Source organism: Dactylosporangium thailandense, assembly GCF_059739745.1.
In genome coordinates this window covers 740,198-796,513 of record NZ_AP029195.1, presented here as the reverse complement: position 1 = coordinate 796,513, position 56,316 = coordinate 740,198, and the positions used below count along the sequence as shown (strand labels likewise).

At 74.2% G+C, this 56,316-nt stretch carries 50 protein-coding genes (2 of these 50 only partly in view); 26 read left to right on the top strand and 24 right to left on the bottom strand.

The window, feature by feature from the left end; genetic code table 11:
- On the bottom strand, positions 1–638 hold the start of the coding sequence (locus AC6JBM_RS03425) for a fibronectin type III domain-containing protein (protein WP_497982151.1). The gene continues 3,472 nt to the left of window position 1, outside the view; only the first 638 of its 4,110 coding nucleotides appear in the window; it begins with the start codon at positions 636–638; its stop codon lies beyond the left edge, outside the window.
- Between the two features lie 80 nt (positions 639–718).
- On the opposite strand from AC6JBM_RS03425, the gene AC6JBM_RS03420 reads away from it, so the two are divergent.
- Genes AC6JBM_RS03420 through AC6JBM_RS03400 form a run of 5 tightly spaced genes read left to right on the top strand, consistent with a single transcriptional unit; the run spans position 719 to position 3,113 of the window.
- Positions 719–1,087 carry a DUF6916 family protein gene (locus AC6JBM_RS03420; RefSeq protein ID WP_497982150.1) on the top strand — a complete coding sequence of 123 codons (369 nt, stop codon included), beginning with the start codon at positions 719–721 and terminating at the stop codon, positions 1,085–1,087.
- Positions 1,084–1,554, top strand: a complete 471-nt coding sequence (locus AC6JBM_RS03415) for a GNAT family N-acetyltransferase (RefSeq protein WP_497982149.1) — start codon at positions 1,084–1,086, stop codon at positions 1,552–1,554. The genes AC6JBM_RS03420 and AC6JBM_RS03415 overlap by 4 nt, the downstream gene beginning before the upstream one ends.
- The gene (locus AC6JBM_RS03410; protein ID WP_497982148.1) at positions 1,551–2,069 is read left to right on the top strand and encodes a phage tail protein; all 519 of its coding nucleotides are present in this window, start codon (positions 1,551–1,553) and stop codon (positions 2,067–2,069) included. The genes AC6JBM_RS03415 and AC6JBM_RS03410 overlap by 4 nt, the downstream gene beginning before the upstream one ends.
- Positions 2,070–2,078: 9 nt before the next feature.
- The gene (locus AC6JBM_RS03405; protein WP_497982147.1) at positions 2,079–2,570 is read left to right on the top strand and encodes a phage tail protein; all 492 of its coding nucleotides are present in this window, start codon (positions 2,079–2,081) and stop codon (positions 2,568–2,570) included.
- A gap of 12 nt (positions 2,571–2,582) precedes the next feature.
- The gene (locus tag AC6JBM_RS03400) at positions 2,583–3,113 is read left to right on the top strand and encodes a phage tail protein (protein WP_497982146.1); all 531 of its coding nucleotides are present in this window, start codon (positions 2,583–2,585) and stop codon (positions 3,111–3,113) included.
- 13 nt (positions 3,114–3,126) lie between these two features.
- Here the strand turns inward: AC6JBM_RS03400 and AC6JBM_RS03395 are convergent, their stop codons facing one another.
- From AC6JBM_RS03395 to AC6JBM_RS03360, 8 genes are read right to left on the bottom strand one after another with little or no spacing between them, the layout of a single operon-like run.
- The gene (locus AC6JBM_RS03395) at positions 3,127–3,810 is read right to left on the bottom strand and encodes a GOLPH3/VPS74 family protein (protein ID WP_497982145.1); all 684 of its coding nucleotides are present in this window, start codon (positions 3,808–3,810) and stop codon (positions 3,127–3,129) included.
- A gap of 32 nt (positions 3,811–3,842) precedes the next feature.
- Positions 3,843–5,120 (bottom strand): sensor histidine kinase, encoded by a 1,278-nt coding sequence (locus AC6JBM_RS03390; protein ID WP_497982144.1) that lies wholly within the window; start codon positions 5,118–5,120, stop codon positions 3,843–3,845.
- Positions 5,117–5,779, bottom strand: coding sequence for a response regulator transcription factor (locus tag AC6JBM_RS03385; RefSeq protein ID WP_497982143.1), 663 nt, complete (start codon positions 5,777–5,779; stop codon positions 5,117–5,119). Before AC6JBM_RS03385 ends, AC6JBM_RS03390 begins: the two co-directional genes overlap by 4 nt.
- Before the next feature lie 27 nt (positions 5,780–5,806).
- On the bottom strand, positions 5,807–7,078 hold the full coding sequence (locus AC6JBM_RS03380) for a cation:proton antiporter (RefSeq protein WP_497982142.1): 1,272 nt from the start codon (positions 7,076–7,078) through the stop codon (positions 5,807–5,809).
- Positions 7,075–8,406, bottom strand: coding sequence for a cytochrome P450 (locus AC6JBM_RS03375; protein ID WP_497982141.1), 1,332 nt, complete (start codon positions 8,404–8,406; stop codon positions 7,075–7,077). The genes AC6JBM_RS03380 and AC6JBM_RS03375 overlap by 4 nt, the downstream gene beginning before the upstream one ends.
- Entirely contained in the window at positions 8,403–9,428 is a 1,026-nt protein-coding gene (locus AC6JBM_RS03370) for an alpha-hydroxy acid oxidase (RefSeq protein ID WP_497982140.1), read from the bottom strand. The genes AC6JBM_RS03375 and AC6JBM_RS03370 overlap by 4 nt, the downstream gene beginning before the upstream one ends.
- The gene (locus tag AC6JBM_RS03365; RefSeq protein ID WP_497982139.1) at positions 9,418–10,953 is read right to left on the bottom strand and encodes an NAD(P)-binding domain-containing protein; all 1,536 of its coding nucleotides are present in this window, start codon (positions 10,951–10,953) and stop codon (positions 9,418–9,420) included. Before AC6JBM_RS03365 ends, AC6JBM_RS03370 begins: the two co-directional genes overlap by 11 nt.
- Before the next feature lie 5 nt (positions 10,954–10,958).
- Positions 10,959–12,437, bottom strand: coding sequence for an aromatic amino acid ammonia-lyase (locus AC6JBM_RS03360; protein WP_497982138.1), 1,479 nt, complete (start codon positions 12,435–12,437; stop codon positions 10,959–10,961).
- 63 nt (positions 12,438–12,500) lie between these two features.
- Between AC6JBM_RS03360 and AC6JBM_RS03355 the strand changes: the two genes are divergently transcribed.
- From AC6JBM_RS03355 to AC6JBM_RS03340, 4 genes are all read left to right on the top strand, one after another.
- Positions 12,501–14,027, top strand: coding sequence for an NAD(P)-binding domain-containing protein (locus AC6JBM_RS03355; RefSeq protein ID WP_497982137.1), 1,527 nt, complete (start codon positions 12,501–12,503; stop codon positions 14,025–14,027).
- Complete coding sequence (locus AC6JBM_RS03350) at positions 14,020–15,417, top strand: class I adenylate-forming enzyme family protein (RefSeq protein ID WP_497982136.1); 1,398 nt, start codon at positions 14,020–14,022, stop codon at positions 15,415–15,417. The genes AC6JBM_RS03355 and AC6JBM_RS03350 overlap by 8 nt, the downstream gene beginning before the upstream one ends.
- A gap of 66 nt (positions 15,418–15,483) precedes the next feature.
- Complete coding sequence (locus AC6JBM_RS03345) at positions 15,484–15,690, top strand: DUF7489 domain-containing protein (protein WP_497982135.1); 207 nt, start codon at positions 15,484–15,486, stop codon at positions 15,688–15,690.
- Positions 15,683–16,240, top strand: coding sequence for a dihydrofolate reductase family protein (locus tag AC6JBM_RS03340; RefSeq protein WP_497982134.1), 558 nt, complete (start codon positions 15,683–15,685; stop codon positions 16,238–16,240). Before AC6JBM_RS03345 ends, AC6JBM_RS03340 begins: the two co-directional genes overlap by 8 nt.
- A 21-nt stretch (positions 16,241–16,261) precedes the next feature.
- Here AC6JBM_RS03340 and AC6JBM_RS03335 read toward each other — a convergent pair whose 3' ends face one another.
- On the bottom strand, positions 16,262–17,776 hold the full coding sequence (locus AC6JBM_RS03335; RefSeq protein ID WP_497982133.1) for a condensation domain-containing protein: 1,515 nt from the start codon (positions 17,774–17,776) through the stop codon (positions 16,262–16,264).
- A 175-nt stretch (positions 17,777–17,951) separates the two neighbouring features.
- Here AC6JBM_RS03335 and AC6JBM_RS03330 point away from each other — a divergent pair, with 175 nt between their 5' ends.
- From AC6JBM_RS03330 to AC6JBM_RS03315, 4 genes are all read left to right on the top strand, one after another.
- Complete coding sequence (locus tag AC6JBM_RS03330) at positions 17,952–18,659, top strand: DivIVA domain-containing protein (protein WP_497982132.1); 708 nt, start codon at positions 17,952–17,954, stop codon at positions 18,657–18,659.
- 37 nt (positions 18,660–18,696) lie between these two features.
- Positions 18,697–19,494: an AIM24 family protein gene (locus AC6JBM_RS03325; RefSeq protein ID WP_350614226.1), complete on the top strand. Its 798-nt coding sequence runs from the start codon at positions 18,697–18,699 to the stop codon at positions 19,492–19,494.
- Positions 19,495–19,501: 7 nt separating this feature from the next.
- The gene (locus AC6JBM_RS03320; protein WP_497982131.1) at positions 19,502–20,398 is read left to right on the top strand and encodes an AIM24 family protein; all 897 of its coding nucleotides are present in this window, start codon (positions 19,502–19,504) and stop codon (positions 20,396–20,398) included.
- 75 nt (positions 20,399–20,473) lie between these two features.
- Entirely contained in the window at positions 20,474–21,505 is a 1,032-nt protein-coding gene (locus AC6JBM_RS03315) for an arabinan endo-1,5-alpha-L-arabinosidase (RefSeq protein WP_497982130.1), read from the top strand.
- 25 nt (positions 21,506–21,530) lie between these two features.
- Here AC6JBM_RS03315 and AC6JBM_RS03310 read toward each other — a convergent pair whose 3' ends face one another.
- Positions 21,531–22,070 (bottom strand): GtrA family protein, encoded by a 540-nt coding sequence (locus tag AC6JBM_RS03310; RefSeq protein WP_497982129.1) that lies wholly within the window; start codon positions 22,068–22,070, stop codon positions 21,531–21,533.
- 168 nt (positions 22,071–22,238) lie between these two features.
- Between AC6JBM_RS03310 and AC6JBM_RS03305 the strand changes: the two genes are divergently transcribed.
- The gene (locus tag AC6JBM_RS03305; protein WP_497982128.1) at positions 22,239–22,496 is read left to right on the top strand and encodes an acyl-CoA-binding protein; all 258 of its coding nucleotides are present in this window, start codon (positions 22,239–22,241) and stop codon (positions 22,494–22,496) included.
- An 8-nt stretch (positions 22,497–22,504) separates the two neighbouring features.
- On the opposite strand, the gene AC6JBM_RS03300 is transcribed toward AC6JBM_RS03305, so the two are convergent.
- The 3 genes from AC6JBM_RS03300 to AC6JBM_RS03290 form a co-directional block, all read right to left on the bottom strand.
- Entirely contained in the window at positions 22,505–24,112 is a 1,608-nt protein-coding gene (locus AC6JBM_RS03300; RefSeq protein WP_497982127.1) for a thiamine pyrophosphate-binding protein, read from the bottom strand.
- Position 24,113: 1 nt separating this feature from the next.
- Positions 24,114–24,875: a cyclase family protein gene (locus AC6JBM_RS03295; RefSeq protein ID WP_497982126.1), complete on the bottom strand. Its 762-nt coding sequence runs from the start codon at positions 24,873–24,875 to the stop codon at positions 24,114–24,116.
- 217 nt (positions 24,876–25,092) lie between these two features.
- The gene (locus AC6JBM_RS03290; protein WP_497982125.1) at positions 25,093–25,794 is read right to left on the bottom strand and encodes a TioE family transcriptional regulator; all 702 of its coding nucleotides are present in this window, start codon (positions 25,792–25,794) and stop codon (positions 25,093–25,095) included.
- 65 nt (positions 25,795–25,859) lie between these two features.
- Here AC6JBM_RS03290 and AC6JBM_RS03285 point away from each other — a divergent pair, with 65 nt between their 5' ends.
- The 8 genes from AC6JBM_RS03285 to AC6JBM_RS03250 all read left to right on the top strand — a co-directional run bounded on the left by AC6JBM_RS03285 (position 25,860) and on the right by AC6JBM_RS03250 (position 38,328).
- Positions 25,860–26,699 (top strand): alpha/beta fold hydrolase, encoded by an 840-nt coding sequence (locus tag AC6JBM_RS03285; RefSeq protein ID WP_497982124.1) that lies wholly within the window; start codon positions 25,860–25,862, stop codon positions 26,697–26,699.
- 9 nt (positions 26,700–26,708) lie between these two features.
- Positions 26,709–29,723 carry an FtsX-like permease family protein gene (locus tag AC6JBM_RS03280; RefSeq protein ID WP_497982123.1) on the top strand — a complete coding sequence of 1,005 codons (3,015 nt, stop codon included), beginning with the start codon at positions 26,709–26,711 and terminating at the stop codon, positions 29,721–29,723.
- Positions 29,720–32,683 (top strand): hypothetical protein, encoded by a 2,964-nt coding sequence (locus AC6JBM_RS03275; RefSeq protein WP_497982122.1) that lies wholly within the window; start codon positions 29,720–29,722, stop codon positions 32,681–32,683. The genes AC6JBM_RS03280 and AC6JBM_RS03275 overlap by 4 nt, the downstream gene beginning before the upstream one ends.
- 41 nt (positions 32,684–32,724) lie before the next feature.
- Positions 32,725–33,525, top strand: coding sequence for a S1 family peptidase (locus tag AC6JBM_RS03270; RefSeq protein ID WP_497982121.1), 801 nt, complete (start codon positions 32,725–32,727; stop codon positions 33,523–33,525).
- Between the two features lie 55 nt (positions 33,526–33,580).
- The gene (locus AC6JBM_RS03265) at positions 33,581–35,179 is read left to right on the top strand and encodes a mucoidy inhibitor MuiA family protein (protein ID WP_497982120.1); all 1,599 of its coding nucleotides are present in this window, start codon (positions 33,581–33,583) and stop codon (positions 35,177–35,179) included.
- An 82-nt stretch (positions 35,180–35,261) separates the two neighbouring features.
- On the top strand, positions 35,262–35,810 hold the full coding sequence (locus AC6JBM_RS03260; protein WP_497982119.1) for a snapalysin family zinc-dependent metalloprotease: 549 nt from the start codon (positions 35,262–35,264) through the stop codon (positions 35,808–35,810).
- Positions 35,811–35,855: 45 nt separating this feature from the next.
- Positions 35,856–36,086: a hypothetical protein gene (locus AC6JBM_RS03255; protein WP_497982118.1), complete on the top strand. Its 231-nt coding sequence runs from the start codon at positions 35,856–35,858 to the stop codon at positions 36,084–36,086.
- 502 nt (positions 36,087–36,588) lie between these two features.
- A complete protein-coding gene (locus tag AC6JBM_RS03250; RefSeq protein ID WP_497982117.1) occupies positions 36,589–38,328 on the top strand; it encodes an AIPR family protein in 1,740 nt (579 codons plus the stop codon).
- 40 nt (positions 38,329–38,368) lie between these two features.
- Here AC6JBM_RS03250 and AC6JBM_RS03245 read toward each other — a convergent pair whose 3' ends face one another.
- The 6 genes from AC6JBM_RS03245 to AC6JBM_RS03220 are packed head-to-tail and all read right to left on the bottom strand — an operon-like array spanning position 38,369 to position 46,356.
- Positions 38,369–38,497, bottom strand: a complete 129-nt coding sequence (locus AC6JBM_RS03245; RefSeq protein ID WP_497982116.1) for a hypothetical protein — start codon at positions 38,495–38,497, stop codon at positions 38,369–38,371.
- 48 nt (positions 38,498–38,545) lie between these two features.
- A complete protein-coding gene (locus AC6JBM_RS03240) occupies positions 38,546–40,876 on the bottom strand; it encodes a glycosyl hydrolase family 95 catalytic domain-containing protein (protein ID WP_497982115.1) in 2,331 nt (776 codons plus the stop codon).
- Positions 40,873–42,753, bottom strand: coding sequence for a beta-galactosidase (locus tag AC6JBM_RS03235; protein ID WP_497982114.1), 1,881 nt, complete (start codon positions 42,751–42,753; stop codon positions 40,873–40,875). Before AC6JBM_RS03235 ends, AC6JBM_RS03240 begins: the two co-directional genes overlap by 4 nt.
- A gap of 4 nt (positions 42,754–42,757) precedes the next feature.
- Positions 42,758–43,690, bottom strand: coding sequence for a carbohydrate ABC transporter permease (locus AC6JBM_RS03230; RefSeq protein ID WP_497982113.1), 933 nt, complete (start codon positions 43,688–43,690; stop codon positions 42,758–42,760).
- Positions 43,680–44,666 (bottom strand): ABC transporter permease, encoded by a 987-nt coding sequence (locus tag AC6JBM_RS03225; protein WP_497982112.1) that lies wholly within the window; start codon positions 44,664–44,666, stop codon positions 43,680–43,682. The genes AC6JBM_RS03230 and AC6JBM_RS03225 overlap by 11 nt, the downstream gene beginning before the upstream one ends.
- 13 nt (positions 44,667–44,679) lie before the next feature.
- Positions 44,680–46,356: a type 2 periplasmic-binding domain-containing protein gene (locus AC6JBM_RS03220; protein ID WP_497982111.1), complete on the bottom strand. Its 1,677-nt coding sequence runs from the start codon at positions 46,354–46,356 to the stop codon at positions 44,680–44,682.
- A 295-nt stretch (positions 46,357–46,651) separates the two neighbouring features.
- On the opposite strand from AC6JBM_RS03220, the gene AC6JBM_RS03215 reads away from it, so the two are divergent.
- Positions 46,652–48,952 carry a beta-glucosidase family protein gene (locus AC6JBM_RS03215; protein ID WP_497982110.1) on the top strand — a complete coding sequence of 767 codons (2,301 nt, stop codon included), beginning with the start codon at positions 46,652–46,654 and terminating at the stop codon, positions 48,950–48,952.
- A 7-nt stretch (positions 48,953–48,959) separates the two neighbouring features.
- Here the strand turns inward: AC6JBM_RS03215 and AC6JBM_RS03210 are convergent, their stop codons facing one another.
- Complete coding sequence (locus AC6JBM_RS03210) at positions 48,960–49,904, bottom strand: hypothetical protein (RefSeq protein ID WP_497982109.1); 945 nt, start codon at positions 49,902–49,904, stop codon at positions 48,960–48,962.
- Between the two features lie 245 nt (positions 49,905–50,149).
- Between AC6JBM_RS03210 and AC6JBM_RS03205 the strand changes: the two genes are divergently transcribed.
- The gene (locus AC6JBM_RS03205; protein WP_497982108.1) at positions 50,150–51,007 is read left to right on the top strand and encodes an alpha/beta fold hydrolase; all 858 of its coding nucleotides are present in this window, start codon (positions 50,150–50,152) and stop codon (positions 51,005–51,007) included.
- Between the two features lie 101 nt (positions 51,008–51,108).
- Here AC6JBM_RS03205 and AC6JBM_RS03200 read toward each other — a convergent pair whose 3' ends face one another.
- Positions 51,109–53,901, bottom strand: a complete 2,793-nt coding sequence (locus tag AC6JBM_RS03200; protein WP_497982107.1) for an AfsR/SARP family transcriptional regulator — start codon at positions 53,899–53,901, stop codon at positions 51,109–51,111.
- A 3-nt stretch (positions 53,902–53,904) separates the two neighbouring features.
- Positions 53,905–54,069, bottom strand: coding sequence for a hypothetical protein (locus AC6JBM_RS03195; protein WP_350614260.1), 165 nt, complete (start codon positions 54,067–54,069; stop codon positions 53,905–53,907).
- 191 nt (positions 54,070–54,260) lie between these two features.
- Between AC6JBM_RS03195 and AC6JBM_RS03190 the strand changes: the two genes are divergently transcribed.
- On the top strand, positions 54,261–54,992 hold the full coding sequence (locus AC6JBM_RS03190) for an AfsR/SARP family transcriptional regulator (RefSeq protein WP_497982106.1): 732 nt from the start codon (positions 54,261–54,263) through the stop codon (positions 54,990–54,992).
- Here AC6JBM_RS03190 and AC6JBM_RS03185 read toward each other — a convergent pair.
- Positions 54,985–55,341, bottom strand: a complete 357-nt coding sequence (locus AC6JBM_RS03185) for a hypothetical protein (protein WP_497982105.1) — start codon at positions 55,339–55,341, stop codon at positions 54,985–54,987. The genes AC6JBM_RS03190 and AC6JBM_RS03185 overlap by 8 nt on opposite strands.
- Positions 55,342–55,475: 134 nt before the next feature.
- Here AC6JBM_RS03185 and AC6JBM_RS03180 point away from each other — a divergent pair, with 134 nt between their 5' ends.
- Positions 55,476–56,316, top strand: partial view of a cellulase family glycosylhydrolase gene (locus tag AC6JBM_RS03180; RefSeq protein WP_497982104.1) — the 5' portion only. 566 nt of this gene lie beyond the right edge of the window; 841 of the gene's 1,407 nt are visible here — the first part of the coding sequence; its start codon is at positions 55,476–55,478; the stop codon falls past the right edge of the window.

Sequence of the window (56,316 nt, the reverse complement as noted above, 5' to 3'; positions counted from 1 at the left end):
CTGAACGTGCAGTTCGACACCGAGAGGCTGCCGCCGGCCATGGCGACGCCGCCGCCGGGGGCGTTCGTGCGGCTCGCCGACGCGTCGTTGACGTTGCCGGTGACGCGGCAGTCGGAGAGGGTCAGCGAGTCGGGGGTGGCCGCGGCGGGCGCGCCCGCGAGGATGCCGCCGCCGCCCACGCCGTCGGCCCCGCGGCCGTTGCGGATCGTGAGGCCCGACAGCGTGACGTCGACGGCACCGGCCTCGCCCGGGTCGAGGTTGAACACGCGGTCGGCCGCGCCGCCGTCCACCACGGTCGATCCGGGGCCGGCGCCGGTCACGGTCAGCTGCACCGGGCCCGCGCCGCCGGCGACGACGAGGGCGCCGAGGCTGAGCGTGTAGGTGCCGGCGGGGACCGCGACGGTGCCCGTGCCGGCGTTGCGGGCCCGGCAGACCGCCTCGCGCAGCGACAGCTGGCCGTCGGCGCCGGTGCCGGTCGTGATCGCCGGATTCGCGCAGGCGCCGAGGTCGTCGGCGTCCTGCGTGGTCGTCACGCTGTGTGTGGCGGCGTGGGCCGGACGGGCGAACGCGATGCCGGCGACGGCGGCGAGCAGGACCGCGACACCGGCCCGGCCCAGCTGCTCCACCCTGGTCCTCATGGTCAAGAATCTAGCCGATTCGGTCACTTGTGGTGTTAGTCTGCGCACGCTAGGTAGTTGAATTCCTGTGGGGGTGTGCGATGGTGTCCCGCCGAGAGGCGCTCATGGCCGGAGCCGGTGCGGTCGCCGGGGCCGGCGCGGTCGCCGGGATCGCGCTCGTGGCCCGGGCGACGCTGCCGCCGCTGAGCCGCTCCCGGTTCGCGCCGCTGGCCGGGGCCGCGTTCGAGCTCGAGGCGCTCGACGGCTCGGGCGCGCGGCACGCCGTGACGCTCGCGAGCGCGCCCGGGACCGAGCGGTCCTTCGCGCTGCGCTTCGCCGCGGGTGCCGCCGTGGGCGACGGGCTGTATCGGGTACACCATCCGGATCTGGCGCCCGTGGACCTCTTCGTCGCGCCCGTCGGTCCCGGGCCGGGCCTGCTCGAGGCGGTCGTGAACCGCGAGGCCGCATGAGCCCGATCGCGGTGCGGCCGGCCACGGACGCGGACGCCCCGTTCCTGCTCGGGGTCTACGCGGCGAGCCGGGCCGAGGAGGTCGCCGCGTTCGGCTGGGAGCCCGCGCGGACCGCCGCGTTCCTGGCCATGCAGTTCGACGCGCAGCGCCGGCACTTCCGCTCGGCCTGGCCCCGGGCCGTCGACGGCGTCGTCGAGGCCGCCGGGGAGCCGGTCGGGCGGCTGTACGTCGACCGGGGCCCGGCGGCGTTCACCGTGCTCGACGTCGCGCTGCTGGCCGGCGCGCGGGGCACCGGCATCGGCACGGCGCTGCTGCGCGGGCTGCAGGCCGAGGCGGCCGCGCTCGACCGGCCGATCGAGCTGCGGGTGGTGCCCGAGAACCCGGCCCGGCGGCTGTACGAGCGCCTCGGCTTCTGTGCTGCCGCCGCCGACGGCGGGCCGCGACTCGCGCTGCGGTGGGCCGCATGAGCGACATGTTCGTGGGCGAGATCCGCATGTTCGCGGGCAGCTACGCCCCCAGTGGCTGGCTGGAGTGCGCCGGGCAGCTGCTCGCCATCGCCGACTACGAGCTGCTGTTCAACCTCATCGGGACCACCTTCGGCGGCGACGGGCAGAGCACGTTCGCGCTGCCCGACCTGCGCGGGCGCGCCCCGATCCACCAGGGCACCGGGCCGGGGCTCAGCCCGCGCGTCCCCGGCCAGGCCGGCGGGGCGGAGGCGGTCACGCTCACCGTCGCCAACCTGCCCGCGCACGGTCACCAGCCCGTCGCGGCCTCCGCGAGCGGCACCGCCGACAGCCCCGCGGGCGCGGTCTGGGCCACCATGCCGGACACGCCCTACGCGGCCGCCCCGGCGAGCCGGGTGCCGATGCACGGCGCCGCGCTCACGACCGCCGGCGGCGGGCAGCCGCACGAGAACCGCGCGCCGTACCTGACGATCCGGTACATCATCGCGCTCAACGGCATCTACCCGTCACCGACCTAGGAGCGCCGCATGACCGAGCAGTTTCTCGGCGAGATCCGCCTCTGCTCCTTCCCCTTCGCGCCGAAGAACTGGGCGCTGTGCAACGGGCAGCTGCTGACGATCGCGCAGAACCAGGCGCTGTTCTCGCTGCTGGGCACCGCCTACGGCGGCAACGGCACGAGCACCTTCGCCCTGCCGGACCTGCGCGGCCGCCGGGCCGTGCACACCGGGCAGTCCTTCACGCTCGGCTCGGCCGGCGGCGTGGAGACGGTCACGCTGACGTCCGCGCAGATGCCGGTGCACGCGCACGTACCGCAGGCCGCCGCGGCGGGCACCGGCAACGCGCCCACGAGCAACGTGTGGGCGCCGCTGCCGGGCGGCTACGCGCCGGCCGCGGACTCGGCCCTGGACACCGCGTGCGTGGCACAGGCCGGTGGCGGCTCGGCCCACGAGAACATGCCGCCCTTCCTGACCCTGAACTTCGTGATCGCGCTGACGGGCCTCTTCCCGTCCCGGCCCTGAGGCTGCGTTTCGATGTCGGACCCTTTCCTCGGCGAGATCCGCATGTGGGCGGGCAGCTTCGCGCCGGTCGGCTGGGCGCTGTGCAGCGGCCAGCTCGTGCCGATCTCCCAGAACCCCGCGCTGTTCTCGCTGCTCGGCGTCGCCTACGGCGGCAACGGCACGACGACGTTCGCCCTGCCGGACCTGCAGGGCGCGACGCCGATCTCGCTCGGGCAGGGCCCGGGGCTGTCCCAGTACTACCTGGGCGACACCGGCGGCACCACGACCGTGACCCTGGCCGCGGGCGAGCTGCCCCAGCACACCCACGCGGCCCAGGCGGCGGCGGTGCGCGGCGACCGCAACAGCCCGGCCGGGGCGACCTGGGCGCAGGCGTACCTGGGCCGCGTGCTGGACCACAACTACGCGGCGGCCCCGGACGGCACGGCGATGGCGGCGGGGGCGCTGACCCCGGCGGGCGGCGGGCAGCCGCACGAGAACCTGCCGCCGTACCTCACCCTGACGTTCATCATCGCGCTGCAGGGCATCTTCCCGCCGCGCCCGTGAGTGACCGGGGCGGTCAGCCCTTGGCGGTGCCCAGGGCGGTCTGGATGGCCTTGACCAGGACCGCGACCACCAGGGCGACCGACGGGCGGATCGAGGACTCCTCCATGCTCACCGACCCGGTGAAGCCGGCGTGGTCGGAGATCTTCTCCAGCTGCGCGTGCGCCGCCCGCACGTCCTCGCCGGTCAGGCCCAGGGCCGGCTCCATGCGCACGGCCGCGACCAGGGTCGCCAGGGCCGCGGTGCGCTCGTCGGGCTGGTCGTCGCCGATCAGGGCGAGGCTCAGACGGTCGCGCACGTCGGCCTCGACCGAGGGGTCGATCGTCGGGTACCGGTGCAGGTGGATGTAACCGTCGGCGGTCGTCTCGTCGACGTCGCAGATGATGTTGCGGGCGCACAGGTCGCTCAGCACGCGGTCGCGCAGGCCGTGGCGGAGCCGCTGCAGCCAGGAGGCGGGGGAGTGCGGGGTGTCGGCCGCGACGCGGGTCAGGACCTCGTCGGCGATCGCCTCGCCCGTCGGCGCGGGGTTGGTCACCGCCAGGGTGCCGCCGACGTATGCGATCCGGCCCGCCAGCGCCAGCTCGACCAGCACGGCGGCGGCCATGCCCAGGTCGAGGCCGATGGTCGAACCGGTCGCCCGGCCCGACTCGTCGTCGTAGGCGAGCAGGAGTAATTCCTCGGCCAACGCTACTGAACCCATGCCTCGGGACGTTAGCGCGTGCCCGCCAGGGGTCAAGCCCCCGGCGCGCGACCCGCGGGAGCCGGGTCACCCCGGCGACGCCAGCGGGGGCGGGCGATTCGGCGACCCAGCGTAGGCATCGGCAGACGCACCGTGAAGGAGGCCCCGCGGCCGGGGACGCTGGACGCGGTGATGGTGCCGCCGTGGCCGGTCACGACCTCGCGGAGCAGGGCCAGGCCGAGGCCGTGGCGGCGCTCCCCCGCCCCGGGGCCGCGGTGGAACCGGTCGAAGATGCGCTCGGCGTCGGCCGGGTCGAAGCCCGCGCCGGTGTCCCGGACGGTCACCTCGGCGAGGTTCCCGTGACCGCCGGCGCGACGGACGGTCACCGCGATGCGGCCGCCGGGCGGCAGGTGGGCGAGGGCGTTGGCCAGCAGCTCGCTCAGCACCCGGCGCAGGGCGGACTCGATGCCGGAGACGAGCAGCGGGTCGCCGGGGGTCGTGACGGTGATGCTCTGGCCGCGCTCGGCGGCCAGGTCCGACTCGGCCGCGACCGCATCGGCCGCGAGGGCGGCGAGGTCGACCGGCTCCACGGCGGGCAGGCCGTCCGGGGCCGCGGCGAGGCGGGCCGACAGCAGCAGCTCGTCGACGATCTCCCCGAGGCGGCGGGTCGAGGCCACCAGCCGCACGAGGTCACGGGAGGCGGAGCCGCGGCGGGCCAGCAGCTGGGCGCGGGTGTGGACCTGGGCGATCGGGGTGCGCAGCTCGTGGCTGGCGTCGGCGACGAACCGGCGCTGCCGGGCCAGGGCGTCGACCAGCGGGGCGACCGCGTGCCGGCCGACGAGCACGCCGGTGAGGACCGCGGCCAGCAGGCCGGCCAGGGCCGCCAGGGTGAACGCGAACAGCAGGTGCCGGCGGTCGGAGAGCTGGAAGCGGGCGTCGAAGGCGACCTGCACGACGCGGTCGCCGCGGCGCTCGGTGTGCACGTAGTAGCTGGTGCCGTCGCGGGTCAGGCGGGAGTCGCGGGGGCGGCCGGTCGCGGCGGCCAGCTCGGCGTCGGCGCGCACCGGCAGGCCGGGCGGGGGCGGGGTGTTGGCGCCGAGGAAGGCGCCGTGCTCGTACCAGAAGACCCAGCTGCAGGCGGGCGGGCCGGGAACGGTGCCGTTGGCCGCGCCCCAGGCGAGCTCCCGCCGGATCTGGGCCTCCTGGCCGCGGACCAGCACGAGGTAGGAGATCCCGCCCGCCAGGGCCAGCAGCGCGGTGATCGCCAGCCCGACCCCGAGACCGAGGCGCAGCCGCGCGCGGCTGACGAGGACCTCCTCCGCGGCGTTCACAGCGTGCCCAGGCGGTAGCCGAGCCCGTGCACCGTGCGGACCACCGGGCGGCCGAGCTTGCGGCGCAGGTAGTAGACGTAGGTGTCGACGATCGACGCGGCCGCGGCCTCGTCGAAGACCAGCCGCCGCAGCTCCGCGCGCGAGTGCACGGCCCGGGCCCGCGACGCCAGCACGCGCAGCAGCTCGAACTCGCGCGCGGACAGGGCGACCCGGGTGCCGTCGGGCAGCACGGCGTCGCGGGCCACGAGGTCGAGCCGGCCGCCGCCGACCCCCAGCGACCCGGCCGGCGCCGGCGTGCGCCGGACCAGGGCCCGGATGCGCGCGCTGAGCTCGTCGAGGTCGAACGGCTTGACCAGGTAGTCGTCGGCGCCCGCGTCGAGGCCGGCGACCCGGTCGCCGACGGTGCCGAGCGCCGTGAGCATGAGCGCGCGGGCCGGCACCGAGCGGGAGCGCAGCCGGGCGACCAGGTCGAGTCCGTCGAGCGCGGGCAGCAGCCGGTCGATGACCATGACGTCGTAGGGCCGGGTGAGGCCTAAGTGGAGCCCGTGCTGGCCGTCGTGCGCCCGGTCGACGACGTAACCCTCGTCGACCAGCGTCTCGGTCACCATCTCACTGAGCTCCTCGTCGTCCTCGACGACCAGGAGCCGCGGGGGTTCCACGGCACGCACACCATGACAATGGCACCCTCAAGGGGCGACCGGGGAGTGATGGTTGTCTCTTTCCGGAAGGCTTGCGGAAATCGTGGACCGCCGATCGATCCAGGTCAGCAGCGGCGTGGTCATGATCGTGGTGACGAGGGCGACGAGCACCAGGACGGTGAACAGCGACGGCCCGACGATGCCGGCCTCCAGTCCCACGTTGAGCGCGATGAGCTGCATCAGCCCGCGGGCGTTCATGAGCGCGCCGATGCGCAGCGCCACCGCGCCGGGCTCGCCCCGCAGCCGGGCCGCCGCCCAGCAGGCGCCGAACTTGCCGGCGACGGCGAGCACCACGCAGGCGACCGCGAACAGCAGCACCGCCGGGTCGCCGAGCAGCCCGAACTCGGTCCGCAGGCCGGAGAAGGTGAAGAACAGGGGCAGGAAGACGACGGAGGCGATCGGGGTGAGCGTCTCGACGACCTTGTCGGCGTGCGCGGTGTGCGGCATGACCACGCCGGCCGCGAAGGCGCCGAAGACGGCGTAGAGGCCGATCACGTCGGTGTACCAGGCCACGAGGAACAGCAGCGCGACCGTGCCCAGCAGCCGCCCCCGCTCGCCGAGGCGGTCGCCGGCCATCAGGGCGTTGCCGGCGCGCCGTCCGCCGAGCCACAGCGCCAGCGCGAAGACGGCCGCGCCGCCGCCGGTGACGATCACCGGGCCGGGCTCGCCCGAGGCCGCGGCGAGCACGACCGCCAGCATGATCCACGCGGCCATGTCGTCCAGCGCTCCGCTGGCCAGGGCGAGCGAGCCGTACCGGGTGCCGGCCAGCCCCCGCTCGGTGATGATCCGGGCGAGCATCGGGAACGCGGTGATGGCCAGCGCGACGCCGACGAAGGCGGCCGTGACGCCCAGCGGCGTGCCCGCCTTGCGCACCGGGGCGAGCCCGTCGGTGAGCACGACCAGCAGCACGCCGAGCACGAGCGGCGCGGTCACCCCGGCCACCGAGACCGCGGCGGCCGTCCCGGCGACGCGCGTGATGCGATGGCCGGTGAAGGCGTACCCGGCCTGGAACATGAACAGCACGAGGCCGACCTGGCCCACGACGTACAGCACCGGCAGCAGCGGCGCCGGGAACAGCCGGTGCTCCACCCCCGGCAGCAGCAGGCCGAGCAGCGACGGGCCCAGCAGGACCCCGGCGAGCATCTCGCTGACCACGGCCGGCTGCCCGGCCTTGCCCAGCAGCCAGGCCACGCCCTTGCAGAAGAGCAGGATCGCGGCGACGGCGATGAAGAAGGCGGGTGCGAGCTCGGTGGGCGTCACGGGCGGGCCTCCTCGAAGTAGGTGCTGCAGAGCCGCTGACGACGGGCGTCGAGGACCATGTACGTCCCGCAGGCCAGCTGCGTCAGCGCGCGCCCCGCCCCCGCCCAGCGATCGCGGAACGCCTGCGCGGCGAGCCGGAGCCGGCCCGGGGCGCGGGCCCCGGCGGGCGTGAGGTAGGCGGGGCCGCGGCTCGGCAGCGAGCGCGTGTGCGCCGCGGCCGAGGTGAGGATGTAGCGGCGCAGCACCTCGCGGGTGGCGGCGCGCAGCATCACGGGGGCGGCGCCGCGGGCCGGGCAGGCGCGGTTGGCCACGACGCCGTAGGGGATGTAGTGCGCGTCCCGCTTCGTCACCCGCAGCCACCGGTCGGGGTCGAAGGCGTCGTCGGCGGCCGGCCCGGTGCGCTGGAAGGCGAGGTAGTTGAACAGCAGCACGGAGCCGGCGGGCAGCGTGACCCGCTCGTCGACGACGATCGGCGCGGAGGTGATGCGGTGCGCGATGCCGAACAGCGGGTGCACGCGCAGGGTCTCGTCCACGGCCCGGTCGAGCTCGGCGTCGTCGCCGGGGTCCGGGGCCCGGTGCGGGTGCCGGGCGATGCTGAGCAGCACGTGCGCCATCGCCTCGGACATCTGCACGACGGCGGTGTTGAAGAACGCGCCCTGCAGGTACCACGCCGTCTCCCGCGCGCTGAACCCGCCGGGCAGCACGACCGGGCAGGTGCCGTCCTCGACGCGGCCGAGCAGGTAGCGGGTGAGCCGGTCGCGGCGGCCGAGGTGGCGCAGGGAGGTGCCCTTGAGCGCGGTCACGACGTCGTCGGCGTTGGCCACGATGAGCTCCCGGGCCGCGGGCGGGCAGGGCTCGCCGAAGACCAGCTCGTAGTACACCTCGGCCCAGACCGGCATCATGAGGTCCCGCAGGCGCGCGTGGGCGGTGCGGCCGGGCGGCAGCGCGTCGAGCCGGCGCCGGGTGGCCGCCGTGGCCAGCTCGTCGCAGCGCGCGTGCGGCACCGCGAGGACCCGGCGGGTGGTGCGGGCGACCTCGCGGTAGCGCTCCCCCGGCTCCAGGTGCTCCTGGTGCATCTGCGGGCCGGGCGCCAGCCAGTACCAGAACAGGTCGGAGAGGCCGGCGCCGCGGCTGCGCCCGTCCGCGGCCGGGTCGGCGTAGACGCGCTCGAAGTGCTCGGCGCCGACCAGCGGCCCCGGCACCGGGATGCCCTCCTCGCCGTTGACCCGCCGGAAGATCCACTCGCGGACGGCGACGACGGCCGACGGCAGCCACCGGGGCACCGTCCACAGCGCGCCGGCGAGGACCGCGAGCAGGACCCAGCTCATCGGACGGCCACCAGGTCCGGCGTGCAGCCGGCCGGGGTGCGGGCGCCCACGAGCGCGAGGGCCCGGTCGAGGTCGTCGATGAGCAGGGAGAGCACCTGCCGGACACCCTCGGCCCCGCCGGCCGCGAGCCCCCACAGCACCGGCCGCCCGACGAGCACCGCGTCGGCCCCGAGCGCGAGCGCGGCCACCACGTCGGCCCCGCGCCGGACCCCGCCGTCGACGAGCACCGGCAGCCGCCCCCCGACCGCCTCGGCGACCGCCGGCAGCGCGTCGAGGGTGGCGATCGCCCCGTCGAGCTGGCGGCCGCCGTGGTTGGACACCAGGAGCCCGCGGACGCCGTGCTCGACGGCGAGCTCGGCGTCGGCCGGGTGCAGGACGCCCTTGAGCAGGATCGGCAGCCCGGTGATCCCGCGCAGCCAGGCGATGCCCTCCCAGCCGAGCCCCGCGTCCATGGCGACGTCCCGCACCGCGCCGGTCTCGTCACGCAGGTTTTCGCAGGCCAGCCCGGGCGGCAGGTCGTGGAAGCGGTTGCGGTGGTCGCGCTCGCGCCGGCCGAACACGGGCGAGTCCACGGTCACGACGAGGGCACGGCAGCCGGCCGCCTCGACGCGGCGCACGAGCGCGGCGGTGAACGCGCGGTCCGGCTGGAGGTACAGCTGAAACCACCACGGTCCCCCGGCCGCGGCGATCGCCTCGACGGGCATGGTGGCGGCCATGCTGACGACCAGCACCGTACCGGCGTCGGCGGTCCCGCGGGCGGTGGCCACCTCGCCGTCGGGGTGGGCCAGGCGGTGGAACGCGGTCGGGGCGACGAGGACCGGCGCGGCCAGCTCGGTGCCGAACAGGGTGGTGCGCAGGTCCCGCGGGCCGGTCGCGCGCAGGACGCGCGGCAGGAGCCGGACCCGGTCGAACGCGCCGGTGTTGGCGCGCACGGTCCGCTCGTCCCCGGCGCCGCCCTCGAAGTAGTCCCAGTGCGCGGGTTCGAGCCGCTCCCGCGCCCGGAGCTTCAGGTCAGCGAACATCGAGCTGCCGGGCGACGAACTCCGCGAGGGGCCGCACGTGGACCTCCGGCCGGTCCCACCGGTTCTCGAGGTTCTCGGCGAGATGGTGCACGGCCACGATCTCGCCGCCGCGGAGCACCCGCACGACCGGGTGCAGGTAGGCGGCGTCGTGCGCCTGCCCGGCGGTGTCCTGCGCGACGCGGCGCACGCTGATGTCGAACGGGTCGACCTTGTCGTGGTCGGGGCCGTACTCGAGCGTCGTGAGCAGCGCCAGCGGCGGGTCGCCGAGGCCGCCGTCGCGCACGTAGTCGACCGGGACCTCCTCGAGGTACGACACCTGCCCGTCCTCGACCGTCACGACGTCGGCGAGGAACCCGAACTGCTGCCACAGCGCGGAGGTCCGGTTGACCCGCCCGATGATCGCGTCGGCGATCGCCTCCGGGCCGGCCTTCAGCGGCGTCGCCGGCCACGGGGTGTCGTGGTGGCGCGCCTGCAGGATCCGGTGCAGGGCCCGCACGCCGTAGCGGAAGCCGTGGATGAACCCGTTGGTCCCCCGCTTGAAGTCGCGCTGCTGGGTGATGGTCCCGGCGAAGTAGAGCCCGGGCACGTTGACCGACTCGAATGCGGAGGTCTGCTCCGGGAAGCGGTCCCTGATGGCCAGGTTCGGCCGGGCCGACTCGTCGAAGATCGAGGCGTCGAAGCGGAACCCGGTGCACGCGAGCACCCGGTCGTAGCGCAGCTCCTTCACCACCTCGTCGGCCCGGGAGAAGCTGAACGTGACCCTGTAGCCGTCTCCGTCCCGCTCGATGCGGCGCACGTGGCCGTCGAGGACCGCGTTGGCGGACTTGAGCTGGTAGGTGTCCAGGAAGTTGTTGTTGACCGCGCGCAGGTGCCCGACGTAGTGGGTGCGCCAGGCCAGGTGCACCGAGCTCGGGCCGGCCACGTGGATGACGGTGGTGGTCTCCATGAGCGCGTCGGCGGTCTCGAACGCGGAGTTGCCCTTGCCGATCACGAGCACCCGCTGGCCGGTGAAGCCGTCCGGGTCGACCGGCATGTCCGCGTAGTGCTCGGCCAGCTCGTAGCCCTCGATCGGCGGCTCGTAGGACCTGGACATCCCGGTGGCGACGACGACGTGGCGGGCCGCGATGCCGTCGACGTCGAAGAGGCCGTCGGCGAAGGCGACGCGCGAGACCCGGGTGTCGTAGCGGATCCGCAGGTCCAGGCGCGCGGCGAAGTCCGCCAGATACCGCAGGTAGTCGTCGGCCTGGGGGAAGTACCGCGGCGTGTAGCGGGTGAAGAGCAGCGAGGGGTCGTCGCTCAGCAGCGAGTTCCAGTCGAGGCGCAGGTTCAGCTCGGGGTCGTCGGTGCCGGTGCGCGGCTTGTTGATCGAGATCAGCTGCCGGTGCCGCGGGAACCGGGCGAAGAACGCGCCCGGCCGCCCGGCGCCCTCCAGCACCAGGTAGTCGCGGCGGCCCTCGGCCTGCAGCAGCGCGGCGAGCTGCAGCCCGGCCGGGCCGGCCCCGATGATCAGGTAGTCCAGCGTCACGACGGTCACCTCTCGAGCTCTTCGACGGCGTCGGCGGCCCGCCGCACGTCGTCCTCCAACGGCCGGTCGGGGTCGATCGGGGGCACCGCGGCCACGAGGGCGTCGAGCACCGCGGCGTTGCCGGGCGCGGTCGGGGGCCGGGCGCCGACGTACGCGGCCTGCCGCAGCCCGAGCGCGAGCGACCCGACGATGAGCCGCAGCAGCCGGGCCTGGTCGAGGGCCCGCAGCGCGGCCTGGTTGCCCAGCGGGATCACGTCCTGGTTGTGCAGGTTGGTCGGCAGGCTCTGCATGCTGGCGGGCATGGCGTCGCGGCGGATCTCGGCGATGAGCGCGGTCGAGGCGAGCTGGACGCCCTGCAGGCCGTGCTGCCGGCCGGGCCCGGCCGCGAGCATCGGCGGCAGGCCGGTGTTGCGGGCCGGGTCCACGAGCAGGTCGAGCTGGCGCTCGGCGAGGTTGCCGACCTGGGCCACGACCATCGAGAGCACGTCCGCGGCGAACGCGGCCGGCTGGCCGAAGAAGTTGCCGCCGTGCACCACGGCGTCGTCGTCCGGGAAGAACAGCGGGTTGTCGCTGATCCCGCCGAGGTCGGCGGCGACGACGCCGTCGGCGTAGGCGAGCGCGTCCTCGGCCGCGCCGAGTAGCTGCGGGGAGCAGCGCAGGCTGTAGGGCTCCTGCAGCGGGCGCTTCCCCGAGGGGGTCTGGCCCGCGGCGAACCCGCGCATCGCCGCGCCGACGGCGATCGCGCCCGGGTGGCCGTAGGAGCGCAGCAGCCGCTCGTCGAGGAACTGCGGATCGCTGCCGAGCAGGTCGGCGAGCAGGCAGGTGAGCCGCTGCACGGCCCGGTGCGCGGCGCGGGTGCGCACGAGCGCGAGGGCGGTCGCGGCGGTGGTGAGCGAGGTGCCGTTGACGAGCGCGAGGGCGTCGCGGCCGTCGAGCGGCAGCGCCTGCAGGCCGGCCCGGCGCAGCGCCTCGGCGGCCGGCAGGCGCTCCCGGCCGGCGTAGGCGTGGCCGCGGCCGCGCAGGGCCTGGGCGGCGGCGCCGAGCGGGATCAGGTCGCCGCTCGCGCCGACCGAGCCGTAGCGGGGCATCGCCGGCGCGAACGCCGTGTCCAGCATCGCGGCCAGGGCGTCGATGACGTGCGGGGAGACCCCGGACGCGCCGCGCGCGAGGGACCACGCCCGCACCAGCATCGTGGCCCGGGCGACGTGCGGGTCGATGTCCGGGCCGTGCCCGGCGCCGAGGTGGGCGAGGGTGTTGTCGGCCTGGTCGCGCAGGTCGGCGCGGCCCGCGTAGCCCACGAGCGCGCCGAAGCCGGTGGTGGCGCCGTAGACCGCGCGGTCGTCGCCGAGCACCTTGGACAGGAAGGCGCGGCCGGCCGCCACCCGGTCCCGCACCGCCGCCCCGGCCGTGACCCGGATCGGGTCGCGGGCGGCGAGCAGGTCCGCGATCCGCAGCGGCGCCGCGAGGTCAACCTCAGCCGTCATGGGAGGCGACGCTAGAGCCCGATTCTCAGAGCGCTCTGAAATCGGCTCGTTACGGTGCGCCGCATGACGCTGGACTACCTCATCATCGGAGCCGGCCCGGCCGGGCTGCAGCTGGCCGCCCTGCTGGAGCGCGACGGCCGCGACTACCTGGTGCTCGAGGCCGGGACGGCGCCGGGGACGTTCTTCGCCACCTATCCGCGGCACCGCACGCTGATCTCGATCAACAAGGTGTGGACGGGATCCGAGGACCCCGAGTTCAACCTCCGCGCCGACTGGAACTCGCTGCTGAGCGACGACCCTTCCCTGCTGTTCAAGCACTACAGCCGCCGGTACTTCCCGCAGGCCGACGACTTCGTCCGCTACCTGGCCGACTTCGCGTCCCGCCTGAACCTGCGGGTCCGCTACGGCACCCGGGTCTCGCGCGTCGCCTTCGCCGACGGCCTCTTCGACGTCGACGGCATCGCCGCCCGCCGGGTCGTCGTCGCCACCGGGGTCTGCGAGCTGTACGTGCCGCCGATCCCCGGGGCCGAGCTCGCCGAGCGCTACGACACCGTCAGCGTGCGCCCCGGCGACTTCACCAACCAGCGGGTCCTCATCATCGGCAAAGGCAACTCGGCCTTCGAGACCGCCGACGCCCTGCTCGAGACGGCGGCCGTCATCCACGTCGCCGGCCCGCACTCGGTCCGGCTCGCCTGGCAGACGCACTACGTCGGGCATCTGCGCGCGGTCAACAACAACTTCCTCGACACGTACCAGCTCAAGAGCCAGAACGCGGTGCTGGACGGCACCGTCGAGCGCATCGAGCGCCGCCCCGGGGGCGGGTTGCGGATCGACCTGCGCTACGCGCGCACCGTCGAGCAGCCGCGGCGGCTGGAGTACGACCGGATCATCCTCGCCACCGGGTTCCGCTTCGACGCCTCGATCTTCGACGACTCGGCCCGGCCGCGGCTCGCCATCGACGACCGCTTCCCGGAGCAGACGAGCGCGTTCGAGTCGGTCAACGTGCCCGGGCTCTACTTCGCCGGCACCCTGACCCAGCAGCGCGACTTCAAGCGCTCGACCAACGGGTTCATCCACGGGTTCCGCTACGGCGTGCGGGCCCTGCACCGCATCCTCGGCGTCCGCCACCACGGCACCCCGTGGCCGTCGTCGCGGGTCGAGGCCTCGCCCGACGGGATCGCGGAGGCCATCATCGCCCGCGTCAAGCGCACCTCGGCGCTGTGGCAGCAGTTCGCGGTGCTCGCCGACGTGGTGCTCGCCGACGGCTCGTACCTCGAGGAGGTGCCCGTCGCCTTCCTGCGCGACGGCGGCCTGGGCCCGGACGTGTTCGCGTTCGTGACGACGCTGGAGTACGGCCCCGACCACGACACCGTCGACCCGTTCGACATCACGGTGCCCCGCATCGCCGAGAACGACGCGGCCGCCGCGCACGACGCCAGCTACCTGCATCCCGTGGTGCGGGTGTACCGCGGCGCCGAGGTCGTCGCCGAGCACCATCTCGCCGAGAACCTGGAGAACCACTGGGACCTGCCGGCGGTACACCGGGAGCCCCTGTCGCTGTTCGTCAAGGGAATCCTCGCCGATGCCTGACGGGGACACCCGCGAGGACACCCGCGAGGACATCTGGCCGCAGCCGGTCCTCGATCTGCTCGCGACCGGCGACGACCGGCCCGTGTTCGAGGACGGCCCGTCGGTCGTGACGGCCGCCGCGATGGCCGGTCTCGTCCGGCGGGTCGCGGCCGGGCTGCGGTCCTGCGGGGCCGGGCCCGCCACGCCGGTGGTCCTGACGACGGGGGTGAGCGCCGCCGCCTTCGCCGCGACCCTGGCCGCGTTCGCCGTCGGGGCCACGGTCTCGGGGCGGCCCTTCACCGACGGCGAGCTCGTGGTGGACGACGCCCGGCTCGCGGGGTGGCTGGCGCGGCCGGACGACGGCGGGCCGCTCGTCGCCGCCGGCCGGCCCGGGGACACCGCCCGGCTCATCTGGACCAGCGGCAGCACCGGCCGGCCGAAGGGCTGCGCGCAGACGTACGCGGCGATGAGCGCGGCCTGGGCGCCGTTCCCGGACCGCTGGCCGCCGGCGGTCGCCGAGCTCGCCTCGCGGCTGGGGCGCTACCTGGTGTTCGGGTCGCTCGCCTCGCAGGTGATGCTGGAGTACGGCATCCTGACCCTCGCCGCCGGCGGGACCCTGGTCGCGGCCCGGCCGCCCGGCTTCCCGGACATGATCCCGCGGCACCGGGCCACCGGGAGCGTCATCACCGTGGGCAAGCTGCACCAGCTCGTGCGCGCCCAGCGCTCGGCACCGGCCGACCTGTCGTCGCTGCGCGCGCTCATGGTGTCGGGGTCGCCGCTGGAGCCGGCGCGGCTCGCCGAGGCCCTGGACGTGCTCGGGCCGGTCGTCTTCCACGGGTACGGGCAGACCGAGACCGGCATGATCGCCATGGCCACGCCGTCGGAGATGCTGGCCGACCCGGCCGTGCTCGCCAGCGTCGGCCGCCCGCCGGCCGGGCACGACCTGTCGATCCGCGACGGCGAGCTGTTCGTGCGCACGCCCGCGCAGGCCTCCTCCTACTGGGGCGACCCCGCCGAGACCGCCGACGTGTTCCGGGACGGGTGGGTGCGGACCCGGGATCTGGCCACCGTGGACGATCGCGGCTACCTGCACCTGTCGGGCCGCGCCCGGGACGTCGTGATCGTCAACGCGGAGCTGGTCTACGCCGGGCCGATCGAGCGCGTGCTCGGCTCGGACCCGTCCGTGGCCGAGGCCTACGTCGTCGCCCGGCCCTCGTTCGAGACCGGCGAGGCGGTGCACGCGTTCGTCGTGCCCGCGCGGGGCCGCACGCCGGACCTCGCGCACCTGCGCTCGCTGGTGGCGGCCGCGCTCGGCGAGGCGGCCGTGCCCCATGCGATCACCGTGATCGACGCGGTGCCGCTGGCCCCGAGCGGCAAACCGGACAAGCGGGCCCTGCTCGGCTCATCCTGAAGTCGTAGACTCAAGACCCGACTCGTGTCGGAGGCGCCGGTTCGCGCGGTTTCGTACGGTTGGTACATGACCAAGAACGAAGGCAACTGGAGCGGAATCGTCGCCAAGAAGTCGCGGGCGCTGCTCGACGGCTCGAACCTCTACCGGCGCCTCGAGGTGCGGCTCGACGACGGCACGAGCCTCGACGTCAAGGTGGACCGGGATCTGTGGAAGGAGCTCGAGGTGGGCGACCGCATCGTGCGGCGCGAAGGCGAGGAGCCCCGCCGTGGGTGAGCGCAGGGTGGTGCTGTACGAGCTGCTGTCCCTCGACGGCGTGGCCGACGAGCCCGGCGAGGGACAGTGGTTCGTCGACGCGGGCGAGGGCCTGCTCGACAACCTGACGCGGGTGATCGCGGATCAGGACACCGTGCTGCTGGGCCGGCGCACCTACGAGAAGTGGGCCCCGCACTGGCCGGGCTCCACGATGCAGCCCTTCGCCGACTTCATCAACACCACGCCGAAGATCCTGTTCTCGGCGGACGCGCCCCGCTACGACTGGGCGGCGACCACGCACGTCACGGGTCCGGCGGCGCCGTACGTCGCCGAGCTCAAGCGCGCCCGCGGCGGCGACATCGGCATCCACGGCAGCCTGACGCTGGCGCGCGCGCTGCTGCGCGAGCACCTCGTCGACGAGCTGCGCCTCGTCGTCTCGCCCAGCCTCGCCGGCCCGGGCGCGCGGCTGTTCGACGACGCCGGCGGCCTGCAACGCTTCGAACTCGTCGACGCCGACCGCTCGGGCGGCTGCCTGCTGCTGCACTACCGCCGGCACACGTCCCCGGGCTGAGCGCCCGGCGCCTCGGCGGCGTCAGGCCCGCGTGAACCGCGGCACCATCGCCGCGTGCCGCCCCGGCAGCAGCTCCAGGCACCGCCGATGCGCCTCCTCGGGCGACATCGACGACACCACCGCCGTCAGCTCGGGGCCGTCGACGCGCGCCACCCGCGGCCCGAGCGCGTCGTCCACGAGCCGCTGCACCTCGGCGAGGTCGACCCAGCACCCGTCGACCAGCTGCCAGCCCGGCGGCCGGTCCAGCGGCGCCATCGCCAGGGCCACGGCGATCTCCGGCGCGTCCAGGTCCCGCCCGGCCGCGGCCAGCAGGAGGCGCTCCAGGGCCAGCAGCAGCTCCCGCGCCTCGGCCGGGCTCACGCGGCCGGTGTCGCCGGTCCACACGCGGGCCACCATCAGCTCGTCGGCCCGGCCGAGGTCGAAGCGCAGCAGGATGTTCGTCGGCGGCATCTCCACCCAGAGCAGATCGGTCGGGGGCGGCTCGGAGGCGTTATCCGGGACGTCGAAGCCCCGGGTGTCCACGATGACGCTGTTGAACATGGGCTCGAAGCTGGGCGCCACGCCCCGGGCTGCCATCCGGGTGCGGGTGCCCTCGTCCTGGCGGTACACGTGATAGGCCCCGTGCACGCCCGCCTGCAGCACGGCGCCGAACGCGCGGCGGACCAGCTCGTCGAAGCCCGCCCCCGCGGTGTCCACGGCCACGAACGTCGCCTGGGCCAGCGTGCCGACGAAGTCGCGCAGCCCGGACTCGAAGCGGTTGGCCGAGAGCATCACGAAACGGCAGATGTCGTACGCGCTGCGCCGCGACAGCAGCGCACACCACGCGGCCAGCACGATCGTCGGGCGGCTCACCCGCGTCCGGGCGGCGATCCGGTCGAGGGCCCGGGCCGCCGCGGCCGAGGACATGCCGCACGCGCCCGACCCACCGGCGGCCGCGACCCGCGGGCGCGCGTAGAGGTGCGCCGGCGCCGCCTCCACGTGCCGGAACCAGTGCCGCAGCGCCTGTTCCTGGCGCCGCCGCCGGGCCGGGGACCGCTCGGCCTCGGCCCGGTCGAGCGGCTGCAGCTCGACCTCGGGCAGCGCGACGCCCCGCAGCAGGTCGCCGAACTCCCGCTCCAGCACCATGAGCGCCTGGAAGTCCACGGCGATGTGCGAGTAGGCGGCGGCCAGCTCCGTCACGAAGCCCCCGGACACGGTGGCCGCGAAGCGCACCGGCTCGTCGGCGGATACCCCGCCGGGAGCCGCGGACGGGCCCACCGTCAGCGGGACCGTGCCGCTCGCCCGGACCTCCTGGGCGCCGGGGTCGCCCAGGACGTACCGGCTGCGCAGCCCCTCGTGCCGGCTGACGAGCGCGCCGAGCGCCGCCACGACCGCGTCGAGCGTCGTGCCGGGCGGGACCGGCAGATGCTGGTAGAGCCGGGCCGCCGGGGCGTCCGGGGCGTCCGCGAGCCACTTGGCCACATTGAGCTGACCGACGGTGAGCGGTCCGGAGACGGAGCGTTGCCCGCGGAACCCCACGGGGATCACCTGCACCATGGGTGCCGATGGTGCGCATCGCATCGAGAGATCACCATCGACCGGCCGGACCACCCGTTTTTCGAAAACCCGACAAACCGCGGGCTTTGGTCCTGGTTGCGGCCGATTCGGCGGTACCGCGGCACGGTGGATCTCGGGTAGTGTGCGCGAGGCATTCGGCGAGAGGACGAGGACCATGACGCAGAACGGGATGCGACAGTACGACGACCGCATGGCGGGCCCCGGCGTCATGCAGCAGCCGGGCGAGGTGCCCCCGGGCATGGCCGGCGACCAGGCCAAGGCGCTCGCGGTGCTCACCATGGCGCAGCGCACCGCCGAGGAGCACATCAACACGGCGATCACCGAGGCCGAGCAGATCCGGGCCGAGGCGCACGCCAACGCCAACGCGATCATCAACGACGCCCAGGCCCAGGCCGGCGCCCTGCGCGAGGAGGCCGAGAAGATCCTCGGCCGGGCCCGCAGCGCCGCCGAGAAGATCGCCCGCGAGGCCGAGGCGTATGCGGCCGACACCGAGCGCAACGCCGGCGAGGGCCTCGCCGACGCCCAGGCCCGCGCCGAGGACATCGTGCGCGAGGCCCAGGACAACGCCTACGACATCAAGCAGCGCGCCGAGCAGATCTACGAGGACGTCGTCGGCGGCCTCACCTCGAAGCGGCAGGCGCTCCAGCAGCAGATCGAGGCGCTGGAGCGCTTCGACCAGGAGTACCGCTCCCGCCTCACCGGTTTCATGCAGCAGCAGATGCGCGCCCTGTGGGTCGGGCAGCCGCAGGTCGCCGCGGCGCAGCAGCAGGAGTTCCAGGAGAGCGCGGCGGTCGCGGGTGAGCTGCTGCCGGCCCAGCGCGGCGCGCACGAGGACGAGCGGGACCCGCAACCCGCCGAGTAGGGCGAATTCTCAGCTTCGACCGGCTAGCTTGCGCCGCGTGGAGCGGATCGAGTGCCAATGGTGCCGGCTGCAGAACGCGCCCGGGGCCACATCCTGCATGACGTGCGGCGCGCCGCTCGACGTCGCGAACCTGGTGAGCGACTCGGGCTGGCGCGAGGCGCCCCGGCTGCGAGACATGACCGAGTTCCGGTTCTCCAACTCCGTCGCGCAGGTCGAGGGCGAGCTCGTCCCCGTCATCGACATGGCGCTCGCGCCCGGTGACGCGGTGTACTTCGAGCACCACGTCCTGCTGTGGAAGGACGAGCAGACCCCGGTCACCGCGATGCCGACGGGCGGGGGCATGCGCCGCGTGTTCGGCGGCATGCCCTTCGTGCTGACCCTCGCGCACGGGCCCGGCCGCGTCGCGTTCTCCCGCGACTCCCCCGGCGAGCTCGTCGTGCTGCCGCTGCACCCGGGCATGGAGCTCGACGTGCGCGGACACGCGTTCCTGCTCGCCACGCACACCGTCGGCTACGACTTCATCCGCATCCAGGGCCTGGCCAACGTGCTGCACGGCGGGAACGGGATGTACCTCGACCGGTTCGTCACGCAGTCCGCGCCCGGGCTGCTGGTGCTGCACGGCTACGGCAACGTCTTCGAGCGGTTCCTGCGCCCCGGCGAGAAGATCCTCGTCGAGCCGGGCGGGTTCCTCTACAAGGACGCCTCCGTCGGCATGCAGGCGGTGCAGATGCCGGTGAAGACCGGGCTCATGCGCCGCGGCATGTACCTGGCGGAGATGACCGGCCCGGGCCGGGTGGGCATCCAGTCGATGTACGTCCACCACCACGCGGAGTGAGGGCGCGATGAGCACGGGTGTCCCCGAGGGCTGGACCGTCTGCCGCTTCTGCCGCATGGCCCACCCGCCCGCCGGGCCGTCGTGCCCGAGCTGCGGCGCGGCGCTGGACGTGCGCCAGGTCAGGACCCGCTCCGGCTGGATCGAGCAGCCGCCGATCAAGGACATGGCCCGCATCCAGTTCGGCCAGTCCCGCGTGCAGATCGAGGGCAAGTACGTCCCCGTCGCCGACTTCACCCTCTCCGGCCAGGAGTGGATCTACTTCTCGCACCACGCGCTGCTGTGGACCGAGCCGGGCGTGCGGCTGGGCAACACCTCGCTCGCCGGCGGCTGGAACCGGATGCTCGCCGGGCTGCCGCTGATCATGGTGGAGGCCCGGGGCGCGGGCCGGCTGGCGCTGTCCGGCGACTCCCCGGGCGAGCTGATCGCGCTGCCGCTGATCCCGGGCCGGCACGTGTGGACCCGCGAGCACCGGTTCCTCACCGCGACCGGGAACATCACCTACACCTGGCAGCCGACCGGCATCTGGTACGACACGGGCACCGGCGACGACCGCGAGACGCACTATCCGCTGGGGCAGTACGGCGACCTGTTCTCCGCCCAGCAGGGCCCGGGGCTGCTCCTGCTGCACTCGCCGGGCAACACGTTCCTGCGCGACCTCGCGCCGGGCGAGACGATCCTGGTGCAGCCGGGGGCGCTGCTGTACCGGGACGTGTCGGTCCAGGCGCACCTGCACCTGGAGTATCCGCGCGGCACCCAGCGCGTCTCGTGGCGCTCGTCGTTCAGCCAGCGCAACATCTGGCTGCGGCTGATCGGCCCCGGGCGGGTCGCGGTCTCCTCGGTGTTCCATCACACCAGCTCGGAGAGCATCACGCGCAACTCCGCCGCGACCGTCCAGCGCTGGTAAGTTTCAGGAGAACTTGACAACTATCGATGTCTCGGACTCGAATGTGTGAGCGCTCACATTCGAGGCGATACCGCCATGTCCCTGCTGAAATCCCGGCGCCTGTGGTTCGCCGCGGCCGTCTCGGCCGCCCTGGTCGCGGGCGCGATCGGCGCCACGAGCTCGGGCGCCGCCACCGCCCCGGCGGCCGCCCCGGCAGCCGCCCCGACGAATCCCCCGGCGTCCTACCCGAACCCGGGCGTCGTCACCGGGAACACCGGCGCGCACGACCCCTCGGCGGCGAAGACGCCCGCGGGCGGCTACATCGTGGCGTACACCGGCGCCAACATCCAGCTCAAGACCTCCACCGACCGCACCGCCTGGCGCAACGCCGGGGCCGCGTTCCCCGGCGGCGCCTCGTGGACCCTGCCCTACACCGGTGGCAGCAACCAGCTGTGGGCGCCGGACATCTCGTACCACAACGGCACCTACTACATGTACTACGCGGCCTCGACGTTCGGCTCGAACCACTCGGGCATCTTCCTGGCCACGAGCGGCACCGGCGCGTCGGGCTCGTGGACGAACAAGGGCCTGGTCATCGAGACGACGACGTCGAGCAGCTACAACGCGATCGACCCGAACCTGGAGGTGGACGCGTCCGGCGCCTGGTGGCTGTCGTTCGGGTCGTTCTGGACCGGCATCAAGCTCATCGCCCTCAACCCGTCGACCGGGCTGCGGGCCGACACCACGGTCCGCTCGATCGCCCAGCGCACCGGCTCGTCGACGGCCATCGAGGCGCCGTACATCTTCCGCCACGGCGGCTACTACTACCTGTGGGTCTCGTTCGACCTGTGCTGCCGCGGCGCCTCGAGCACCTACCGCGTCATGGTGGGCCGCTCGGCGAGCATCACCGGGCCGTACACCGACCGCAACGGCACCGCGATGACCTCGGGCGGCGGGACCCAGGTGCTGGCGACCCACGGCGCCATCCACGGCCCGGGCCACCAGGCGGTGCTCGCCGACAACGACGGCGAGGTGCTGTTCTACCACTACTACAGCAACAGCGGCGCGTCCTACCTGGGCATCAACCTCATCGGCTACGACTCGGCGGGCTGGCCCTTCGTCTCCTGACGCCCGATGCGTTCCCGCGGCGCGGTCAACGCGCCGCGGGCGGCGGACCCGAGACAGCGCCCGCGGCCGTGGCCGCCGCCACCGGCTCGGCGCCGGCCGCGTCCCCGGCCGCGGCGGCGGGCTTGTCGCGGAAGACCCACCAGCGCGAGAGCGTGTACGTGAAGATCGCGACCACGCCCGCGGCGAGCAGGCGCGACAGGCGGACGTCGAGGCCCAGCGCGTACAGGCCCGAGGAGACGCCGACGGTGATGCAGTAGTCGCCGACGGCCACGACGGCGAAGCGCACCACCTGCCCGCCGACCGGCGCGTGGGAGCGGAAGTTCACCGTGCGGTTGAGCACGAAGTTGAGCGCGAACGCGGCCAGGTAGGCGATCGACACCGCGACCGGGATCGGCAGGTGCGTGGTGTGGCGCAGCGTCATGAGGATCGCGAGGTCCACGGAGAAGGTGAACGCGCCGAGCATCGCGAAGCCCGCGAGCTGGCGCGGGAGCACCTTGCGCAGCCGCGGCGGCAGGCGGTCGACCCACCCGGTCAGCATGTCGCCGGCGCGCTGCGCTGCGGTCATGGACCGTATCCTGCCCTACGCGCGTGAAGCCCGGGCGGAGACCCCGCGAACACTGGCGCCGTCAACCGTCGGCTCCGCGACTCCCGCGGACGAGGGTCGCGGGTGACCGGCGGGACGCGCGATTCGAGGCGTGCGCGGTGGCGGCGTGCAGGGGATAGGGTCGGACGCATGTCGGTGAGCGAGGACTTCCAGCAGGCCCAGGTCGACGTGAAGAAGCTCGGCGCCCGGCCCGGCAACGATGTGTTGCTGAAGCTGTACGCGCTGTACAAGCAGGGCACCCACGGCGACGCGAGCGGGAGCCGGCCCGGGATGTTCGACCTCACGGGCCGGGCCAAGTTCGACGCGTGGAAGTCGGTTGCCGGGACGGACCAGGAAGAGGCGCAGCGGCAGTACGTCGAACTCGTCCGCCGGCTCCAGGGCCTGTAGCGCGCGGCTCAGTGGCCGCGGAAGGCCTCCTCCAGCCACCAGGAACCGCGCGACGCCGTCACCTTGGCGTCGATCAGCAGGGGGCGGTCGCGGGGGCCTTCCAGCCACGCGCGCACCGGGGCCAGGTCGGCCGCGGAGCGCACCACGACGCCGTCGCAGCCGTAGCCCCGCGCGATGGCCGCCAGGTCGGTGTCCGGGAACGTCACCGTCTCCAGCGGGTGGCCGTGCGGGCCGAAGTGGTGGACCTCGGCGCCGTACGCCGCGTCGTCGTACACCACGATCACCATCGGCAGGCCGAGCCGCACGACGGTTTCCAGCTCCGAGATGCCCATCAGGAAGCCGCCGTCGCCGAGGGCCGCGACCGGGAGCCGGTCCGGCCGGGCCACGGCGGCGCCGATCGCGGTCGCCAGGCCCAGGCCGATCGACTGGAACGCCTGGGTGAAGCAGAAGCCGGCGGCGTCGGGCACGGCGAGATACATCGACGGGTAGCCCATGAAGTTACCCGAGTCCACGCTGACCGTGCGCGCCGCGGGGAGCAGGTCGTCCAGGGCGATCGACAGGGTTCGGGGGTCGATGCGGCCGTCGGCGGACAGGTCCTCGAACGGCTCGTCCCGCCAGCGCACGCTCGGCAGCGGCCGCGTGCGGTAGCCGGTCGAGGCCGGCACCGCGGCGAGCACCGCCGTGGCCGTGGCGGCCGCGTCGCCCAGGACGCCCAGGCCGGTGTGCAGCGCGTCCGGGTCGACGTCGACCTGCGCCACCGCCGCCCCGGGGCCGATCAGCCGCCCGTGCCGCGTGGTCCACATGTTCAGCGAGCAGCCCCACGCCACGACCGCGTCGGCGCCGGCGATGCGCTCGGCCGCGGCGGGTGAGGCGAACCCGCCGGCCACGTCGAGGTACCACGGGTCGCCGTTGAACAGGCCCTTGGCGACCGCCGAGGTGGCCAGCAGCGCCCCGCACCGCTCGGCCAGCGCCGCGATCGCCGCCGCGGCACCGGGATCGCGGGCGCCGCGGCCGGCGATGAAGACCGGGCGCCGGGCGGCGGCGAGAAGATCCGCCAGGGCGCGCACCGAAGCCTGATCCGGCAGGTGTACCGGCGGCAGGACCGCTGCCGCCGCTGCGACATCCGCGGTCTCCGCGGCCTGCACGTCCAGCGGCAGGCTCACGAGCACCGTGCGGCGCTCGATCCGGGCCCGGCGGGCCGCCCGCAGCACGTCGGCGACCGCGCTCGCCGGGGTCGCCGCGCGCTCGAACGCGGCGCCGATCCCCGCCGCGAGCGCGGCCTGGTCGAGCCGGAAGTTCGAGCGGGCGCCGGCCGCGCCCGTGTCCGCCGCGAGCACCACGAGCGGGGTGCGGCTCTTGGCCGCCTCGGCGATGCCGGTCAGCGCGTTGGTCACGCCCGGCCCCTGGTGCAGGCTCAGCACGCCGAGCCGGCCCGAGGTGCGGGCGTAGGCGTCGGCCATGACCGCCGCGCCGCCCTCGTGCCGCGCGGCGACGAACCGGGCGCCCGCCGCCACGAGGGCGTTGGTCAGGTGGAAGTTGCCGCTGCCGACCACCCCGAAGACGCGCTCGACCCCGGTGGCGGCCAGGGCCCGGCCGATCGCCTCGGCGACGAGCATGTCAGCGCTCGACCAGGGCGAGCACCCGCGCCGGGCTGCCGGAGCCGCGCACGATCGGCAGCGGGCCGGCGACCACCACGGCGCCCCGGGCCGGCAGGCGGTCCAGGTTGCGCAGCTGCGTCAGCCCGTACTTCCCCGCCCCGAGCAGGAACGAGTGGCACGGGAACGGCGGGTCGAAGGAGTGCGCGGCGCCCGCGTCCGTGCCGACCGTCTCGACGCCCATGCCGATGATCGGGGTCTCCTCGGCCAGCCACTTCGCGCACGCCGGGGAGACGCCGGGGGTGTTGCCCGCGTTGCGGTAGGCGGCGTCGTCGTCGCCCCGCGCGTCCCAGCCGGTGCGGTAGAGCAGCCAGCCGCCGTCGGGCAGCGGCCCGTGCTCGGCGGTCCAGGCCCGCACGTCCTCGATCTCCAGCAGGTAGCCGGGGTCGGCCGCGGCCTGCTCGGCCCGGTCGATGACGACGGCCGGGGCGAACAGCTTGCGCGCGGGCACCTGGGCCACGTCCTCGCCGTCGCGGCCCGTCACCCAGTGGATCGGCGCGTCGAAGTGGGTGCCGGTGTGCTCGCCGGAGCGGAAGTTGTTCCAGTACCAGGCCGGGCCCCGGTCGTCGTACTTGCTGATCTCCTCGAACTCGAAGCGCCAGGTGTTGCCGAACGGCTCGGGCAGCTGCAGGATCGGCGTGTCGTTGCTCAGCGGGGCGGTGAGGTCGACGACCTCGATCGAACCGGCCGCGACGGCCTCCACCAGATCGTTCAAGAGCGACATGCCGCGACCGTAATTGCCGCGCCCGAGCCGTCGCAAGGGTTCCCACACCCCGGCTCACCCGCGACCGCCGTGACGGGTGCGGGACGGAAAACGCAGCCGTTATGACAAACGTGTGACTGTCGGCCGTACGGCTGGCGCGAACCCAGCGGCGCAGCTAACATGATCGATGAGTCCGGCGTCTTCCCCCGTGGATGCCGGACTCCTTTATTGCCCGGCTTCATTGTGCCGCCAGGTCGCGCAGGTAGTCGTCCAGCCGACCGGCCGCCGTCAGCATCGCCCGCGCGCGGGCCGAGTGCCGCGAGCGCCACGTTTCCAGCGTCGAGGCCAGGGCCTGCGGGCCGCCGGCCGCGCGCACCTGGCGGACCACGGCCGCGATGTGGGCCAGCAGGTAGCCGCCGCGCCGCAGCAGATGGGCCAGCTCGGCGTCGCGGACGTCGGCGGGGCCGTACACGCGCTGACGGGTGGCCCGGTCCCGTTCCGGGGCCAGAATCCCGGCCCGCTCCCACTTGCGCAGCGTCGCCGGCTTCACCCCGAGCCGATGGGACAGGGCGCCGATCGGCAGGGGCTGCTCGGCCGGGGGCGGCAGCGGTGCGGCCAGGACCCGGGCCGCCGACTCCACGCCGTCCAGGGTTTCGCGGTCCCGGAGCAGCTGGGCGTGGCTCGCGTCCAGCAGGCGCAGGGCACCGTCCACGTCGCCGGCGCCGACGGCCCGCATCACGTCCCCGGCGACCGCGTGGCCGTGCGCGGGGACCAGGGCCAGGAAGGCGCGCAGGGCGGCCGCGTGCACGTGGGTGTACCGCCGATAGCCCGAAACCGTCCGCGAAGCCGGCGGCAGCACGCCGTCGCGCTCGTAGTTGCGCACCGACTGGGCCGAGATCCCGTGCTCCCGGGCCAGGTCGACCGGCCTTTGAGGCTTCACCAGACAAACTCCAGGCAGTGCGCGGTCAAAGTCTCACAAGGAGGTTCAGCGATACGGTAAAGGTCATGCTAGTGCGACTCCACGACGGCTCCACCGTCGACGCCGAGATCCACGGCACCGGCCCCACGGTGCTGCTCCCCGTCAACCCGAAGCCGGTCGAGGGCCCGAAGGCCGACGAGCTGCGCCAGTGGGGTGCCGACCCGGCCCTCGGGCGCCGCCTCGTCGACGGGCTGGCCGGCACCTTCAGGGTCGTCGCCTTCGACTACGAGGGCCACGTGCTCGCCGAGCCGAAGCCGGACACGCTCACCCCCGGCAACATCTGCGCCGACATCCTCGCCGTGGCCGACGCGACCGGATCGGACCGGTTCGCCTGGTACGGGTACAGCTGGACCGCCGTCAGCGGCCTCCAGCTCGCCGCGCGCACGGACCGGCTCACGGCCCTGGCGATGGGCGGCTGGCCGCCCCTGGGCGCCCCGTATGCGGCCATGCTGCGGGTCACCACGGCCACGCACGCGATGGCCGCGAACCCGCCGGCCGCGCGCGAGCGGACCGGCGACGCGTGGGCCGACGCCGAGCTCACCCTGTCGGAGCCCGAGACCCGCCAGTTCATGACGTTGTACCAGGGCCTGCGGGACTTCGACGAGCGCGCCGCCCTGGCGAGGGTGGCCTGCCCGAGGCTGTGCGTCGTCGGCGGGGCGGACCGCATCACCTACGACGAGCGCTGGGGCGGCGTCACCGTCGACCTCGCGGCGGCGGTCGCGGCCCACCGGACCGAGCTGGAGTCCACGGGCTGGGAGGTCCATGTGCTCGACGGGCTCGACCACATGGGCGCGATGCAGGCGGACACGGTCCTGCCGATCCTGGCGCCGTTCTTCGGGAGAGCGCTCTCTGACGAAAACCGGTAGTCTCGCGCGATGCTGCGTCTGGTGTTCGGCGCCCTGCGGCGCAGGGGTGCGCAGAGCCTCGCCGTGTTCGCGCTCGCCGCGCTGTTCGTCGCGGTCGCCGCCGCCGGGCCGCTGTTCGACGCCGCGGCCGCCGCGCGCACCACCGCCGCCGACCTCGCCGGGACCACGCCGGCGGACCGGCTGCTGTCGGTGCGCCGGCCCGTGGCGAGCGGCTCCGACCCGGCGGCCGCGCTCGCGGACTTCCGGCGCGCGGCCGAGGCCGTGCTGCCCCCGCCCGGCGGGCCGGTCGCGCTCGGGCTGACCCAGACGCTCATCGCGCGCGTCGGCGGCCTCGGGAAGATGGTGCCGCTGGCGTACCGCGACAACGCCTGCGACCACATGCGCATCGAGGGCGCCTGCCCGGCCGCGCCCGGCGAGGCCGTCGTGAGCCGCGCCGCCGCCAAGGCGCTCGGCCGGCCGGTCGGCGGCGAGATCGAGCTGCGCACCCAGCAGACCGGCGCCGGCCCCCCGCTGACGGTGCGGATCGTCGGGCTGTACGACCGCGCCGACCCCGGCGGCGGCTGGTGGGCCGACCCCTCGTTCGCGCCCGGGCGCATCGCGGCCGGCGAGGAGACCGTCGACCCCGTGTTCCTGCCGATCGGCGCGTTCACCGGGATGCTCGCCGCGCCCACCGCCGTCTACACCGTGCCGGCCCCGCAGACGCTGCTCGAGGACGGCTTCGACGCGACCGCGTACGCGCTCAAGTCGGCCGGGTTCGACTTCACCGCCCCGCCGGACGCGCTGCTGGCCCAGATCTCCGGCGACCGGGCGGCGACCCGGCGCGGGGTGCTCGCCGGCTGGGTGCAGGCCCTCGTGCTGTGCGCGCTCGCGCTCGGGATCGTCGGGCGGTACACCGCGCAGGACCGCCGCCCCGACTACGCCCTGCTGCAGCTGCGCGGGGCCACCCGCGCCCGCACCGTGCGGCTCACGGTGTGGCAGCAGCTGCTGCCGATGCTCGCCGCCCTGCCCGCCGGGCTCGCGCTGGGCTGGGCCTCGGCCCGGCTGGCCGCGGGGGCGCCGGCCCCGGTGCGCGCATTCGCCCCGGCCGGGATCGCCGCCGCCGTCGCCCTCGCCGCCGGGCTCGCCCTGCTCGTGCTCGCCGACCTGCCGCTGCTGCGCACCCCGGTGGCCGAGCTGCTGCGCCGCGCCCCGGCGCCCGGGCGGCGCGGGGCCGCCCTGTTCGACCTCCTGCTCGTGGCCGGGGCCGTCGCGGCGCTGTTCCAGGTGCGCTCGCAGGAGCCGGCGGCCGTACCGTCCGGGCTCGCCGTGATCGCCCCGGTGCTGCTGACCCTGGCCGCCGCGACCCTCCTCGCCCGGCTGGTCACCGCGCTCGCGGGGCGGGCCGGGCGCGCGGCGCTGCGGGCCGGGCGGGTGCCGGCGGCGCTCGCCGCGCTGCAGTACCACCGCCGCCCCGGCATCGACCGTATCTTCGCGCTCGTGGCCGTCGCCGTGGCGCTGCTCGGGCTCGCGGGCGGGGACCTGCTCGCCGGGCGCGACGCGCGCGCCGACCGCACCGCGGTGGAGCTGGGGGCCGAGCGCGTGCTGACGGTGCGGGCGGCCAGCCAGGCGACGCTGCTGCGGGCCGTACGGCTGGCGGATCCCGGCGGCCGGGACGCCATGGCGGTCGCGCTCGACGACACCACCGCCCCGCCCGTGCTCGCCGTGGACGCGTCCCGCCTCGCGGCCGTCACCCGCGGCGCCGGCGCCCTGCCCGCCGAGACCGCCGCGGTGCTGGCCCCGGGCCGGGCCGGCGAGCTGCCCCCGGTCGAGGGCACCGGCCTCACCCTGGCCGCGCGCAACGACTCCCCCGGCCCGCTGCGGCTGACCGTGCAGCTGGCCAACACCGGCACCGGCGCGGCCGTGAGCGTGACCGTCGGGCCGTTCGCCCCCGGCGAGCACGAGGCGAGCGCACCGCTGGCCGGCTGCGGGGCGCCCGGCTGCCGGATCGTCGCGCTGGCGCTGGCCGGGCCGGACGACCAGGACGGCAAGCCGGCGGTGCCCGCGGCCTCCTCCGCGCTGACGGTACGGTCCCTGCGCCAGAACGACGCGAGCGCTCCCGTGCTCGACGCGGACCGGCTCGGCGACCCGCGGCGGTGGCGCGCCGTGCTCACCGGGCCCGGCATCGTGGTGGCCCCGTCCGACGGCGCGCTGACGCTGCGCATGCCGCCCCCGCCCGAGGAGGGCACCTCGCAGTCGCGGCCGGACACGCGCGCGTACGTCGTCGACGGCGCGCTGCCGATCCCGGCCGTGCTCGCCGGGGACCCGCCCCGCGGCTGGGCCTCGGCCGAGCCCACCGTGTCGCCGTTCGGCTCGCCCGCCCAGCCGCTGCGCATCGCCGCCCGGCGGCCGGTGCTGCCCGTGCTCGGCGGCGCCGGGCTCGTGCTCGACCTCGACGCCGTGCAGCGCGCGCTGCCCGGCCCGGCGAGCACCGGCACGCTGCAGGTGTGGCTGGCCGCGGGCGTCACCCCGGCCCGGGCGGCCGCGATCGCCGACCGGATCGCCGCGGCCGGGGTCGAGGTCGTCGGCTCCGAGACCGCGGCCCAGCACCGGGCCCGCCTGGCCGAGCAGGGCACCGCGTTCGCGGGCCGGTTCCGGCTGCTGTCCGCGGTCGCCGGGCTGCTGCTGGCCGCCGTCGCCGCCGCGGCCGCGGTGTCGGTCGAGCGCCGGGTGCACGCGGCCGAGGTGCGGGCCATGCGGGTGCAGGGCGTGCCGGCGCGGGCCACGGTCACGGCCGGGGCCGGCGGGCAGGCCGCGCTGCTCGTGCTCGGCACGCTCGGCGGCCTGGCCGCGGCCGCGTTCGCCGGGTGGGCGATCGACGCGCCGGTGGCCGCGTTCGTCGACGACTGGCATCTCACCGCGCCGCCGCCCGCCCTGCGCCCGGGCGCGCTGGGCCTCGCCGGGCTCGCCGCCCTGGCCGTGCTCGCCGTCGCCTCCGGGCCGGCGCTGCTGACCCGCCCCGGCGGGCGGAAGGGCGCCGGCCGATGATCTCCCTCGTCCTCGCGATGCTGCGCACCCGCCGCGGGCAGGCGGTCGCGCTGCTGCTGCTCACCGTGCTCGGGGTCGGCGCGACCGTGGCCGTGCCCGCCTACCTCGCCGCCGTCGACGTGGCCGTGGCCCGGGGCGAGGTCGCCGCGGCCGGCCCCGGCGAGCGCGCGATCACCGTCACCTCCGAGGCCGACGTGCGCGGCACCGCGCAGAGCATCGACTTCGACAGCGTCGCCGGGGCGCTGCTGGACCAGCCCGGGTTCACGCACGTGTACGCGGTGCAGTACCCGGTCATTGGCCTGGAGACCGGCGGCGACGGCAGCTCGCACATGGTCTTCCGGCAGGACGCGTGCGCGCACCTGGAGATGGTGTCGGGGCGCTGCCTCGTGGGCGCGGGCGAGATCGTGCTCGGCGAGCAGACCGCGAGGCGGCTCGGGCTCGAGGCGGGGTCGCACCTCACCCTGTGGTACGCCCGGATCGTGTCGAACTCGCTCACCGGGGTGGCCACGTTCGAGCCGGACGGGCCCGCGAGCGAGGTCGTCGTCGCCGGCGTCTACCGGCCGGTCTCGCCGTCGGAGCAGTACTGGGGCAACCACGAGTACTTCGCCGCCGACGCCACCGGCCGCGCCGCCGAGCCCGTCTTCACCAACGTGGCCACCGTCGAGCGGCTCCAGCCGCACCTGGCCGAGGTCTCCCTGGACGCGACCGCCGACCCGGGCGTGTTCGACGCGATCGGGCCGCTGCGGGACCGCGTCGAGCAGCTGCGGCAGCGGGTCAAGGCGGTCGGCGGCGACTACCGGGTCACCACCGGCCTGCCGGGGCTGATCGACCGGGTGCAGCAGAGCCGGGACCTGGCCCGCCGCAGCGTGCCCGCCGGGGCCGTGCCGCTGCTCCTGCTCGCTTATCTGGCGCTGTACCTCGCCGTCGACTACGGCTCCGAGGGCCGCCGCCCGGAGCTCGCCGTCGTCGCGCTGCGCGGCACCCGCTGGTGGCAGCGGCTCCTGCTCGCCATCGGGGAGCCCGTCGCCGCCATCCTCGCCGGGGCCGTCGCCGGGCTGGTCGCCGGTCGCCTCGTCGTGGCCGCGCTCGTGGGCTGGCGGCTGCCGGGCGTCGCGTACTCCCTCGACCTGACCGACCCGGGCGGCGCCGGCCTCGCCGCGCTGACCGCCCTGGGCGCGATCGCCGTCGCGGTCGTGGCCCAGCGCCGCCACCTCGCCGGCCCCGTCGTCGACCTGCTGCGCCGGGTCCGGGCCCGCACCTCCCTGGGGTGGCGCTCCGCCGTCGTCGTGGCGGTGCTCGCCGCCGCCGCGCTCGTGCAGCTGTTCACCACCGAGGGCCGCCTCGACGGCGTCGGGCTGCTGGCACCGGCGCTGTGCATCGCCGCGCTCGCGGTCGCCTGCGCGCGGCTGCTCGCCCCGGCCGCCCGGGCGCTGGGCCGCTCGGCGCTGCGCCGGGGCCGGCTCGGGCTCGCGCTCGCCGCGCTGCAGGCCGGCCGGCGCCCCGCGGCGCAGCGGATGCTGCTGCTGCTCATCACGGCGGTGGCGGTGCTCGGCTACGCCGTGAGCGCCACCGACGTCGCCGCGCAGGACCGGGATCTGGCCGCCCGCATCGGCACCGGGGCCACGCGGGTGCTCGAGGTCGGGCCGGCGACCCGCCAGCAGCTCCTGCACGCGGTGCGCCAGGCCGACCCGGGCGGGCGCTGGGCCATGGCCGTCGCGCAGCTGCCGCCCGGGGCGCCCGGCGAGCCGGCCAAGCTGGCCGTGGACGCCGCGCGGGTGCCCGCCGTGGTGCCGTGGCTGCCGCAGTACGGCGACGTCGACCCGGCCCGCGTCCCCGCCCTGCTGCATCCGCCGGCCCGGGAGCCGGTGGTCATGGACGGCAAGCTCGTGCGCTTCGACGTGGACGTGACCAGCCAGGGCGACGAGCCGGTGCGGGTCAAGGCCGTGCTGGAGTCGGTGACCGGGCGCGGGTCGGCCGTGCTCGACCTGGGGACGGTGGCCTCGGGGCCGTACACCCTCAGCCGCGCCGACGCCGTGTGCACCGACGGCTGCCGGCTGGCGGCGCTGCGGCTCAGTTCCGACCGCATCGGCGGGGCCGCGATCAACGCGACCCTGACCCTGCGCGGGCTGTCCGCGGCGACCGCGGACCTGGCCGACGCCGGCCATTGGCGGGCCACCGGCGGCACCCTCACCGCCACCGGGGAGGGGCTGCGCTTCACGGTCAGCGGGGTGCTGACCGACGGGGCGTGGTTCCAGCCGGCCGATGCGCCCTACCCGCTGCCCGCCTTGGCGACGGTACCGCTCCCCCCGCGCCTCGCCGGCGTCGACGGCCGCCCGACGGACGTGCGCCCCGCGGGCCGCGCCGAGGCCCTCCCGCGCGTGGGCTCGTTCGGCGCGCTGGTCGACCTCGAGTACGCCGACCGCGTCTCCTCCGACGGCGGCGGCGCCCTCGAGCCGGAGGTGTGGCTGTCCGCCGCGGCGCCGCCCGACGCGCTGGACCGCCTGGCCCGCCAGGGCCTCATCGTCGCAGGCGAGCGCAGCGCCGACTCGGTCCGCGCCCGCCTCGACGGCGAGGGCCCGGCCCTGGCCCTGTGGTTCCACCTGCTCACCGGCGCGCTGGCGGTCCTGCTGGCCGCGGGCGGCATCACGACGATCACTGCCGTGGACCGCTCGGCCCGCGCGGCCGACCACGACGCGCTGCGCACCCAGGGCCTGAGCCGCGCGGCGCTACGGCGGGCGGCGCTGTGGACGTATCCGGCGCTGGTGCTCGCCGCGGGCCTGCTCGGCCTCGCCGCGTCCCTGGCCGTGTGGCGCCTGACGGGCTGGTCGCTGCCGGTGTTCGGCGCGGCGGCCGAGCTGCCGTCGCTGCCCCTGCCGCACTGGCCGGCCACCCTGGCGCTGCCGCTGACCTGGCTGGCGAGCACGGCCCTGCTGTCACTCGTAGCGGCCCGGCGCTCGTGACGGTAGGCTGATACATCGACGTTTATAACTGGAGGTTCGCCGTGCGCACTCTGGTTCTGCTGGCCGTGCTCGTGTTCGCCTCCGCCGCGGACGCCTCGCCCGGCGTGACGGCCTTCTCGCACACGCCGGGGACGGCGTGGTGGCACGACACCGCGGGCCGGTTGGTGGTGAGCGCCGACTCCACGGTGACGGCGGTCGGCGCCCTGACCCGGGCGGTCTCGCGCTCGGGCGGCACCGTGGTGCGCGAGCCGGGCGAGCTGCGCCGGCACATCGCGGGCGGCGACCCCTTCTACGGCGCGACCGGCGGCCGCTGCACCGTCGGCTTCAACGCGCGCTCGCTGCCGGACTACTACGTCCTGGCCTCGGCGCACTGCGTGGGCGCCGTGGGGTCGACGGTCTACACGAACGCTGCGCGCACGGTCGTCCTCGGCACCGTGGCGACCAAGAACACGATGTACGACTACGCGCTGGTGCGGTACACGAACACGACGCTGACGCACCCGAGCGCCGTGCACCTGCCCAGCGGCGCGCTCACGCCCATCGCGAGCTTCGCCCCCGGCTACGTGGGCCAGGCGGTGACCCGGGTCGGCGCCACGACGGGCCAGCACACGGGCACGATCACCGCGCTGAACGCGACCGTGAACTACGCGGACGGCATCGTGTACGGCCTGATCCGCACCTCGGTCTGCAGCGAGCCGGGCGACAGCGGCGGACCGCTGTTCGCGGGCACGCAGGGCATCGGGATGGCCTCGGGCGGCAGCGGCAACTGCACGAGCGGCGGCGTCACGTACTTCGCGTCGGCCTCCCGGGCCGCGAGCGCCTACGGCGTCACCGCCTACTGACCCTTCCGCGAGGTTCGCCGGGCCCGGGTGGAGTGCATGCGTTACCGTGCGCTGCGTGCAGAACTCGATCGACGCCGCCATCGTCGCGGTGACCGTGTACCCCTCGCAGGCCCGGGTGACGCGCCGGGGCCGGACCACGCTCGAGGCCGGCGACCAGGTCGTCGAGGTCGGGCCGCTGCCGCTGCGCCTCGACGCCGACTCGATCCGGGTCAGCGGGCGCGGGCCCGCGACCGTGCTCGGCGTCGACCTCGTGCTGCGCCGCCGGGACAAGCCGTCCGACACGACCGTCGCCGCGGTGACCGAGCAGCGGCGCCGCCTGGCCGCGGAGTCCGACGAGATCGAGGACGCCGAGACGGTCCTGCGCCAGCGCCAGGCCTTCCTGATCGCCCTCGGCGAGCGGGCCACCGGCGCCTACGCCCGGGCCCTGGCCGGCGGGGACGCGGCGGCCGAGTCGGTGACCGCGTTCTCGGCGACCATGGGCGGCGAGCTGGCCTCGGTGCTGGCCGGCATCCGCGACCTGCAGCGCCGCCGCACCGAGGTGAGCGACCGGATCGCGGCGCTGGACCGGCAGCTGCGCGACCTGGCCGGCAAGCGGGAGCCGGACGCGCACTACGCCTCGATCGCCCTCGCCGTCTCCGAGCCCGGCGCCGTCGAGCTCGACGTGTCCTACCAGGTGTCGGGGGCCGGGTGGCGCTCGACGTACGACGTGCGCCTCACCGGCGACACCTTCCAGCTGAGCTGGTTCGGGCTGGTCGAGCAGAGCACCGGCGAGGACTGGCCGGAGTGCGAGCTCGCCCTGTCGACCGCCCGCACCTCGGGCACGGCCACGATTCCCGAGCTGTCGCCGTGGTACCTCGACCCGCTCCTGCCGCCGCCACCGCCCCCGGTCTACGCGTCGCGCTCGTTCGGCGGGGCGCCCGGCGGCCCGCCGCCCGCCCCGATGGCCGCCATGCCCAAGGCCCAGCCGGCGATGCTGGAGGCGGCGCTGGACCTGGCCGCCCCGATGGAGCTGGGCCAGGCGCGGGCCGAGGAGGGCGCGACCGCGGCCACCTACCGCCCGGCCCGCCCCGTCGCCGTGCCCGCCGACGGCACCACCGCCCGCGCCACGATCTCGGTGCTGGACCTGGCCGCGCGGCTCGACTACGTCACGGCGCCGGCGGGCTCCACCGACGTACACCTGCGGGCCGTGGCGACCAACTCGTCCGGCCACACGTTCCCGCCCGGCCCGGCGGCGATCTTCCACGAGGCCGACTTCGTCAGCCGGACCGCGCTGCAGACGTGGGCGCCCGGCGAGGAGCTCGAGCTGGCGCTGGGCCTCGACGACCGGGTGCGGGTCGAGCGCGAGCTCACGAAGCGGACCGCGACGAAGGCGACGCTGGGCTCGAGCCGCCGTCGCGAGGTCGAGTACCGCACCACGATCGCGAACTACACCGGCCGCGAGATCCGCCTGACCGTGCTCGACCAGCTGCCGGTGAGCCGCCACGACGGCATCACCGTGCGCGAGACCGCGGTCGAGCCGGCCCCGGCCGAACGCACCGAGCTGGGCGTGCTCACCTGGCGCGCGGTGCTGCCGGAGGGTCAGCAGTACGTCCTGAGGCTCGGCTACCGCGTCGAGACCGGCAAGGGCATCGAGCTGTCCGGCTGGCGCGAGTAGTGGTATGAGCCCTTTGACATGTATCGATAGATGTCGATAACTCTATAGCGTGGATCGGGTCCCGCCCACAAGGAGGTACCCGATGCTCAGACGCAGGCTCGCCGCCGCGCTGCTGGCCCTGGCCGCCCTCGCCGGCGTCCAGCTGGTGACCGGCGGCCCGGCGTTCGCCGCCACCCGCACCCTGTACTACGACTCCAGCACCGCCCAGGAGTTCGTCTCGGTCGTCGACCAGGCCGCGAGCCTGTGGAACACGAAGGTGACGAACGTGCGCCTGGTGAAGGCCGCGGCGGGGCAGACCCCGAACATCCGGGTCTACGCGGACAACGGCTGGCCGCGCACGTACACCACGTCGCTGGGCAACGGCCGCTGGTACATGGGCCGCGAGGCGGTGAACGACGGCTACTACAAGCTGCGCATCGCCACGCACGAGTTCGGCCACATCCTGGGCCTGCCGGACAACCGCACGGGCCTGTGCGGCGACCTGATGTCGGGCAGCAGCGCGCCGGTGTCCTGCACCAACGCGAACCCGAGCACGGCCGAGGCCGCGCAGGTACAGCGCAACTTCGCGGCGGGCCTCACGGCGGGCACGGTCCCGGCCGCCGACGGCGCCGAGGTCGTCTCCATCGGCTGACCGCCCCCGCCGATGGCCGCGGCCCGTCCGGCGCCGCGGCCGCCGGTGCTGCGGGTCGCGGCTCCCGCCCGGACCCGAGGTCGATTTCCCGCGGCGGACGTCAACGCCCGCGCATTCGGGCTCGACCTGATGCTGGGCACACGGACGGGACTGATCTTCGAGATCTTCAGCGACGCCTACTACGCCGAGTGGCGCTTCGTGTTCTGGCTGCCCGAGGACGAACGGCGGCTTCCCGTGTTCGATCTCGAACGGCCGGTCGAACCGGGCCTCGTATGACCCGGCCGCGGTCTTCAGCCCCATCCGCGATGCAAGGTCGCTGGCCGCATGAAGCTACGAACCCCGGCCTCGATGACGAACACGAGCACGGCGGCGGCCAGAACGACGTACGCCGTGACGCACGCGAGTTCCGTCCTCACCCTCGGCAGGCTTGGCAGACCCAGCCACATCGACCGAGCGCGTCATCGACGCGGCACAATGGCTCGGGCGACGAGAAACCCGGCCCGGCGAAGACCGGGACGGCGGGCCGAGCGCGACCGGCATTCCCGCTACGGATGTGCCTGCCCGTGCCGGGCGGCGCGGCCAAGGCATTGCAGCCGGACTCCATCGGCTGGTTGGTGTACCGCGGGTCCATTGATCGGGCGAGTTCTTTCGATGCGTGCGCAGCTCTGTAGAACCGCGCGCCGCAGCGGCGTAGCGTGACGTGAACTTCCGGTCGCCGGGCCATTGCATTGCCGGCGACCGTTCGCGGCGCGAACCGCCGGGCGGAAGGGGTCATGACGTGAGCAGCAATGACGTAATCTTGCTCGAGTCGATGATCAAGCAAGATCATGAACGCTCGGCGCCCCGGATGAGCGTGTCAAATCATCATACGTTCTTCGCGGCACGTCACTACCTCCGCCAGAAGTTCAGCCCAGGACATGACGATCTTCTCGGTGGCATCGTCGACGGCGAGAAAGATTGCGGCATCGACGCCATGCACCTGTTCGTCAACTCCATGTGCCTCAGCGACGACAGCCACCCGAATTTCGGGCGCCGCGCCCGGATCGATCTCGTGCTCATGCAAGTCAAGAACTCCAGCGGCTTTGCCGAGACACCCATCGACAAGCTCCTGGTGAATCTTCCGAAGCTGCTGGACTTCGGTCGTGACGAAAACGCAGTTGCCGAGTTCGCCAACGCTCGCGTCATCGAGATCTCCCGCCGCTTCCTGGACACATACCGCCGTCTCGAGATGCCCGACCTGAACATCACGGTGATCTTTGCGTCGCTCAAGGCGGACCACGTTCACCAGTCCGTCCAGCGAAAGGCGACGGAGCTTGAGGCCTGCATCAAGAGGATCTTCGGAGGCTGCCAACCGTCCGTCGAGTTCCTCGACGCGGTGGGCATCAGCGATCTGGCCCGGCAGCCCATCAGCGTCACCCGGAAGCTCCAACTGGCCGAGAACCCCATATCAACCACCATCGGTGGATATATCGGCGTCGTCAGACTGAGTGACTACGACCGGTTCATCACTACGAAGAACGGCGAGCTCGACTCCACGTTGTTCGAGGCCAACGTCCGAGACTATGAGGGCGAGTCCTCGGTCAACCGAAGCATCCAGGAGACCCTCGATGCCGTGAGCCCGCGGGAGGACTTCTGGTGGCTCAACAACGGCGTCACCATCGTCGCGGCCAGGGTGCAGCCGGCGAACAAAGTGTTGGAACTCGAGTCGCCGCAGATTGTGAACGGCCTGCAGACGTCCACCGAGATCTACAAGCGGCGTGCGTTGAAGGACGATGAGCGCAGCGTCCTCGTCAAAGTCATCGAGGCCAGGGACAACGCCAGTCGCGAACTCATCATTCGAGCCACCAACAGTCAAACGCCCTTCGGCCCCAGCACGCTCAGGGCGACCGATCGTGTCCAGCGACAGATCGAGGAGTACCTCGAGCAGCATGACCTCTTCTACGAGCGGCGCCGGCGGTACTACTTCAACCTCGGCAAGCCGATCGATCGTATCGTCTCGATCGACGAAATGGGTCAAGCTGTCCTGAGCGTCCTCGTGCAGATGCCACACATCGCTCGCGTAAGTCCGAGCAAGATCTTCGAGAAGGAGATCTACGAGCTGGTGTTCCACCCAAGCCGGGAACTCGCGGCCTACGGCGCGTGCATCGAGATACTGCGTGCCGCCGGTGATCACCTCCTGGTCAAGGAGGGGCTCAGCGCGGTCGACGATTACCGCTACCACCTCGCCATGCTGCTTGGCATGGTACTCACGGCGAAGGAGGAGCCTGATTCCAACGACGTCGCCGCTCTCGCGGACAAGAGATTCTCGACGGCCATGGCGACCGAGTTGGTGGCGCTCATCAAGGAGGAATACGGCCGGCTGGAGCGGTCACGCAAAGTCAGGACGCTGGATCGCCTTGCAAAGGACGAGCATGTCACGAAGGCGATCTACGACCGGGGGCGCAAATACGTCCGCGGTATGCCGGGCGCCGCGCCTACCCGCAGGGCCCGGCGACCGATGAAGCGGCAGACGGACTAACGGCCGGCAGACACGTCAGCAGTCGTGACGCCGCAGGCGGTTACGTGGAGACCTGTTCGACGCGACCGAAGGGCTCGTGTCGAGACCCGCGACCGGCAACGGTGAAGAACAGCATCGACACGCTCAGGGCGACGACCAGCCCGGTGACGCGCGCGAGTTCCGCCCGCACGCCCCGAGGACAGGCCCGGCGCGCCGGCGGCCGCAGCCCCGTTTCCCGCTACCGCACCAGGTACTCGGCGCCCTCGCGGGCCGGCCAGCGCAGGCGGGTCCGGCCCGCGGGCGCGCCGCCGACCTCCACCGCCCCCGCCGGGGCGTCGGTGAACCCCGCCAGCTCGACGGTCAGCGGACCGTTGGCCCCGGCGACGACCTCGGCCTCGAGCAGTGCCCCGTCCGCCCAGGTCACCGACGCCGTGTGGCCGCCGCGGCAGCGGATGCCGCGCACCGAGCCCGACGGCCACGACGGCGGCAGCGCGGGCAGCAGTGACACGGCGCCGTCGTGGCTCTGGACCAGCAGCTCGGTCAGGCCCGCGACCACGCCCAGGTTGCCGTCGACCTGGAAGATCCGGCCGCTCGGGCGGCCCGCGTCCGGGTGCAGGGTCAGCAGCGAGGCCGAGCAGAGCTCGTCCAGCAGCGCGGCGATCGTGGACTCGGCCAGGGGCGCGTCGCGCAGGCGGGCGGCCAGGCACAGGATCCAGGCGCGGCTCCAGCCGGTGTGGCCGGAGCCGGACGCGAGGCGGGTCCGCAGCGCCGTGCGGGCCGCGGCGAAGTCGGCCGGCGTGCCCGTCTCGGTGATGCGGGTGCCCGGGTAGAGGCCGTACAGGTGGGACAGGTGGCGATGGCCGGGCTCGCGCGGGGGGCGATCGTCGTACCACTCCAGCAGCGCCCCGTCCGCGCCGGTGCCGACCGCGCGCAGGGTCGCGAGCGCCGTGGCCGCCTCCCGGGCCAGGGCCGCGTCGGCCGGGACGGGCCAGCGGGCCGACAGCGCCGTGAACCGGGTCAGCACCTCCCGCGCGAGCTCCTGGTCGAGCGTGCAGCCCCAAGAGGTGGCGGCATGTCCATCGGTACCGGATCCATCGGTACCGAATGCGAAATGGTGCTCCGGAGACGTCGACGGGCTGACGACCAGCGCGCCGCGGCCGTCGTCGACCAGCATGTCGAGCGTGAAGCGGACGGCGGCCCGCAGGATCGGCAGGGCCACCGCGCGGCCGAAGTCGCGGCCGGCGCCGAAGGCGAGGTGGTCCCAGGCGTGCGCGGACAGCCACGCCAGGGCCGACGGCCAGTTCGCCCACTGCGGGTCGCCCGGCACCGGCGCGGTGAACCGCCACAGGTCGGTGTTGTGGTGCGCGGCCGCGCCGCGGGCACCGTAGTGCCGGGCCGCGGTGCGCTCGCCCGCCACGGCCAGGTCGCGGGTCAGCGCCAGCAGCGGCTCGTGCAGCTCGGGCAGGCCGGTGGTCTCGGCCGCCCAGTAGTTCATCTGCGCGTTGATGTTCGTCGTCCAGTTGCTGCTCCAGCCGGGGCGCACGTCGGCGTTCCAGATGCCCTGCAGGTTCGCGGGCTGCGTGCCGGGGCGGGAGCTCGCGATGAGCAGGTAGCGGCCGAGGTGGAACAGCCGCTCCGCGCGGGCGGCCCCGGGCGAGGCGGACAGGTCCAGGTCGGCGCGGGCGAACAGCCGCCGGTGGTCCTCGGCGTGCCGGGCCCGCAGCCGCTCCGGCGGCACGGCGAGGGCGCGGGCCAGGCGGGCCACGGCCGCGGCGGCGAGCGCGTCGAGGTCGGCGCCGGGCCGGCGGCCCGGGCCGCGGAACCCGGTCACCGCGGCGAGCAGCAGGCGGGCCCCGTCGCCGTGGCGGCGGACGGCGGCGGCGACCGCGAAGCCCATGCCGGCCGCGACCGAGCCGGCGGCGTCGGGCCGGTCGCCCGCGTACACCACCGGGTGCTCGTGGTCCGCGACGTAGCTGGGCACGACGTGGGCGGGGGCGCGGCCGGTCCACACGAGACAGTCGGGGTCGGCGACGCGGACCGCGCCGATGCCCGGGTGCGGGGTGTGCAGGCGCGGCGCGATCGCCCGCGGCCCGGCGCCGGGGCCGGTCGCGGTGAGCACGAGCACGCCGTCGGGGGCGGACGCGAACGCGGTGAGCCGGACCGGGCCGGAGGCGCTGACGTACTCGGTCACCGCCTCTGCCCCGGCGAGGTCCAGGCGGCGGCGGTACCCCGCGACCGCGCGATGGTCGCCGTAGCGCCACTCGAGCCGGCCCAGCGGCTGGTAGGACTCGGTCCAGTCGGTCCCCTGCAGCGCGCGGGCCAGCTCCTCGGCCCGCGCGTGGTCCCCGGCGGCGACGGCCCGCCGCAGCTCGGGCAGGACTCCGGACCTCTCCGGTCCACTGTGGACGGCCAGCGGGCCGCCCGACCAGAGCGTGTCGGCGTTCAGGTCGGCCGACTCGACGCCCGGGCGGCCGAAGAGCATCGCGCCCAGGCTGCCGTTGCCGATCGGGAACCCGTCCTCGAACTCCGCCGCCGGGGCGTCCAGGGCGATGGTGTACCGCTCGCTCATGCCCCGGCCCGAATCTGCACCCGGCCCGAGCCGTGGTCGAGCAGGAACACGAGGTTCCCGCGGCGCACGGCCTCGACCCCGGCCGGCAGGCCGTCCAGCACCGGGCGCACCCCGGCCTCGGCGCAGACCCGGGCGAGCAGCCGCGCGAGCGCGCCGGGCTCCGGGACGGTGGCGAGGTACCAGGCCCGGCCGTTGCGGAACACCAGGGGCCGCCCGTCGAGCGGCCCGCCCCGGGCGGACGCGATCACCTCCGCCGAGGTGGGTTCGGCCCACTCCGCCCAGGTGGACGCGGTGAAGTCGCCGACCGCAACGGGCGCCTCGAGGGGCCAGTGCTCCTCGACCCGCACGCCCACGACGTCCATGAGCAGGCCGGGCCACCCTCCGAGGTGGACCCGCTCGTCGGCGTCGGCGATGCCGCTGAACGGCCCGAGCACGAACGTCCCGCCGCCGTCCACATAGGACCGGACGGCATCGGCGACCGGCTCCGTCACCTGGTACAGGTTCGGCGCCAGCACGAGCTTGTAGCGGGACAGGTCCGCGTCCGGGCGGGCGAAGTCGCAGGTGATGTTGGCCCGCCACAGCGGGGCGTAGTACTCGGTGAGGCGGTCCACGTAGCGGAACCCGGCGTGCGGCTGGTGCGGCAGCTCGGCCGCGCGCCAGGACTCCCAGTCGAGCAGGATCGCCACGTCGGCCTCGACGGCGGAGCCGAGCAGGCCGTCCGCGTCGGACAGCTCCCCCAGCGCGGCACCGAGGGCGCAGGCCTCGCGGAAGACCCGCGAGTCCGGCCCGGCGTGCGGCAGCAGCGCGCCGTGGGCCCGCTCGAGCCCCTGCCGGGAGGCGCGCCACTGGAAGTGCAGCACCCCGTCGGCGCCGCGGGCCACCGCCTGCAGCGACCACAGCCGGTTGAGGCCGGGCCGCTTGGGCGTTGCGATCTCCCGCCAGCTCGCGGCGCCCGGCGACTGCTCCATGAGCAGCCAGGGGCCGCCGCCGAGGGAGCGCATCACGTCCTTGGACATCGCGCCGCGCAGGGCGGCGTCGGGGTCGTTCGGGTCCGGGTAGGTGTCGAGGGAGACGAAGTCCTCCTCCGCGGCCCAGCGCCAGCCGTCGACCGGGCGGTAGAAGTCCATGAAGTTCGTCGTGACCGGCACGGCCGGGTTGCGGGACCGCACGGCGTCGCGCTCGGCGGTGTAGCACTCCAGCAGCAGGTCGGAGCCGAACCGCTGATAGTCCAGGTCCTGCGTGGGATTGCCGATGTACTGCACGGTAAGCGGCGGCGTCACCTCGTCCCAGGCCGAGTACCGCTGCGCCCACACGGCGGTGCCCCAGGCGGCGTTGAGCGCGTCGAGGCTGCCGTAGCGGGCCCGCAGCCAGCCGCGGAACCGCTCCGCGCAGTGGCCGCAGTGGCAGGTGGTGCCGTACTCGTTGCCGATGTGCCACAGCCGCAGGGCCGGATGCCCGGCGTAGCGGTCCGCGAGCGCCTCGGTGACGGCGAGCGCGGCCCGGCGGTACTCGGGCGCGCTCGGGCAGTAGTGGTTGCGGGAGCCGTAGTGCCGGCGCACCCCGTCCGGCCCCTGCGGCAGCGTGTCCGGGTGCCGGTGGCCCAGCCACGGCGGCGGCGACGCGGTCGGGGTCGCCAGCGCCACCCCGATCCCGCCGTCGTGCAGCAGCCCGAGCACGGTGTCGAGCCAGCCGAACTCGAGGCGGCCCGGCTCCGGCTCCAGGGCCGCCCACGCGAACACGCCGACGGTCGCCAGGTTCACCCCGGCCTCCCGCATCAGCCGCACGTCCTGCGGCCACACCTCCGGCGGCCACTGCTCGGGGTTGTAGTCCCCGCCGAACAGCAGCCGGCCGCGGGTCGCGTCGCCCAGCGCAGGCATCGGCTCAGCCCTTGATCGCGCCGACCAGCATGCCCTTGGTGAAGTGCCGCTGGACCAACGGGTAGACGAGCAGGATCGGGATGAGGGTCAGGGTGACCACCGCCATCTGCAGCGAGAGGGTCGCGATCTGCTGGTGCCCCGCGTACTGCCCGGTGCCGGTCGTCCCCGAGCCGGGCATGTTGGAGCCCTGCAGCGTGTACATGTACATAATCATCTGCAGCGGCCACTTGCCGTTGTCGGGCAGGTAGAGCAGCGCGTTGAAGAACGAGTTCCAGTAGCCCACGGCGTAGAAGAGGGTGATGACGGCCAGCACCGCGCGCGAGGTCGGCAGCACCACCGACCACAGGATGCGCCACTCCCCCGCGCCGTCCATCCGGGCGGCGTCGAGCAGCTCCGGGGCGGTACTGCTGAAGAAGCCACGCATCACGAGGATGTTGAACACCGAGACGGCCGCCGGCAGGATCATCGTCCAGTACTGCCCGTAGCCGCCCAGCGCCGTGACCACGAGGAACGTCGGGATCAGGCCGCCGCTGAAGAACATGGTGACGACCAGGAACAGCAGGATGAACCGGTGGCCGAACGAGCCGTGCCGGGACAGCCCGTAGGCGCACAGCACCGTCACCGCCATCGACAGGGCGGTGCCGACGACGGTGATCGCGAGGCTCACGAGCAGCGAGTGCGTGACGAGCTGGTTGGTGAAGATCTGGCGGTACGCCTCCAGGGTCAGCTCCCCGGGGACGGTCACCAGCCCGCCGGCCTCGTTGATCGCGGCCTGCGTCGAGAGGCTGGTGAGCACGATCGTCCACAGCGGCAGCAGGATGAGCACGCAGACGACCACGAGGGTCAGGCCCTTGACGCCCTGGCCGACCGGGCCGGTGCGCTCCTCCCAGGCGGGGCCGTGGTGCTTGCGACGGGTGCGTGTGATGTCAACGGTCATCTCTGCGGTACAACCCATCCTCGCCGAAGGCGTGCGCGAGCTTGTTCGCGGCGAGCACCAGCACGAGGGAGAGGATCCCCTTGAACAGGCCGGCGGCCGCGCCGTAGCTGAAGTTGTTGTTGACGACGCCGTAGTAGTAGGCGAACGTGTCGAGCACCTCGGAGGCGTCCCGGCCGACGGCCTGGCGCTGGATGAGCATCTGCTCGAAGCCGACCGTCAGCGCGTTGCCCAGCCGCAGCACGAGCATGAGCACGATGACGCTGCGCATGCCCGGCAGCGTGATGTGCCACATGCGCCGCCACTTGCCGGCCCCGTCGGCGGCCGCCGCCTCGTACAGGCTCTGGTCGATGGCGGCCAGCGCGGCGAGGAAGACGATGATGCCCCAGCCGGCCTCCTTCCACACGGCCTGGGCGGTGACCAGGTACTTGAAGGCGTCCGCGTTGGTCATGATGTCCCAGGTCTCCCAGCCGTGCCGGCGCAGGAGGGTGTTGAGCGCGCCGGCGCCGCCGAGCATCTCCTGGAACACGGTGACGACCAGCACCCAGGAGAAGAAGTGCGGCAGGTACACCACCGACTGCACGAACGAGCGGACCCGGGCGTTCACGACCTCGTTGAACAGCAGGGCGAGCGCGATCGGGACCGGGAAGTACAGCACCAGCTGCACGGCGCTGATCACCAGGGTGTTCTCGAGCGCGTGCCAGAAGATCGAGTCGGTGAGGAGGCGCTCGAAGTTGGCGGTGCCGACCCACTCGCTGTACCAGAACCCGCTGTAGATGTCGTAGTCCTGGAACGCGGTGACCAGGCCGACCATCGGCGCGTAGGCGAACACGGCGAGCAGCACGATCGCCGGGACCGTCATGAGCAGCAGCGAGCGGTCGCGGCGCAGGCGGATGCGCCAGAGCCGGGGTCGGGGCGCGGCGGCGCCGCCGGCCTGCTCGGCCGGCGGCGCCGTCTTCGCGGGAGTCGTCGCGGTCACCGGACGTCCGTGCTCACTTGCCGGTGCCGTACTTCTCGCGGATGCCGTCGTAGAACTTGCGCAGGTCGTCGCCGCCCTGCTTGCGCCAGTTGTCGACGGCGTCGGTCCACGCCGAGATCGGCTTGCGGCCGAGCTTCACGTCGACGATCGTGTCGATCATCGGCTGGCCGAGCGACGCGAACCGGGTCGGCTCGGAGACGTTCATGCCGTAGAACAGCGGCTTGTAGACGTGCTTGACCATCTCCGCCTGCCAGGCCGCGTAGTCCTTGACGACCTGGGTGGCGCCGGACTGCACGGTGACGGCCGAGGCCGGGCAGGCCAGGAACTGGTAGGTCGTCGCGATCTCCTTGCTGCCCTGCTCGGTCAGCAGCGGGTTGTTGTCCTTCATGGTGAAATCGGTGCCGGGGGCGCCGAAGTTCACCGTGAGCCACTCGGCCGAGCCGTAGGGCGCGGCCAGATAGTTGGCGACGTTGAGCAGCTCCTTGATCTGGGTGTCGCTGAGCTTCTTGTTCAGGTAGCTGAACATCCCGGCGCCGTTGCCCAGCTCGATCTTCGGGTCGGCGCCCTTGGCGCTGAACAGCTTGAACGCCTGCCGGTTGTAGTTCGGGTCGGCCGCGGAGCCGGACTTCTGGTCGTCGCCGGCCCAGGCTCCGGTGCCGTCCGCGCAGATCGCGACCTTGCCCGACCAGAAGCGCTGCTTGGCGTTCTGGCTGTTGTTGGCGACCGCGTCCGGGTGCATGTAGCCGGCCTTGACCATCTTGGCGTGCCAGTTCAGCGCCTCGACGATGCCCTCGGACTCGTACCGGTGCTGCAGCTTGCCCGCGGAGTCCAGCTTCCACGGGTAGCTGCCGCTGCCGAACTCGAAGAGCTGGTTGATGTAGGCCGCATCGTTGCCGAAGAGGTCGTCGAACGCCCACACGCCGGCCTGGGCGTTGGTGAGCTGCTTACCGAGGGCCTCGAGGTCGGCCAGGCTCTTGACGTCGGGCGAGGCGCCGGCCTTGTCGAAGAGGTCCTTGCGGTAGAAGTAGCAGCCGGCGACGACCGCGTTGGAGGAGTAGATCGGCAGGCCGTAGAGCTTGCCGTTCCAGACCCCGGAGATCCAGGCGTTGGGCGACAGCGCGGCGAGGTTCGGGTACTGCTTGATCTTGTCCCCGGCCAGGTAGGGCGTCAGGTCGGCGAACTTGGCCCCGACCGCGTCGCCGAAGCTCAGCTTGGGGGTGTTCCAGCTCGGGATGTTGATCCAGTCCGGCAGCTTGTCCGAGGCGAACAGCGGCGGCAGCAGGTCGCCGTAGGTGTTGCCGTCGGCGGGCTGCATCTTGAGCGTGGCGCCGAGGGCCTTGTTGACGGTGTCGTAGTACACGTTGCCGCTCGAGGGCGGGATGGAGCCCCACAGCGGGGTCATCGCCGTGTACGACCCGCCCGAGCCGACGGCCCCGGTGACCGACTTCGGCGGGTTGGCCGGGTAGCTCAGGAAGGCCGGGTCGGTCGTGGCGCCGTTGGCCCCGTTGACGACCGGGATGTCGGGCTTGACCGAGCTGCCGGGCACGTAGGAGGGCAGCGCCTTGCTCAGGTCGTCCTGGCTGGTGGTGCCCTCCTTCTTGTCCTTCGGGCTGCCGCAGGCATCCAGTAACGGGGTCGCGGCGATGATGGCGACGGAGGCGAGCAGGCCGCGCCGGCTCAGGCTTGCCATGGGTGGACCACCCTTCGGGGATGGGAGAGTGCACGCGGACGGTGGGCGCTCCGAAGTTTCGAAAGGGGTGTCGAAGCGCTTCGAGGCACAGACCCTAGGACATCGATGGATGCCCGACAAGGACATCGAGGACGCTCATCGCCGACCTGGTGCAATACGGCATCCACCGCGTGAAAGGTTCACGGCGCCTTGACAGGAATCGGGCGTTTCCCCATCATCGAAGCGCTTCGAACCAACCGCTGGCGGCCGCGGACGTCTCCGCCGACAAGGCCCGTGTAATTGAGGGAGATGGCGCGTGCTGGAGAAGCTCACCGTCGCCGAGAAGATCGCGATGCTGCACCAGTCGCAGCCGGCCGTGCCCCGGCTCGGGCTGGCCGCGTTCCACACCGGCTGCGAGGCGCTGCACGGCGCGGCCTGGATGGGCCGGGCGACCGTCTTCCCGCAGGCCGTCGGGCTCGGCGCGACCTGGGACCGGGCGCTGCTGACCGCCGTGGGCGAGGCGGCCGCGACCGAGGTCCGGGCCTACCGCCACGACCCGCCCGAGGGCACCGAGCCGGCCTCGCTCAACGTCTGGTCGCCGGTGGTCAACCCGCTGCGCGACCCGCGCTGGGGCCGCAACGAGGAGGGCTACAGCGAGGACCCGCTCGCGACGGCCGAGCTGGCGATCGCCTACTGCACCGGCCTGCGCGGCCGCCACCCCGACGTGTGGCGCACGGCGCCCGTGCTCAAGCACTTCCTCGCCTACAACGTCGAGACCGGGCGCGACGTCGTGGACGTGATCGTGCCGGAGCGGGTGTTGTACGAGTACGAGCTCCCGGTCTTCCTGGAACCGCTGCGAGCCGGGGTGGTGGCCGGGGTCATGCCCGCCTACAACCTCGTCAACGGCGTGCCGAACCACGTGCACCCGCTGCTGGGCCGGGCCCTGCGCGCGGCCAGGCCCGAGGTGGTCATCTGCTCCGACGCCCAGGCGCCCTCGAACCTCGTGACGAGCGAGCGGTACTTCGCCACGCACGCGGAGTCGCACGCGGCCGCCCTGCGCGCGGGCGTGGACAGCTACACCGACAACGGCCCGGACCCGGCCCCGACGATCGAGCGCTTCACCGAGGCGCTGGCCCTGGGGCTCATCACCGAGGCCGACATCGACGCGGCCGTGGGCCGGCTGCTGGCCCTGCGGGCGAGCACCGGGGAGTTCGACCCGGCGCGGGACCCGTACTCGGGCATCCGCCGCGACGTGATCGCGTGCGACGCGCACAACCGGCTCGCGGCCCGGGCCGCGCGCTCGGCGATGGTGCTGCTGCGCAACGAGGGCGGGGCGCTGCCGCTGCGCGATGCGCGCGTCGCCGTGATCGGGCCGCTCGGCGGGCGCGTGCTGCGGGACTGGTACAGCGGCACCCTGCCCTACGCCGTGACCATCGAGGGCGCCCTGCGCGACCGGCTCGGCCCGGACCGGGTCGTCGCGGCCGAGGGCGTGGACCTGGTCCGGCTCGTCGCCGCCGACGGCCGGCACGTGCACGCCGCCCCGGACGGGTCACTGTCGCTGGCCGAGGGGCCCGGGGCCGTCTTCGCGCACCAGGACTGGGGCACCAGCGTGCAGTGCCCGTCGCCGGTGCACACCCTGCGCTGCCTGGATCAGGGCTACCTGACGGCCGGCGACGACGGGGTCCTGTCGGTGACCGCCGGGACGCCGGACGGCTGGGTGGTGCGCGAGCTGTGGGAGCTGGGTTCCTCGCTGCGCAACAACGCTTCCGGCCGGTACGTCTCGGAAGCCCTGATCGCCGACGCCGACGCGCCGGGCTTCGAGCTGCGGCTGGAGCGGGTCGCGGACGGGCTGGCCGAGGCGGTCGCCGCGGCCCGCGCCGCCGACCGGGCGATCGTGGTGCTCGGCAACGACCCGCACATCAACGGCCGCGAGACCGTCGACCGCGACGGCCTGGCCCTGCCCGCCGACCAGGAGGCGCTGCTGCGCGCGGTGGTGGCCGCGAACCCGGACACCGTGCTGGTGCTCGTGTCGAGCTACCCGTACGCGATCGACTGGGCCGCGGCGAACGTGCCCGCGATCCTGTGGACCGCGCACGGCGGGCAGGAGCAGGGCAACGCGGTCGCCGACACCCTGCTCGGCGCGAACAACCCGGGCGGCCGCCTGCCGCAGACCTGGTACGGCGCGGGCACCGAGCTCCCGGCGCCGCTGGACTACGACGTCATCGGGTCGGGGTGGACGTACCAGTACCACCGCGGCACACCCCTGTTCCCGTTCGGCCACGGCCTGTCGTACACGAGCTTCGGCTACGGCCCGCTGACGGTATGCCGCGAGGACGACGGGTGGGTGGCCGCCGTGACGGTCACCAACACCGGCGACGTCCCCGGCGACGAGGTCGTGCAGGTGTACGCCACCCCGCACGACTGGCCGGTGCAGGCCCCCGCCCGCCGCCTGGTGGCCTTCGAACGCGTCACCCTCGAACCGGGCGAGACGAGCGAGATGCGCCTGCCGATCCCTTCCTGGGTGCTGTCGTACTGGCACGAGGGCCGCCTCAACGGCCCGGCCGGCACCGTCACCTTCACCGCGTCCACGTCCAAGGCCACCACGACCGTGCGATAGGGGTTGGTCAGTCCAGACCCAGCAGCCGCTCCACGTCCTCGTCCTCCACACCCTCGACGTCGACGACGTCGGCCAGCGACAGCGCCAGGTGCGCGAACGCCGGGGCCAACTGGGCCAGCTCCTCCAGCGGGTCGTCGTCGAACTCGTCCGCCCCGATCCGCAGCCCCGGCAGGACCAGCTCCTCCAGCTGCGGCAGGATCGCCGCCCCGGCGAGCGTGCGCAGGATGCCGAGGTCCCCGGCGTCGAACTCGCAGCGCCCCAGGTCGAGCGAGCGCAGGCCCGGCAGGCCGGCCGGGTCGAGCTCCTCGAGCTGCTCGACCGGGCACGCGGTGCCGAACACGTCGGAGCGGATCTCCAGCTCCAGCGACTCCAGCGCGGGCGCCCAGGCCGGGAACACGCTGCCGTCGGCGAACAGCGCCCCGCGCAGCCGCAGGTGCCGCAGGGAGCCGCCGCCGACACCGTCGAACAGCAGGCCGCCCTCGGCGGTCAGGTCCAGCAGCGCCGGCAACGCCGCCCACATCCCGGCGCTCCCCTCGTCGGCGAATCCCTCGTGCAGCCGCTCCAGCGGGTCGATCCGGCCGCCGGTCGAGGTGCGGCTGTGCTCGTAGAGGTGCGTGAAGTCGTGGCCGAAGTAGAGGCTCGTGAGCTGCTCGCGGCGGTGCGCGGCCAGCGCCCGCGCGGCGCGGTGCGCGCTGTGGTGGAAGTCGGTGAGGTGCAGCTCCAGCCGGCGCAGCCCGGCCGAGACCGGATCGCTCAGCAGCGCGTCGATCAGCGCGGCCTCCCACCGCTCCGGATCGCCCGAGTCGCCCGAGCCGGCACCGAGCGCGGCGACGAGGTCGCCGCGGGCGGCGGCGGTGTCCGCAGCGGGCCGGAACACGGCCTCGTCGAGCCGGTCGCCGGACCACGTGAGCCGCCAGGAGCCATCGGCCCGCAAGCCGTCCAGATCGATCATCGCGGCAGCATAAGCCGCCACACCGAACGCAACGATTTCCAGCGCGGTCCGGTGGAGCGTCGGACGCCACAGCGACTGAGCATCACGGCCGTGTCGGCCGTTGCCCGGTCGACAGCCCCGGACGGTGCCCCACTCAAGAAGCCGATGAGCGAGCACGGTGGCGTGCAGCGTGCGATGTCAAAGACCGAGTGTTCCTGCCGGCGAGCGGATGTTAGGGCGGCGGTGCCGCCGGGTATCTGCCGCGCATGTTCGACGGCTTCATCGACGAACGGATCGGCGTCGGGGAGGTGGAGCTGCGGGTCCGCCATGCCGGGCAAGGGCTCCCGGTGCTGCTCGTGCACGGCCACCCGCGTACGGGTTCGACCTGGCACCGGGTTGCCCCGCACCTGGTGAGCCAGGGCTTCGCGGTCGTCTGCCCTGACATGCGCGGTTACGGGCAGTCCGGGAAGGCGGAGCTCCGTGCGGACCACTCGCAGCAGTCCAAGCGGGCGGTGGCCGCAGACATGGTCCGGCTGATGGCGGCGCTGGGCCACGCGAAGTTCGCTGTGGTCGGCCATGACCGCGGCTGCTACGTGGCGTTACGTCTGGCGCTGGACCATCCCGCCGCGGTCAGCCGGCTGGTGGTCATGGACGGTGTCCCCATCAGCGAGGCGCTGGCCAGATGCGATGCGAAGTTCGCCCGGGACTGGTACCACTGGTTCTTCTTCGCCCAGCCCGACAAGCCGGAGCGGGCCATCGCCGCCGATCCCGACGCGTGGTACGACGTACGGCCGGAAACCATGGGCGTCGAGAACTACCGCGAGGTTCGTGCGGCCATCCACGACCGGGCCACCGTGCGGGCCATGCTGGAGGACTACCGGGCCGGCCTCGGCATCGACCGGGATCATGAGGAAGCGGACCGGCGCGCCGGTCGCACCGTCCGCTGCCCGACGCTGTTGCTGTGGTCGACCCGCGACGACATGGAGGACCTCTACGGCGATCCACTCGCCGTGTGGCGGCCCTGGGCCTCCGACCTGCGCGGCGAGCCGATCGAGTCCGGCCATCACGTGGCCGAGGAGAACCCGGATGCCCTGGCGAAGGCGCTGTACCGCTTCCTCGCTTGATCGACGCGCGCCGCGAGCGCGGGGCCGGCGGCCTCGCGCTCGTGCCGACGCGGTGTGGCGCTGCCGGCCGAGCGCCGCGCCGGGGGCGCAGCCGGCACCGCTCATGGGAGGCGCGGCGTGACCTCGGCCAGGGCCGCGAGCTGGTTGCGCACCGACTCGGCCTCGCGCGCGCCCAGGCCGGTGAAGATGCTCAGCGCCTCCCGGTAGTCCTGGCGCGCCCGCTCGCGATCGCCGGCCGCGCGATGCGTGTCCGCGCGGTGGGTCAGCACCAGCGCCACGTAGAAGCGCTCCCCCGTGTCGGCCAGGCGGTCCAGGGCGCGGCCGAAGCACTCGATCGCGCGGGCGTGCTCGCCCAGGTGGTGGTGGGCCACGCCCAGGGTGTCGTAGACGCCGGCCAGCTCGCCCGGCTCGCCCGCCTCGGTGAAGAGGTCCAGGGCGCGGCCGCACGTGGTGATCGCCTCGGTGTAGCGGCCGGTCATGGTCTGCAGGGACGCCACGCCGCCCAGGGACCTGGCCTCGCCGACGACGTTGCCCGCGGCGCGGTACAGCTCGCAGGCCCGCGAGGTGTGGGTCATCGCCTCCTCGTAGCGGCCCGCGCCCTCCAGCAGCTCGCCGAGCGTCCCGGTCGCGTGGGCCAGGCCGTTGGCGTCGCCGAGGTCCCGGTAGAGCTCGACCGCGTCGCGCAGGTGGGCCGTCGCCTCGTCGTGCCGGTGCAGACGGCCCAGCGTGCGGCCCTGGCTGCGCAGGATGCGCGCCTCGACGGCGCGGTCACCGGTGCGCCGCACGGCGTCGAGGCCGGTCGCGAGCACGGCGAGCTTCTCCGGCCAGCGGCCGGTGCGCTCCAGGTACACCACGCAGCTGCAGGCGAGCTGCCACGCGTGCGAGGGGTGGTCGGCGCCGGCCCGCTCGACGGCGGCGAGCAGCACCGCGCGCTCGGCGTCGAACCAGGCCAGGGCCCGCGCCCGGTCCTCGACGGGGTCGGGCGTGACCGCGGGGGACGGCGGGTCGATCGGGGTCGGGGTCTGGTTCGCGTCCAGCAGGAGGGTCGCCGGGTACGCGGTGTGCACGAGATGGTCGAGCAGCCGGGCCAGGGCCGCGTCCCGGTCGGCCGGGGCATCCGTCGCCTCGGCGAGCTCGACGGCGTAGGCGCGGATCAGGTCGTGGGCGCCGTAGCGGCCCGGGCCGGCCTCGGTGAGCAGGCTCGCGGCGCACAGGCGGCGCAGGGCGGTGCCGGCCTCGCCGGGCTCGACGCCGGCCAGGCTGGCCGCGGCGTTGGTCGTGACCTCCGGGCCGGGGTGGACCGACAGCAGGCGGAACAGGCGGGCGGTCTCGTCGTCCAGCACGCGGTACGACCAGGAGAAGACGGTCCTCGGGTCGGTCGCGGCGTCGACGCCCGCGAAGCCGTCCAGGGTGCGGCGGGCCCGGGCGAGCTCGCCGGCGACCGCGGCCAGGGACGGCGTCGAGGTCACGGCGGCGCGGGCGGCCACGACGCTCAGGGCGAGCGGCAGGCCGCCGCAGCGGGCGATGACGTCGGCGACGGCCGCCGGGTCCGCGGCCACCCGCCAGTGCCCGAGGCGGCGCTCCAGCAGGTCGGCCGCCTCGGTCGTGTCGAACAGCCCGAGCATGAGCGGCCGGGCCCCGGCGGCGGCCAGGCCGGCGAGGGGGTCGCGGCTGGTCACGACGGCCAGGCAGAACGCGCCGCCGGGCAGCAGGGGCCGGACCTGGGCCGCGTCGCAGGCGTTGTCGAGCACGACGAGCACCCGGCGGGCCGCGACCAGGCTGCGGTACAGGCTCTCCCGCTCGGCCGGGTCGGACGGGATGTCGCGGGGCCGGACGCCGAGCGCGGTCAGCAGCAGGCTCAGCGCCGCGGCGGGCTCGACGGGGGCGCGGGTCGGGTCGAAGCCGTGCAGGTTGACGTACAGCTGCCCGTCCGGAAATCGCTCGGCGACCGCGTGCGCCCAGTGCACGGCGAGCGTGGTCTTGCCGATGCCGCCCGGGCCGCTGATGGTGGCGACGGGCACGTCCCGGTCGGGGTCGCCGGTCGGCAGCAGCTCGTCGAGGCGGGCCAGCCACTCGGTGCGGCCGGTGAACCCGGCGACCCGGGCGGGCAGCTGCCGGGGCACGACGGCGCCGGGCCCCGGCGGGCCGGGGACGGCCGCGGCCGGGGGCGGATCGTTGCGCAGCACCGCGAGGTGCAGGTCGCGCAGCTGCGGGCCGGGGTCGAGGCCGAGCTCGTCGGCGAGCACCTGGCGCACGGACTCGAACACCTCGGCCGCCTCGGCCCCGCGGCCGACCCCGACCAGGGCCCGCATCAGCTGGCCGCGGAACGTCTCGCGCAGGGGGTACTGCCCGGTCAGCGCCCGCAGCTCGGCGATCACGCCCTCGTGCCGGCCGCGGCCGAGCTCGAGCTCGAAGCGCTGCTCGAGCGCCTGCAGCCGCAGCTCCTGCAGCCCGGCGGCGTCGGCGGCCAGGGCCGGCACCGACTCGAGCCCGGTCAGCGCGGGGCCGCGCCACAGGGCCAGGGCGGCCTCGAGGGCCTGCCGGGCGCGGTCGGGCTCGGCCGTGGCGGTGCGGGCGATCGCGAGCAGAGACCGGAACCGGGCGGCGTCGAGCTCGTCCGGTTCCAGCCGCAGCACGTAGCCCTCCGGGCGGCGGCCGATGCGGTCGCCGCCCAGCGCCTTGCGCAGGTGGTGCACGTACACCCTGACGTTGGCATCCGCCCGGGCGGGCGGCGTGGTCCCCCAGAGGGACTCGACGAGGATCTCGGCCGGGACCGGGCGCCCCGCGTGGCAGGCGAGCACCGCGAGCAGGATCCGCGGCTTACCGCCGGGCAGCTCGACGGGTGTGCCGTCGTCGTCGATGACCTCCAGCGGCCCGAGCAGGCCGATCCGCACCGGTCAGGGCGTCGGAGTCGCAGTGGGTGACGGCGGCGCCACCGGGCACTTGTCCTGCCATTCACCGGCGTTGGTGTAGCAGCCCTGCTTGTTGATCGCGTGCGCCGCCGTGGCTCCGCCGAGCACGACGACCCCGGCGGTCAGTAACGCCAGCACCAGCCTTCGCATGTAGCCCCCCAACAGGTCATGGCCGGCGAGGGTCCGGCCGCCTCGGATCATACGACCCGGAACGACCGTTTGGGGGCTGGGCACATCGATGCCGGACGACGGCCCAACGGCGCCTTAACGGATCTACAACCCCGCTCCGCCATGCTCCGCGTGCGATCCGCGCAGCGAGCGGCCTCGATGGGGGGTTCGGCGTGAACGAACACGGTGCACCGGCGCCGGCCTTCGGCATCCTCGGCCCGGTCGAGGTCCGGGCGGGCGAACGGCGGGTCGCGGTGACCTCGGCGCGGCAGCAGGCCCTGCTCGGCGCGGTGCTGCTGCGGGCCAACGCCGTGGTGCCCACGGCCCGGCTGGTCGACGCGATCTGGGGCGACGAGCCGCCGGACACGGCCCCGGACCTGGTGCGGACGTACGTGTCGGCGCTGCGCCGCTCGATCGGGCACCCGGCCGCCGCGTGCATCGTCGCCCGCCCGACCGGCTACCTGGTGCGGGTGGAGCGCGGCGCGCTGGACCTGCACCAGTTCGAGCGGCTGACCGAGCAGGCGCGGCTGGCCGCGGCCGGCGGCGACCACGAGCGCGCGACGCGGCTGCTCGGCGACGCGCTGGCGTGCTGGCGCGGCCCGGCGCTGGCCGGCCTGGACTCGCCGCTGTTGCGCGCGGCGGCGGCCCGGCTCGAGCGGCTGCGGCTGCTGGCGACCGAGCGGCGCTTCGAGTCCGCGAGCCACCTCGGCGACCCGGCCTGGATGGTGCCGGAGCTGACCGCGTTCGCCGCCGAGCACCCGCGGCGCGAGGGGCCGCGAGCGCTGCTCATGCAGGTCCTGCTCCGCCTGGGCCGCCCGGCCGACGCGCTGCGCGTGTCTCAGCAGGGGCACGCGCCGGGCGAGCCGGGTCCCCGCCTACGCGCGACGCACCAGCGAGTCAGCTGATGCCCGCCTGCGCGTCGAGGCGCTGGAGCAGGTCGTGCGCGGCGAGCTCGACGTCCTTGTGCCGCCACTGCGAGGCCCGGTACACGCACGCGATGAGGCCGGTGCGGTGCACGCGGCGGAAGTCGCCGTAGACGAACGCGTACCGCCCCTTCGTCTCGTCGGACGCGCCCTCGGTGAGCCCCAGGTGCCAGGCGGCGTAGTCGGCCCAGGAGTGCCGCCGCAGGTACGCGTTGCCCTCGTCGGCGTGCGGCTGGACCTCGCCCCAGTCGCTGTCCAGGATGTACTGCCGGGCGTCGATCAGCGCCCGGGCCCGCTCGACGGCGGCCGGGTTCACCGTGTATGAGGCCATGACGTGCGCATACCCCGCCGGGCGCCCCGCAAGCCTGTATCTTTCACCGCCACCGGGCCGCCGAGCGCTGGTCCGGCAACAGCTCGAAGCGCTTCGATTGAGTTTCGAAAAGGCGGGGCGTACTCAGGTACGTCATGAAGAGACGACTCACGATCTTCGGCGCCGCGCTGGTCGCGGTCGCCGCCTCGTTCGTGGTGTACGCCCAGGAGGCGTCCGCCGCCGTCGGCCTCCACGTGAGCGGGCGCAACATCGTGGAGGCCAACGGCCAGCAGTTCATCATGCGCGGGGTCAACCACCCGCACGTCTGGTACACCGGCAACACCCAGGCGTTCGCGGACGTCAAGGCCCTCGGCGCCAACACGGTGCGGGTGGTGCTCGGCTCCGGCAAGCGGTGGGGTCCCTCCAACGACGTCGCGAACGTCATCTCGCTGTGCAAGGCGAACAAGCTCATCTGCGTGCTGGAGGTGCACGACACCACCGGCTACGGCGAGGACGGCGCCGCGGCCACGCTCGACGAGGCCGTGAACTACTGGATCAGCCAGAAGGCCAACCTGGTCGGCCAGGAGAGCTACATCTCCATCAACATCGGCAACGAGCCGATCGGCAACAACAACCCGCAGCAGTGGACGGCCGCCACCGTCGCCGCGATCCAGAAGATGCGCAGCAACGGCTTCCAGCACCTGCTCATGGTCGACGCCCCGAACTGGGGCCAGGACTGGCAGAACGTGATGCGCGACAACGCCCAGACGGTGCTCGACGCGGACACGCAGAAGAACACCGTGCTGTCGATCCACATGTACGCCGTGTACGCCAACGCGCAGACCATCATCGACTACCTCGACCGGTTCCAGAACAACAACTGGCCGCTGGTGATCGGTGAGTTCGGCTGGCAGTTCCAGTCCGGCGAGGTCGACCACGAGACGCTGCTGGCCCAGGCCGACGCCCGCGGGCTCGGGTACATCGGCTGGTCCTGGA

Excerpts from the sequence above, each read along its gene's own strand:
- AC6JBM_RS03420 (WP_497982150.1), top strand. The coding sequence starts at position 719 with ATGGTGTCCCGCCGAGAGGCGCTCATGGCCGGAGCCGGTGCGGTCGCC.
- AC6JBM_RS03415 (WP_497982149.1), top strand. The coding sequence starts at position 1,084 with ATGAGCCCGATCGCGGTGCGGCCGGCCACGGACGCGGACGCCCCGTTC.
- AC6JBM_RS03410 (WP_497982148.1), top strand. The coding sequence starts at position 1,551 with ATGAGCGACATGTTCGTGGGCGAGATCCGCATGTTCGCGGGCAGCTAC.
- AC6JBM_RS03405 (WP_497982147.1), top strand. The coding sequence starts at position 2,079 with ATGACCGAGCAGTTTCTCGGCGAGATCCGCCTCTGCTCCTTCCCCTTC.
- AC6JBM_RS03400 (WP_497982146.1), top strand. The coding sequence starts at position 2,583 with ATGTCGGACCCTTTCCTCGGCGAGATCCGCATGTGGGCGGGCAGCTTC.
- AC6JBM_RS03395 (WP_497982145.1), bottom strand. The coding sequence starts at position 3,810 with ATGGGTTCAGTAGCGTTGGCCGAGGAATTACTCCTGCTCGCCTACGAC.
- AC6JBM_RS03375 (WP_497982141.1), bottom strand. The coding sequence starts at position 8,406 with ATGAGCTGGGTCCTGCTCGCGGTCCTCGCCGGCGCGCTGTGGACGGTG.
- AC6JBM_RS03370 (WP_497982140.1), bottom strand. The coding sequence starts at position 9,428 with ATGTTCGCTGACCTGAAGCTCCGGGCGCGGGAGCGGCTCGAACCCGCG.
- AC6JBM_RS03360 (WP_497982138.1), bottom strand. The coding sequence starts at position 12,437 with ATGACGGCTGAGGTTGACCTCGCGGCGCCGCTGCGGATCGCGGACCTG.
- AC6JBM_RS03355 (WP_497982137.1), top strand. The coding sequence starts at position 12,501 with ATGACGCTGGACTACCTCATCATCGGAGCCGGCCCGGCCGGGCTGCAG.
- AC6JBM_RS03350 (WP_497982136.1), top strand. The coding sequence starts at position 14,020 with ATGCCTGACGGGGACACCCGCGAGGACACCCGCGAGGACATCTGGCCG.
- AC6JBM_RS03345 (WP_497982135.1), top strand. The coding sequence starts at position 15,484 with ATGACCAAGAACGAAGGCAACTGGAGCGGAATCGTCGCCAAGAAGTCG.
- AC6JBM_RS03335 (WP_497982133.1), bottom strand. The coding sequence starts at position 17,776 with ATGGTGCAGGTGATCCCCGTGGGGTTCCGCGGGCAACGCTCCGTCTCC.
- AC6JBM_RS03330 (WP_497982132.1), top strand. The coding sequence starts at position 17,952 with ATGACGCAGAACGGGATGCGACAGTACGACGACCGCATGGCGGGCCCC.
- AC6JBM_RS03320 (WP_497982131.1), top strand. The coding sequence starts at position 19,502 with ATGAGCACGGGTGTCCCCGAGGGCTGGACCGTCTGCCGCTTCTGCCGC.
- AC6JBM_RS03315 (WP_497982130.1), top strand. The coding sequence starts at position 20,474 with ATGTCCCTGCTGAAATCCCGGCGCCTGTGGTTCGCCGCGGCCGTCTCG.
- AC6JBM_RS03310 (WP_497982129.1), bottom strand. The coding sequence starts at position 22,070 with ATGACCGCAGCGCAGCGCGCCGGCGACATGCTGACCGGGTGGGTCGAC.
- AC6JBM_RS03305 (WP_497982128.1), top strand. The coding sequence starts at position 22,239 with ATGTCGGTGAGCGAGGACTTCCAGCAGGCCCAGGTCGACGTGAAGAAG.
- AC6JBM_RS03300 (WP_497982127.1), bottom strand. The coding sequence starts at position 24,112 with ATGCTCGTCGCCGAGGCGATCGGCCGGGCCCTGGCCGCCACCGGGGTC.
- AC6JBM_RS03295 (WP_497982126.1), bottom strand. The coding sequence starts at position 24,875 with ATGTCGCTCTTGAACGATCTGGTGGAGGCCGTCGCGGCCGGTTCGATC.
- AC6JBM_RS03285 (WP_497982124.1), top strand. The coding sequence starts at position 25,860 with ATGCTAGTGCGACTCCACGACGGCTCCACCGTCGACGCCGAGATCCAC.
- AC6JBM_RS03280 (WP_497982123.1), top strand. The coding sequence starts at position 26,709 with ATGCTGCGTCTGGTGTTCGGCGCCCTGCGGCGCAGGGGTGCGCAGAGC.
- AC6JBM_RS03275 (WP_497982122.1), top strand. The coding sequence starts at position 29,720 with ATGATCTCCCTCGTCCTCGCGATGCTGCGCACCCGCCGCGGGCAGGCG.
- AC6JBM_RS03260 (WP_497982119.1), top strand. The coding sequence starts at position 35,262 with ATGCTCAGACGCAGGCTCGCCGCCGCGCTGCTGGCCCTGGCCGCCCTC.
- AC6JBM_RS03240 (WP_497982115.1), bottom strand. The coding sequence starts at position 40,876 with ATGAGCGAGCGGTACACCATCGCCCTGGACGCCCCGGCGGCGGAGTTC.
- AC6JBM_RS03235 (WP_497982114.1), bottom strand. The coding sequence starts at position 42,753 with ATGCCTGCGCTGGGCGACGCGACCCGCGGCCGGCTGCTGTTCGGCGGG.
- AC6JBM_RS03230 (WP_497982113.1), bottom strand. The coding sequence starts at position 43,690 with ATGACCGTTGACATCACACGCACCCGTCGCAAGCACCACGGCCCCGCC.
- AC6JBM_RS03220 (WP_497982111.1), bottom strand. The coding sequence starts at position 46,356 with ATGGCAAGCCTGAGCCGGCGCGGCCTGCTCGCCTCCGTCGCCATCATC.
- AC6JBM_RS03210 (WP_497982109.1), bottom strand. The coding sequence starts at position 49,904 with ATGATCGATCTGGACGGCTTGCGGGCCGATGGCTCCTGGCGGCTCACG.
- AC6JBM_RS03205 (WP_497982108.1), top strand. The coding sequence starts at position 50,150 with ATGTTCGACGGCTTCATCGACGAACGGATCGGCGTCGGGGAGGTGGAG.
- AC6JBM_RS03195 (WP_350614260.1), bottom strand. The coding sequence starts at position 54,069 with ATGCGAAGGCTGGTGCTGGCGTTACTGACCGCCGGGGTCGTCGTGCTC.
- AC6JBM_RS03185 (WP_497982105.1), bottom strand. The coding sequence starts at position 55,341 with ATGGCCTCATACACGGTGAACCCGGCCGCCGTCGAGCGGGCCCGGGCG.